32 protein-coding genes and 1 pseudogene (1 of these 33 only partly in view) are annotated in these 57,671 nt (G+C 34.8%); 15 read left to right on the forward strand and 18 right to left on the reverse strand.

Annotated features, from left to right (window positions below; genetic code table 11):
• Positions 1 to 298 precede the first annotated feature (298 nt).
• Both CLU83_RS11545 and CLU83_RS11555 read left to right on the forward strand, forming a co-directional pair.
• Positions 299 to 2,179 (forward strand): glycosyl hydrolase family 8, encoded by a 1,881-nt coding sequence (locus tag CLU83_RS11545; RefSeq protein WP_100431754.1) that lies wholly within the window; start codon positions 299 to 301, stop codon positions 2,177 to 2,179.
• Positions 2,180 to 2,442: 263 nt separating this feature from the next.
• A complete protein-coding gene (locus CLU83_RS11555) occupies positions 2,443 to 5,133 on the forward strand; it encodes a beta-1,3-glucanase family protein (protein WP_100431756.1) in 2,691 nt (896 codons plus the stop codon).
• A 130-nt stretch (positions 5,134 to 5,263) separates the two neighbouring features.
• On the opposite strand, the gene CLU83_RS11560 is transcribed toward CLU83_RS11555, so the two are convergent.
• The 9 genes and pseudogenes from CLU83_RS11560 to CLU83_RS11600 form a co-directional block, all read right to left on the reverse strand.
• Complete coding sequence (locus tag CLU83_RS11560) at positions 5,264 to 7,285, reverse strand: DUF2264 domain-containing protein (protein WP_100431757.1); 2,022 nt, start codon at positions 7,283 to 7,285, stop codon at positions 5,264 to 5,266.
• A gap of 256 nt (positions 7,286 to 7,541) precedes the next feature.
• A complete protein-coding gene (locus tag CLU83_RS11565; RefSeq protein ID WP_100431758.1) occupies positions 7,542 to 8,666 on the reverse strand; it encodes a glycoside hydrolase family 43 protein in 1,125 nt (374 codons plus the stop codon).
• The gene (locus CLU83_RS11570) at positions 8,663 to 9,520 is read right to left on the reverse strand and encodes a family 16 glycosylhydrolase (protein WP_100431759.1); all 858 of its coding nucleotides are present in this window, start codon (positions 9,518 to 9,520) and stop codon (positions 8,663 to 8,665) included. Before CLU83_RS11570 ends, CLU83_RS11565 begins: the two co-directional genes overlap by 4 nt.
• Positions 9,521 to 9,651: 131 nt before the next feature.
• Positions 9,652 to 13,539, reverse strand: a complete 3,888-nt coding sequence (locus CLU83_RS11575; RefSeq protein ID WP_100431760.1) for a glycosyl hydrolase — start codon at positions 13,537 to 13,539, stop codon at positions 9,652 to 9,654.
• A gap of 430 nt (positions 13,540 to 13,969) precedes the next feature.
• Positions 13,970 to 15,952 (reverse strand): RagB/SusD family nutrient uptake outer membrane protein, encoded by a 1,983-nt coding sequence (locus tag CLU83_RS11580; protein WP_100431761.1) that lies wholly within the window; start codon positions 15,950 to 15,952, stop codon positions 13,970 to 13,972.
• A gap of 11 nt (positions 15,953 to 15,963) precedes the next feature.
• Positions 15,964 to 19,218 carry a SusC/RagA family TonB-linked outer membrane protein gene (locus CLU83_RS11585; protein ID WP_232727073.1) on the reverse strand — a complete coding sequence of 1,085 codons (3,255 nt, stop codon included), beginning with the start codon at positions 19,216 to 19,218 and terminating at the stop codon, positions 15,964 to 15,966.
• A gap of 470 nt (positions 19,219 to 19,688) precedes the next feature.
• Positions 19,689 to 20,878: pseudogene (locus tag CLU83_RS22855) on the reverse strand (glycoside hydrolase family 88 protein).
• Positions 20,879 to 20,934: 56 nt separating this feature from the next.
• Complete coding sequence (locus CLU83_RS11595; protein ID WP_100431763.1) at positions 20,935 to 25,029, reverse strand: two-component regulator propeller domain-containing protein; 4,095 nt, start codon at positions 25,027 to 25,029, stop codon at positions 20,935 to 20,937.
• 199 nt (positions 25,030 to 25,228) lie between these two features.
• On the reverse strand, positions 25,229 to 28,342 hold the full coding sequence (locus tag CLU83_RS11600) for a glycoside hydrolase family 2 TIM barrel-domain containing protein (RefSeq protein WP_100431764.1): 3,114 nt from the start codon (positions 28,340 to 28,342) through the stop codon (positions 25,229 to 25,231).
• 764 nt (positions 28,343 to 29,106) lie between these two features.
• Here CLU83_RS11600 and CLU83_RS11605 point away from each other — a divergent pair.
• From CLU83_RS11605 to scpA, 5 genes are all read left to right on the forward strand, one after another.
• Positions 29,107 to 30,276 carry a DUF4861 family protein gene (locus CLU83_RS11605; RefSeq protein ID WP_232727077.1) on the forward strand — a complete coding sequence of 390 codons (1,170 nt, stop codon included), beginning with the start codon at positions 29,107 to 29,109 and terminating at the stop codon, positions 30,274 to 30,276.
• Between the two features lie 326 nt (positions 30,277 to 30,602).
• Positions 30,603 to 31,211 carry a uridine kinase gene (gene udk / locus CLU83_RS11610; RefSeq protein ID WP_100431765.1) on the forward strand — a complete coding sequence of 203 codons (609 nt, stop codon included), beginning with the start codon at positions 30,603 to 30,605 and terminating at the stop codon, positions 31,209 to 31,211.
• Positions 31,212 to 31,325: 114 nt separating this feature from the next.
• Entirely contained in the window at positions 31,326 to 31,649 is a 324-nt protein-coding gene (locus CLU83_RS11615) for a septum formation initiator family protein (protein WP_100431766.1), read from the forward strand.
• A 34-nt stretch (positions 31,650 to 31,683) separates the two neighbouring features.
• A complete protein-coding gene (locus CLU83_RS11620; protein WP_100431767.1) occupies positions 31,684 to 33,048 on the forward strand; it encodes a methylmalonyl-CoA mutase subunit beta in 1,365 nt (454 codons plus the stop codon).
• Between the two features lie 84 nt (positions 33,049 to 33,132).
• Positions 33,133 to 35,259 carry a methylmalonyl-CoA mutase gene (gene scpA / locus CLU83_RS11625; RefSeq protein WP_100433711.1) on the forward strand — a complete coding sequence of 709 codons (2,127 nt, stop codon included), beginning with the start codon at positions 33,133 to 33,135 and terminating at the stop codon, positions 35,257 to 35,259.
• Between the two features lie 413 nt (positions 35,260 to 35,672).
• Here the strand turns inward: scpA and CLU83_RS11630 are convergent, their stop codons facing one another.
• From CLU83_RS11630 to dapF, 4 genes are all read right to left on the reverse strand, one after another.
• Positions 35,673 to 36,308 carry a peptidoglycan-binding protein LysM gene (locus CLU83_RS11630; RefSeq protein ID WP_100431768.1) on the reverse strand — a complete coding sequence of 212 codons (636 nt, stop codon included), beginning with the start codon at positions 36,306 to 36,308 and terminating at the stop codon, positions 35,673 to 35,675.
• Positions 36,309 to 36,887: 579 nt separating this feature from the next.
• Complete coding sequence (mltG, locus tag CLU83_RS11635; RefSeq protein WP_100431769.1) at positions 36,888 to 37,928, reverse strand: endolytic transglycosylase MltG; 1,041 nt, start codon at positions 37,926 to 37,928, stop codon at positions 36,888 to 36,890.
• Between the two features lie 18 nt (positions 37,929 to 37,946).
• The gene (locus tag CLU83_RS11640; RefSeq protein ID WP_100431770.1) at positions 37,947 to 38,501 is read right to left on the reverse strand and encodes a GNAT family N-acetyltransferase; all 555 of its coding nucleotides are present in this window, start codon (positions 38,499 to 38,501) and stop codon (positions 37,947 to 37,949) included.
• Between the two features lie 21 nt (positions 38,502 to 38,522).
• On the reverse strand, positions 38,523 to 39,305 hold the full coding sequence (gene dapF, locus CLU83_RS11645; RefSeq protein ID WP_100431771.1) for a diaminopimelate epimerase: 783 nt from the start codon (positions 39,303 to 39,305) through the stop codon (positions 38,523 to 38,525).
• 140 nt (positions 39,306 to 39,445) lie between these two features.
• Here dapF and CLU83_RS11650 point away from each other — a divergent pair, with 140 nt between their 5' ends.
• The 6 genes from CLU83_RS11650 (at position 39,446) to CLU83_RS11675 (ending at position 49,537) form a co-directional block, all read left to right on the forward strand.
• Positions 39,446 to 40,846, forward strand: coding sequence for a trypsin-like peptidase domain-containing protein (locus tag CLU83_RS11650; RefSeq protein ID WP_100431772.1), 1,401 nt, complete (start codon positions 39,446 to 39,448; stop codon positions 40,844 to 40,846).
• A gap of 184 nt (positions 40,847 to 41,030) precedes the next feature.
• Positions 41,031 to 42,479, forward strand: a complete 1,449-nt coding sequence (locus CLU83_RS11655) for a glyceraldehyde-3-phosphate dehydrogenase (protein ID WP_100431773.1) — start codon at positions 41,031 to 41,033, stop codon at positions 42,477 to 42,479.
• A gap of 406 nt (positions 42,480 to 42,885) precedes the next feature.
• Positions 42,886 to 45,882 (forward strand): amidohydrolase family protein, encoded by a 2,997-nt coding sequence (locus CLU83_RS11660; RefSeq protein ID WP_100431774.1) that lies wholly within the window; start codon positions 42,886 to 42,888, stop codon positions 45,880 to 45,882.
• A gap of 10 nt (positions 45,883 to 45,892) precedes the next feature.
• Positions 45,893 to 47,200, forward strand: a complete 1,308-nt coding sequence (locus CLU83_RS11665; RefSeq protein WP_100431775.1) for an amidohydrolase family protein — start codon at positions 45,893 to 45,895, stop codon at positions 47,198 to 47,200.
• Between the two features lie 34 nt (positions 47,201 to 47,234).
• Entirely contained in the window at positions 47,235 to 48,995 is a 1,761-nt protein-coding gene (locus CLU83_RS11670; protein WP_100431776.1) for a DUF885 domain-containing protein, read from the forward strand.
• Between the two features lie 152 nt (positions 48,996 to 49,147).
• Positions 49,148 to 49,537, forward strand: coding sequence for a DUF1801 domain-containing protein (locus CLU83_RS11675; RefSeq protein ID WP_100431777.1), 390 nt, complete (start codon positions 49,148 to 49,150; stop codon positions 49,535 to 49,537).
• Positions 49,538 to 49,631: 94 nt separating this feature from the next.
• Here the strand turns inward: CLU83_RS11675 and CLU83_RS11680 are convergent, their stop codons facing one another.
• Positions 49,632 to 50,090 carry an Lrp/AsnC family transcriptional regulator gene (locus tag CLU83_RS11680; protein WP_100431778.1) on the reverse strand — a complete coding sequence of 153 codons (459 nt, stop codon included), beginning with the start codon at positions 50,088 to 50,090 and terminating at the stop codon, positions 49,632 to 49,634.
• 212 nt (positions 50,091 to 50,302) lie between these two features.
• Here CLU83_RS11680 and ald point away from each other — a divergent pair, with 212 nt between their 5' ends.
• Positions 50,303 to 51,427, forward strand: a complete 1,125-nt coding sequence (gene ald, locus CLU83_RS11685; RefSeq protein ID WP_100431779.1) for an alanine dehydrogenase — start codon at positions 50,303 to 50,305, stop codon at positions 51,425 to 51,427.
• A 153-nt stretch (positions 51,428 to 51,580) separates the two neighbouring features.
• On the opposite strand, the gene CLU83_RS11690 is transcribed toward ald, so the two are convergent.
• Together CLU83_RS11690 and CLU83_RS11695 are read right to left on the reverse strand one after the other, a co-directional pair.
• Positions 51,581 to 52,183 carry a Uma2 family endonuclease gene (locus tag CLU83_RS11690; protein WP_100431780.1) on the reverse strand — a complete coding sequence of 201 codons (603 nt, stop codon included), beginning with the start codon at positions 52,181 to 52,183 and terminating at the stop codon, positions 51,581 to 51,583.
• Positions 52,184 to 52,331: 148 nt separating this feature from the next.
• On the reverse strand, positions 52,332 to 53,744 hold the full coding sequence (locus CLU83_RS11695) for an APC family permease (RefSeq protein ID WP_100431781.1): 1,413 nt from the start codon (positions 53,742 to 53,744) through the stop codon (positions 52,332 to 52,334).
• 568 nt (positions 53,745 to 54,312) lie between these two features.
• Here CLU83_RS11695 and CLU83_RS11700 point away from each other — a divergent pair.
• A complete protein-coding gene (locus tag CLU83_RS11700; protein WP_100431782.1) occupies positions 54,313 to 55,494 on the forward strand; it encodes a TIGR03118 family protein in 1,182 nt (393 codons plus the stop codon).
• Between the two features lie 102 nt (positions 55,495 to 55,596).
• On the opposite strand, the gene CLU83_RS11705 is transcribed toward CLU83_RS11700, so the two are convergent.
• Together CLU83_RS11705 and CLU83_RS11710 are read right to left on the reverse strand one after the other, a co-directional pair.
• Positions 55,597 to 57,015 carry a C40 family peptidase gene (locus CLU83_RS11705; RefSeq protein ID WP_100431783.1) on the reverse strand — a complete coding sequence of 473 codons (1,419 nt, stop codon included), beginning with the start codon at positions 57,013 to 57,015 and terminating at the stop codon, positions 55,597 to 55,599.
• Positions 57,016 to 57,224: 209 nt separating this feature from the next.
• A protein-coding gene (locus tag CLU83_RS11710) for a hemolysin III family protein (protein WP_100431784.1) crosses the window boundary here: on the reverse strand, positions 57,225 to 57,671 show its 3' portion. The gene runs 186 nt beyond the window's last position; the window shows 447 of its 633 coding nt (coding positions 187-633); its start codon lies off the right edge, out of view; the stop codon is at positions 57,225 to 57,227.

Here is a 57,671-nt window from a genome sequence, read left to right on the forward strand (position 1 = left end):
GGATGCTAATATTGTCGATTATTAACAAAACTGTTAGTGATTATAAATAGGGTCTATCATCTAATTTAAAAAACAAAAATTATGAAACAAAAAAGAAATCTTGAACTTGATTATTGCAAAAGCGCAATTAATTGTAACTAACTTATTACGAATTTACACGCATTGTAAATGCATAATTTACTACAATCACTATAATACTTATCAAATAATTACTAGAAATGACAAAATAATAACATAAAAAAAGGATTCATTTAGCTGTCTTTTTAATTTAAATACATTCAAAAAAATAAATATAATTATGCGAAAATTTAATACAAATATTAAAATTATACTCTTAATTCTGTTTGTTGCAAATAGTTTAACTACCAATGCACAGACACAACCTTTTCCTGCTAACAAGACTTATTCACAAGGACTTATGCCAAGTAATAGAAATAGTCAAGATGCTATTAACAATTATAATATATGGAAGACAAACTTTTTAGAACAATGCGCGAATGGTCGATATAGAGTAAAGTTTGATGATTCAAGCAAAACAGTATCTGAAGGAATAGCCTACGGAATGCTTCTTACGGTTTATAGTGGTGAGAGATCGATTTTTGATGGTCTTTGGAACTACTATAAAGATAACAGAGATGCAGCTGGTCTAATGAATTGGAAAATTAACGGATGCAATGGTGGAGCTGCAGGTACTGGAGGTGCTGCAGATTCAGAAGTTGATGCGGCCATGGCTCTTATAATAGCAGATTACCAATGGGGTTCCATGGGTTCAATAAATTATAGTACTGATGCAAAAACATTAATTAATGCCATTAAAATTAATGAAGTGGAACAGGGAACATTTGTTCTTAAACCTGGAGAATTTGGAGGCAGTTCAATTACAAATCCATCTTATTTTGCTCCAGCTTATTTTAGAAAATTTGCATCTTTCACTAATGATTCTTTTTGGAATGATGTAGCTGCAAAATGTTATCAAATAATCAATAATAATCTGTCTGTCAACGGAGCTGCTGGAGGATTAGTTTCAGACTGGTGTACTGCTTCCGGGGCTTATTCCAGCCAAGCTAGTGGTTATGCAAATGGAGGAACCAAATATTCTTATGATGCCGCACGCACTCCTTGGAGAATAGCTGTTGATTATGTTTGGTATGGCAATACTGAAGCCAAAAATTATTCAAAAAAATCATCCGAATTTGTTAGAATAAACTTAGGCGGTTCACAAAATATCGTAGACGGATATAACCAGAATGGTTCAAAATCAAGTCAATATCATAATTCAACCTTTGTTGGGGCTTTTGCAGCAGCTGCTATGGGAGGTGATAACCAGACGCATTTAAATAATTCGTATTCTGACTTAGTAGCCATAAACGAACCGTACTCCTACTACAATCAAACACTGAAAACACTTTATTTATTTCTATTAAGCGGAAACTTTTATTTGCCAGACGGCCCTGTTATCAATCCGCCAAGCAGTACAATTATTAATGGAACGGTTTATAAGATTATTGGGAAACAAAGCGGAAAAAGTGTTGATGTTACTGATGTTTCAAAAAACAATGGAGCAAATGTGCAACAATGGAGTTACGGTGGTGGTGAAAATCAAAAATGGAAAGCGGAAAGTATTGGTGATGGGTACTGGAAATTAATAAATAATAACAGCGGAAAGTGTCTTGAGGTTAGTGCTTATTCCAACGCTGATGGAGGCAATATACAACAATGGGATTATACGAACCATGCATACCAACAATGGAAAATCGAAGCTACAGGAGATGGTTCTTACAAACTAATTAATAGAGGAAGCGGAAAATCGATGGATGCTGCTGGAAGCAATGATGGATCAAATATACAACAATGGTCTTATGGCGGCGGTGATAATCAAAAGTGGTTTTTTGATAGTGTAAATACTCTTGTCAGTAAAAGTACTCTTAAAACTGAGAACTCAGAAAGTATAGTTGGAAAATTGTTTCCGAATCCAACTTCTGGAATAGCATCACTGGATGTAAGTGAAAATACCACTGTAAAAGTGTTTGATTTAGCAGGTACAATTGTTTGGCAAAAATCATTTGTTATAGCTGAAAGAGCCAACTTAGACTTAAACCACTTGAAAGCAGGTATTTATATCGTAAAAATGATCAAAAATGGTACTATTGATTCTCAAAAATTAGTTATCCAAAAATAAATTTAGTCTCAATGTCTATAAAAAACAGGAGACTATTTTCAATAATTATAAATTGCTGTGTTTTAGAAAAGAAATAGAACCTGAATAATTGCTTTGAATTAAAGATAGAATAAAATCCATTTAAAAATTCGGGGAAGAGCAAAACAAGTTCTTTTAAAGCAACTGCCAAATAAAGGAAATACCCTTGTTTTTTTATAATTAGCTTCAAATAAAAAAAACTTAACCTACGGTTCAACCAAATTTGGATCATTATAAATAAAATTATGAAAAAAAATAAATTTCGAGGCTTTGCTGCCTCTTTAAAAACATTACTTCTCATATTATTTACTAGTTTGACCTATAGCCAAGGTTCTATTCCATTTACAATAGATAACACTTCTACATTTAATGATAACGAACTATATGTAGCAATTGTTGGTATTGATTATACAAATGGCCAACACGTTTGGGTAAATGCCAAAACAAGTCAAGTATTGCCGATGAGCGCTTCATACAATACAATTACAGGACCTACCATTGGCGGGAATACAGGGCCAGGACAGAATTCAAAATACGCCAATTGTTTTACAAAGTTGAGTGATATTCCAAACAAGACCTTTACATTACCAACTATTGCGGGCTGTAGAGTATTTATCGCCAAAGGGCAACAATTGTACTTTTATTTTTTTGGTGCCAGTGGAGCCCCTTCAGGATACACTTCGCCAAATCCATTAAATGCAACCGATCCCAATCAAGGAATTTTATATGAAATTATTGAACTAACAAATAACCAATATGGTTTTTTCGGCAATCCTTCAAGAGTGGATTCCTATAAATATCCAATGGGTCTTGAATTATTCGGTGCCAATGGTTATCAAAAACGTGTAGGTGAATTAAAAAAGCATGAAGATATAATTGCTGCTTTCAAAGCCAATGTACCAGCTGAATTTCAAGGTTGTGTAAATAATACAACAGGCGAAATTACTGCTCCATCAAAAACTCCAGCTTTTGCAGATGGGACCGGCGGAACAACTGTTGGAGCACAGGCTAATTATTTAAAACCATACATTGATGCCATTTGGAACAAATATAAAAATGAAGATTTAATATTTTATGCCGGTGATGCCGGTGTTTTCAAAGGAAGAATAATAGGAGAACAACTGGAAATGGTTGGTCAATCTGGCGGTTTTGTTGGACGCACTGGTCGAGTTCAATACAGACCTTCTACACAAGAGGCTCTTGAAGGAAAAGGCGTTTTGGACAGAAGATTGGTTGATGGAGATTTGGATCTTGTCATTCAAGCTCAATTAACAGCTGCAATTAACAGACACATGGTAAATGTTACCACTACAAATCCTGGGCAACAAAACTGGTACAATGCTTCACAATTCTATCAAACAAATCCAACCAATCATTATTCAAAATTTTGGCATCTGCCTGGAATTAGTGTTGATAATTTGGCTTACGGATTTGCCTATGATGATGTAGCTGATCAGTCACCATCGCTTCATACAACGCAACCAACTAAGGTAATCGCCAGTTTTGGAGGATATGCAGGAACTGTTCCTTCAATACCCGCTTCAACCGATGTGATTACGGTGTATAAAGATTGTAATTATATTGGTTTTTCAGGAGGACTAACGATTGGTGATTACAACTTGGCGCGTTTAAAAACATTAGGCATCCAAGATAATGACATTTCATCTCTTAAAGTCGCTCAAGGGTTTCAAGCAATTTTATACCAAGATGATAATTTTGGAGGTAGTGCAACAGTCATCAATTCTGACAATACTTGCCTAAATTCGACTTGGAATGATAATGTGAGTTCGATTCGTATTCTTGCAAATGGAACAATTAATTTAGGAAACACCTACTATCTGCAAAACAAAAATAGTGGTTTCAATATGGAGGTTACTGGGCTAAACACTGCCAATAATGCTAATATTGCCCAAGGTCTCCCTAATAGTGGAGACAATCAAAAATTCATTTTTACTGATCTAGGAGATGGCCTTTATAAAATTATTGCAAAACATAGTGGTTTATCACTTGATGTAAAATCATTTGACAAAAGTAATGGCGCTAATATTGAGCAATATACTTATGCAGGAACTCCAAATCAACAATTTGTATTAGTTTCAACTGGGGATGGTTATTATAAAATAATAGCTAGGCACAGTGGTAAATTGGTTGAAGTTTCAGGAGCGAGTACCGTTAACGGAGCCAATGTGCAACAATGGGAAAATGTAAACCAGACTTGTGGACAATGGAAATTAATTCTTGTTACCACTACCCCTGTTTCAACTTTAATTCAAGCCGAAAGTTATTCGGCTATGAGCGGAATCCAAACCGAAACTACTACAGATACAGGAGGAGGTTTGAATATAGGATATACCGAAACAGGAGATTGGATGGCATATAATAATATCAATTTTCCAACAACAGGTTCTTATTTAATAGAATACAGAGTAGCAAGTGCGGTAACTGGTGCTAAAATATCTTCTGATTTGAATGGAGGTACAATAGTTTTAGGAAATGTGGATATTCCAAATACTGGAGGCTGGCAAAATTGGCAGACAGTTTCGCAAACCGTGACTATTACAGCGGGTACTTATAATTTTGGAATCTTTATTCAAAATACTGGAGTGAATATCAACTGGATTAAAATTACTAAATCAGGAACAGCAAAAGGAACTTCGACTACTGAATTAAAAGCAGAAGTTACTTCTATAAGTAAAACTTCAATTCCGGAAGACACAGTATTTACTGTTTATCCAAATCCGGTAGAGACCACTCTTTTGTTTTCAATAGATATAACAGGAACTTATGCTAACATTATTGATTCACAAGGAGCTTTAGTTTCTAAACAAAAAATCAGTAGTAATAGCCTTGATGTTTCCCAACTAAAAGCTGGAATTTATTTTGTTGTTCTGGACAAAGAAGGCACAAAAATAGTAAAGCGATTTATAAAAAAATAATTTCGAATTAAATAAAAGCCTTGAACATTCTACTGAAATTGGAATTGTTTGAGGCTTTTTACTTTTTGTTGCCCCATTGAATACCTAATAACTAGTAACTATTAAAAAAAATCCCTCCTTTAAGAAGTTTTTAATTTTTATTAAAATCAACTAGCTTCTTTATCCCATTATTAAGATTAACTATAACAATTCCATTCTTTTGTTCGAGACTTTTTACAGGGACTAAGTCCTTTTTATTCCATTTCTCACCAGATTTTTTCCAGAGCATAAGCGTTGCATAAATATTAGATTCCTTATTATCTGGATTAAAAGTAGCAGCAACATCAATTACTTTACTGGCTTCGCTTTCCGGGTGCAGGCCTTTGGCAGTAACCACTTCTGTCGTATCCCAGCCTAAAAGCGGAATCATAGCCAATTGGTATTTTCCATTATCAATAATAGTCACCTCTTTACCTTCTATTTTTCTTGTTACCGTTGTAATTTCTTTGCCAATTTGTGGCAAAGCATAATGTCCTAACCGCATAGTAACTGAAACTGTGCTAATGTTTTTATCTATTCTTAAAACTCCGTTTGGCAAAGGAATATCTGCCAAATTCATTTTAACTTGTTCATTAGTTTCCAAAACGGCATCACGGTAATAAACACCGTCTTCAAACTTTTTGAACGTAAATAATCGCAGAGGTTCCCATTCCTGTTTTTCATTTTTAAAAACATAATTCATAGCAACTTCCCCGTTCGCGCCATCTGCCTGCCAAGGAAAAGTGCTATTATAAGACAGGCGGTTGTAATTTTCTGTTGATCGGAATCCTTGCCAATCGTCTTTTTTCTTTTCATGGCACCACGCTCTTATCTCCGAAGCTCCAATAGCTGGATAATCAGTAATTAATATCTTAGAACCTTCTTGAAAATTATTATAAACCTGATCTGTTTTGAATTTGGTTTCCCAGTCTCCTTCATTCTCTTTAGCTGTCCAAAAAGGATTATCATCTGGCAATAATAGTCCCAGAAAAGCTTTTCCCATCCAATATACGCTTCCCCTGCAGCTATACACTTGAACGGCGGGCTCAAATGCTCCGTAAAAACCAAGTGTGGGCACATTGTCTTTCATAAATTCCGGGTGTTCTAAAAATTGTTTCAAAACTCCAGATGAAATTCTTCGTAACCAGCCATTATTAACATTAGCATCCTTTTCTAATCCCATAAAAGGAAAAGCAGCAATGGTGGCAATCCTGTAACTAATACTGCGCCCAAACATAATCATCTCTCCGTTACGGCTAAACATTAAAGGATAATTGGAATTGAGATCTTTAAAATTACTTCTAAACTTTGAGGCATATTCCGGATAATATTTATTTCCAAAATATTCGGACCATAAAGCTCCATACAATTGATAGCCCCACATACTGTAATAATCATAGGCTGGATTATCGTTGTACCAGCCATCGCCTCTATAATCGTTTAAAGATTTTTGCAGATATTCCTCTAACAATTTTTCATTAACGGGATACCCCTGATCTTTGAAAAAACTCAATACAAAAATGTTAAAAAACTTCCAATTAGATGGTACCGTAGGACCATCACCATAACTCAGCATGGATTTGGCCAATGCATCTTTTTGATCTTGAGACAGCGGTTTCCAAAGCACCTCAGGATTAGTCAGCATCGATATTGCTATAGCTCCATATTCTACCAAATTCTGGCTCGGGCCTCCATTTTTGGCTCGGGGAACAATATAAGAAGGACTATTAGGATCGATTAATTTACTGAATTGATGCCTGTAATACTCTGCTACCTTGATTTTATTAATTACTAAATTAGGATTTTCCTTCAGAAGTGGAGAGGCAATAAATAAAGTCCTGCTCAAACCTTCTAATTTCTCTGTAGGCACTTTACTTTCATCTTGAGGATAACTTTTTCCCGGCTGTTTTGGGAACTTCATTGGATCATCAAGAGTATGGACATAACTAAAAGCACCTTCCAACAAATAAAGTGCGGCATCTTTCCAATGCTGTTTTGTCATTCCCGTATAAGGACTGAGACTGTAATTAGGATTTTTTATCTGAAAAATAGCTGCAGTATTTTCTTTTTGCTGTGCAAATAAAGATGCGCTGAAAATACTGGCTAAAAACAGCATTTTTTTTAATTCATTCATTTTGAAATATTTTTGTAATTATTAAGCATTTACAATTTGTTTTTCCTTGCTTATGAAATCTTAATTACTTTTTTATCTAATTCAGGCGAAAAAAGCTTCAATAAAATTAAACCATAATACACAAGTGTAAAAAATACGCTTTTCAAATATATGATTATATCTTATAATTTCTGTTTTAAAATCATGACACCATTTAATAACTTCGTTTGTGTGCAGATGCTAATTTGCTAACATTTAGATCCTACTTTTAGGTTTATTAATTTTCTTTAAAGTCTAATAGACTCCATTTATCAAACCATTTCAGAATTGGTTTCTCATCTGTAATCGTTATTGGTAACCAAATATAACTGCCATCTATAGGATTATCAGGTTTCCATCTATCGGCCATAAAAATAAACTGGTCTTTTTTTCCTTCTACAGATAAAATATAAGTGCTTTGCGAATGAAATGTCAGCGAAGCATCTTTTCCAATGCATGGATTTCCCAGAGATTCCCATGGTCCCCAAATGGATTTAGATTTAAACGAGCGTGCCTCATTAGGATCCCAGCCGGTACATCCAGAAGTTATCATATAATACACCCCTCCTTTTTTAAAAACGGCTGGTGCTTCATTATGGTCTGCAGGGGCAACTCTTGTCCATTTTTCTGTAAAATCTAAATAATCATCGATAAGCTCCGAAATATGAAGCGTCAAATTATCTTCTGATGCATGTATAAGATATGCCTTGTCATTATCATCAACATAAACAGTCATGTCTCTAGACATTTGTCCCTTATCGAAATCTCTGCGGATAAACATACCGTTTTTGATTGCTTCTCGCCATTCTGGAGTCCATGACTTTAATGCACTCTCATCACTTGACGCTGATTTGAATTTATCATCAAAATTAATTGGCCAAACACCTTTATTGGGACGATATGATTTTTTGAATTTAAAAGGTCCATTAGGAGTGTCACTTATTGCAACGGCTGCTCTTGCGGCATCATAACCTTGTCCTTTCAGTTCTAGATGAAACCACATGATATATTTACCCGTTTTTTTATTAAAAACAACTTTTGGACGCTCCATAACACATCCTTTTGTTATCTCAGAATTATGATCTTGTTCAACCTTTAGAACAATACCCTCGTTTTTCCAGTTGTATAAATCTTTTGAAGAATAACAGCTGATTCCTTTCAAAGAGGTATTTCCTCCACGTCCTGAAGTCTTATATTCTCCATACCAATAATATGCTCCGTCAACAAAAAGCATACCGCCTCCATGGGCATTAATATGCACACCATTAGTATCTTTCCATTGTTTTCCTGGATTGAAAAAATTGCTCTGACTGAAAACGAAAGAACATACCAAACTTAAAACTATCGAACATATTAATCTCATTTTACTTTATTTTTTTGATAAACCCTGATATAATCTATCATGTATTTTGATGGAAAACTAGCCGCTGTAAAATCTCCTCCATTAATTCCCCCTACCGCCAGATTTACTAATAAATAATGAGGCTGCTGAAATGGAAGTATTTTTTGATTTGCATTTTGAATTGTTTCATCAACATTAGTCTCATTTATCAATTGATTATCTACATACAGCTTAATCGAATGGGCATCCCAATCCATTCTCCAAATATGAAATTCATCAGCCCAGTCTTTTTTAAAATCAGTTAATGGAACTGTTTTACTATCCCATGCCGTAGTTCCTGTATTTGATTTCCATGCCGCATTGGCTAATATTTTCCCTGTATAATATTCCATAATATCAATCTCGCCGTTTGCCGGCCAATTGCCTTGAACTCCCAATGTCCAGAATGCCGGCCACATTCCTTTAGCTACAGGAATTTTAGCTTTCATTTCAAATCGGCCATATTGCCAGGAATGTTTTCCGTGAGTTATTAAACAAGAAGAAGTCACTTTTATGGAATCGCGGTTTTTGCGCCAGTCTTTATGATTATAAGAAACAAAATCAGGGTTTATTTTGCTTTCTGTTTTGGCTTCGATTACAAGAAATCCGTTTTGGCAATAGGCATTTTCCTTTTGATACCATTGATTTTCATTGTTTCTGACAAAGCCTTCCTCATAATTCCAATTCTTTTTATTTGGAGGGCCATTTATATTAAATTCATCTGTCCAGACTAACTTATAATCTTCAGGTTCTGAAGGTCTTTGTTTGTGCTTGACAAAACTAAAAATTAGCGTCAGGACAATTCCTAATACCAAAAACTTACCAATAAATCTCATTTTAAATGTATTTTAAATCAAAATAATTATGAGCAATTCTAAGACTGCAATATTTAAATAAGGGATCCCGAAAGATCCCTCATCATTACCAAAGTAAAAAACCAATAATATTCTCTTTCATCTGCAATTCGTTATTTTTTAATAATTTGGAGTATTTTATCTGGATGCGATTGAATCTTTACCAGATAAATTCCCAGAGGCTGATTTTCAATATTCAAATGAACTTTACCACTTTCACTTAAATAATTCGATGTTGAAATTAATTTACCATCCAAAGTATAAATTGCAATTGTAACTAAATCCTCATTCGTTGGCAAAATAATATCGAATTGACCTGTCGTAGGATTTGGAAACGCACTAATTGCATCAACAGATTCTTCTTCCAATGTATTCAGCAAAGTATTTGATTTTTTATCAGTTAATCTACTTTGAATTGCCTGTGATAATGTTTTAACCTGTAAAGCAGCAGAATACTGACTTTCTCCTCCAGCATTCTCTGATGCAATTTTATAGAAGTAATCTGTATTTGATGCTAAATTTGTGTCGCCAAAAATGCTGTCTTTTACATAAGCTGCTAAAATTTCGTAAGTACCATCTATAGCTGTTGATCTTTTAATTTTATAAGATTCTGCTCCTGCTGCAAGCGACCATTTTAAATTGATTGCTGATGCTGATAATGCCTCACCCAGAAAGTTTGTTGGAATCGCTGGAATGACAGGCTGATCATAAACCAATATTGCTGAATATGCTGACTCAACATTATCTTTACCAACAACTTTGATTCTATACTCGGCATGTGTACGAACCAGATCATTTTTTTCAAGAATATTGTAATTCGTTGATTCATAAAAAACTGAAAATGCGCTTTCACCGCTTAGCTTTCTTTCAAGAACATATTTATTTACTAACTCCTGATTTGTTCCTGTCCATTTTACTGTAATATTTTTATAATCTGATGAAAGGGCATAACTCAAAGTTTCCACTTTTGTTTTCCACACAGGAATGTATTCCTTAGCTGAATTATAGGCTTTCGCCGATGCATTTTTAGCATAATATTGTCCCGCCGGAGTTAAAACCGTATAATCAGTTGCTGTGCTGGAAATTACTGGCGCTGTTTGAAGCCAAACATAACTCTGCCAGTTTGGATTTCTTGTTTTAAACGCATCATTTATAGTAACATACATTGCTCTGGCATCTTGTACCCAATTGTATATCGAATAGCGCTCTACATAATCGGCACTTTCCAGAACAGTTAATATCGCCGCCAAATCATTTTTGTGTTTAGTTGCATTCGCATCAGTAAGCTTATTAACATCATCCGGAAAATTATTAGCTGTCCAGTTTGCACCAATATTCCATTCTGTAATCCAAATTGGTCTATGGTATTTATCATATATGTTCTGTAAATCACTTTTCCATTGCGCTGCAGTTTTATACCAGTAACAGTGCAACGCAACATAATCAACTCGATAATTATTAGCCTCTGCCTTAGTCATAAAATTAGCCATCCATGGATTAAAAGGATCTGACGTCGCAGGAGAACCCACTCTTAAACCAGACTTTAGAAGACTTGGCCAAGAACTTATCGCCGCCTCAACTGTCATATTTGATTGATCAGGACGGTCTGGTTCATTAAATCCTAATAAATGTGTATACCCATCTTTAGTATATGCAGGTGTAAATGAAGGCCAATATTGAGTTTGTCTTATCGGAACATATTCTACGTTTGGAGTAGTATCCATTCCTGTATTCCAATTGTAATACCAGGTGATATTTGTTGCATTTATAGCTTCTGTACTCCCGCCGGCAAGTCCTTTTTTAGTGACTTGATGCCATTTCATTGTTCTTACAAATGAAATTGTTCCTTTTAAATTAATGGGTAAAATCGGAACTTCAAGATCTTCGTTTTCTGCGATATAAACTCTGCTGTATCCTGATCCATCTGCGCTTGTTGCAAAAGTTGCCATGTAACCTTTTTTTAATTTAAATGATTTGACCGCATTATCAAAAGATCCTAAATTATCAAATGGCATCACCGTAACATATTGCTGAGATGTTCCTCCATAATTTTCTTCAGTAAAAACTTGTAAAGGTTGGTAATTGGCAGAATAAGAAGCCACAACAGAACCTGAACCATAATTTGTGACACTCACATTAGTACCATTGCCTGCTAAAACACCGTTTACCGAAACATACTGTAGCTGCGAACTGATAACTGCACTCGGTTTAATATTTTCAAAATACAAACGGTTATCTGCTGAATTTAAATTTACGGTTGAATTGATTAAAGGATTATATCCGTTTTTTAGATATAAAGATGCCGACCCATTTAAAACTACTTTTGATTTTGTATAAGCCACAACGCTTGTGTTGGCCGTAATATCTAGGGTTTGCAGTGAAGGACTAATAACTTTCTCTGGCGCGTAAGCCGCATTCTCAAAAGTAACCGAAGTAATTGCCATGTCAACAGCACCAGCTGCATAATTTTTACCAATAACGATACTTGCTGTTTGTTGTCCCTGAACCTTTAAATCACTTATTCCAAAAAGTGCTTGGGCTCCAGTTACATTAATATAGTAAGTACCTGCAGTCTGCGATTGAAATGACAAATCTCCTATTCTTAATTTATTAGCAGCTCCTGTTACAAAACTTTTAGATGCCATAACTGTCCCTCCACCATTTGCTGCTGTGGAAACGGATACACTCATTTGAGAACCCGGACTTAAATTCGAAATGTATTCATATATCCATGAAAACTGATACCCTTTTGAGGCTTCTAGCAGCACCGGAAAAGAATAAACCGAATTTTGAAGTGTAGTACTATCCCATCTGATATACAGTAGTCTTCCGCTGTAAACTGAATTATCTGATTCAAATGTATGACCGGAAGTTACATCCATAAATCGTGCGCCGCTAGTACTGTTTGCTGTATTAAAAATAGATGGAGAAGCAACATTAGTCCATCCATAAGCAGCTGGAGTTCCTGCATTATCATTAAAAAATCCGTCCCAGCTATTAATTAAATTTGAAGATTTCAATTTTAAATCGGCAATCGCCATAAGCCCATAATCACCCGTAATTGTCACATAGTAATTACCCGTAAAATTCGAAACAAAAGATAAATCCCCTTTTCTTAATTTGTTGGCATTACCGGTTGTAAATGATTTAGAAGTTATAACTCCTGATCCATCAGCACCTGACGAAATCGCTACATTCAATTTGGCGCCTGGAGCAGCATTAGAAATGTATTCGTAAATCCATGAAAATTCATATCTCAAGCCTTGTTCCAATTTAACTGGATAACTATATGTTGAGGTTGAATAACTTGCGTTGTCCCAGCGAATGTACATTAATCTTCCGCTGTAAACTGTGTTATCTGATTCAAATGTATGTCCCGAAGTTACATCCAGATATCTAACACCACTGGTTGAATTAGCAGTATTCCAAGGAAGGCTTGCAGAAGTATTAGCCCAGCCATAATCATTAGGTTTTCCAGAATTATTCCCTGTAACTCCTGCCCATCTTCCTAGTAGATTATCAGTGCCGTATGCTATTGCTGCTCCTGAATTATCATTCAAAAGATCAAGCGTTTTCGAAGTTAAATAATGTCCGTCCTGATAAATATTGGCAACTCCGTCTTTTATTGCATACCTATAAGTTTGTTCCTGAGCATTATCTGCTGAAGTACTTAAATTATCTGGCAATGACAAGATTGTTGTATTATTAAAAGTAGTTTTATCTAAAGATGTTCTAAATCCGAGTCCGCTTGTGTTTTTAACCTCAACATCTAATCCTCTGCCAGTCGCCGCATTAACTTTGGCTTTTACTTCTAAAGTAAACTCGGTTTGATTAGATAATGGAAATGATATAATATCTGAATTCACAGCACTTGTAAAAGTCTTAGAACCATTTAATGTTGTGGCTAAACTTGCTTTTACAGGCAGATTAGGAGCTTGTGCATGTATATTGAATACAAAAACCGATAACCAGAATAATAAAAATGTGTATAATTTTTTCATATGAAATATTTGTTTTAAAAATTATTTTAAAATTTTTGTTTAATGCTTTCATTGGTAACCGACAAAATTATTTGCTCAAGAAAACTTCAAGACTTCTGTTTATGAGATTAAAACAGAATCAGATTATTCTTTTCGCTATTATTAACAGGCAAAATTTTATTGAAATTTATAGTTATCATTATACATTGTTGAATCTGTAATTCTTCTTTTAAATTATACAGTCACAATATATTTATTCATGCGGATTATATAATGACTGCCAGCATTATCCCTTATAATCTGGGATAATGCTTTAGCAGTCAACATTTATAAAAACTACTATCTAAGAGAGTTTTTTTAGTTTAGAAATCTTTCCAGGATAAATCAACTGCAGTAAAAGAAAACAATTCCAATTACTGCAGTTTAGATATTTTTATAATTAAACAGCTGATTAAAGTTTGGTTTCATCTGCAACGGCATCCTGCCATTTATCCCAGACTTTTACGTTTGCATTGTAACCGTCATAACCAAAGTTCTGGCTTAGCTGCCCTTTAATATTAGCCGTTATAGCGCTGTTTGGAATAGGCCAGTAATTATTGCGTTTGTCCATGGTATAAAACTTAGTACCATTTGGAACAACAATACCAGCTGGATATTTGTTGTAAAGTGTATAATGCACAATACGCTGATACCAATAACTGCCTCCAGATGAACCTATTCCAGATTGTTTATCCCAATCCGTTTTACTGTATGTCTGACCCCACTCATCTGGTTTTCCGCTAAGGGCGAGACAGTGCGAGATACGTTTTAGCTCCACATTCCTCCATTCTTCCAGATAAAGTTCTCTTCCTCTTTCTGCACAAATATCACCAATAGTTACTTGGGTATACATTTGTGCGGCTCCAGCTCTAGCTCTTATAACATTCACATCCTGAGCTGCGCCAGCAGTATTACCTTGATAGAAACGTGCTTCTGCTCTTAACAGATAAGTTTCAGCTAAACGATATAAGTACCAATGCGCTTTGCTTCCCGTACTAGCTCCCTGAAAATCAGTTGCATTTGGATTTGTTTCATTTACAACATCATGCAGATAGATTTTATACAACGGAAAATCAAACCACTCACGAAGAGTATCTTTTGACAACAGAGTGGTACCATTTTTCATTCTAAAATTTTGCTGGTAGTACGCAGAAGTCTTATCACTGTATTTAAGATCTACCATATTCACCCAGTTACCAACAGTACTGTTATGTCTAAGATCTTGCTTATCCTCAATACCGTTTACGACCCACATAGGATGCTGTGAATAATAGGAAGCACTAATAGTAGCAATACCACGTCCCAGTGCTCTTGCATAATCATATTTAGCTTGGTAATTAGCATTGTTTGAGGCAAAACGGCCTGCTGCCTGTTTACCATCAGGCGTAGTAAGCGTACCGGAATTCCAGTTTGGACCAAAAATTCTCATAGAGGCAAATCCTAAAAAAGATTGTACTCCTCCGTTTGGCATTACCATGATAGCTTCTTTATTACCAGCAATAACCTTATTTTCAGGCCTGTGTAAATCCCAGATCACATTTCTGCTAATAGTCCATGTTGTTGGATTTCCTCCTGGATCAAAAGTTCCAAAATTGCTTTGCATTAAAGAATATCCCGATTGATTAATAAGAATATTGGCCTGTGCTTCTGCTTCTGCAAATCTGCCGGATGCTAAATAACACTTAATCAATAACTGACGGCATGCGCCTTTGTTCACCACACCTAGATAAGGTAGTTTTGACTGCTCTGGCACCCATTCTACAGCCTTCTCCATATCGGCTGTAATCATTTCGATGATCGCTTCTTTTTTGGTCGAATAATAACTCTGCTTCGGAACCTCCAAAATTTTAGTAATTAACGGAATATCTCCAAATTGATAGACTAGATTAAGATAACGGTATGCTCTATGAAAATAAGCCTGACCAATATATTTACGTTTAACTTCTTCAGTTAAACTTGTTACATTATCAATGTATGTCAATACAGTATTCGCATATTTAATGCCAGTGTAGCCTTCATCCCAGTAAAATCCTAGGTAAAAATCGTCATTTGTTGCTGTTTTAAAGCTTCCGGTAGGAACTATAGTGTTAGCAAAATCAGAAATAGTGCTGCTATTATCCGTTTTTCCATATTTTGCCATATCAGAGAAAACATATTCCGTACCTATCGGCACACTATTACCGGCAGCATTATAATGAATATAATTATTACGCAGTCCTTTATCAGCAATTGCTAAAACTGCCTGCAATCCAGATTCGGTAGTAAATGTAGTTTCTGGTTCGTAAAACGAAAGCGGATCCGGTTCCAAAAAATCCTTTGAACAAGAAACCAAAAGAGCAGCCACTGCTACTAAAGGTGCAAGTATTGAGATTTTATTTTTTATATATCTTTTCATTGTTGTAATTATTAAAGTGAAACGTTAAAACCTAAATTAAACATTCGTGTAGCCAATCCTCCAGTTTCCGGGTCTCCATAATATTTCCATTCACCAGAAGCCGCCCATGTTGCAGCGTTCTGAACCGAAGCAAAAATTTTGAAATTTCTAACATGCAAACGGTCTAAAAGATCTTTAGGAAATGTATAAGCCAATGAAATATTGTCTAACCGAATAAAACTGCGATCGTATAATTTCGCTGTTCCAGCTCCTGCAGGCCCTCTGGCATCAAGGCGAGCCCAGTCATTGGTTGGATTATCAATTGTCCAATATGGATTTACAAATGGATTGTAATTATTTGTATACAAACTGCCATCGTTGTACGTATTCATATAGCGTCCATCAAGCGATTTGTGCCCCATGTAAGAATACATATTAATTGCCAAATCCCAATTTTTATAAATTTTGAATTCATTACGCAGCGACCAATTAATTGGAGGTGCTGTTTCTCCTAAAAACTGTTTATCTTTCTCATTATAAGTTGGTTTTCCATTAACATCGTCAGCAGTATAACTGTTTTCAACTTTTGGATCACCAGGACGCTGTCCGTATTTTGCTGCTTCCTGCCATTCTTCTTTTTGCCAAATCCCAGTTACTTTATAATCCCAGATTTGAGAAACAGGCTTACCTATAAACCATCCATTAGTCTTATCATCTGACTCTTTCTTTCCGATAACATTCCCATTGGTATCCTTAACATCTTCCATATTTCCATAAAGTGCATTTATAGTATTTTTATTATATGAAAATCCAACGTTGGTAGTCCATTCAAAGTTTGGATTTTTTATATTTAAAGTAGTAAGGCTTACTTCAATCCCTCTGTTCTCAACCTCTCCAAGATTGGTTGCAATTGATCCGAATCCAGAGAAACCAGGCAGACGCTGACTCATAATCATGTCGTTGGTAACCATCCTATAAACATCTATTGTACTTGTGATGCGGTCATTTAAGAAACCAAGGTCAAGACCAATATTTGTTGCAGTTGTTTTTTCCCATTGCAGATTTGGATTCGCCATACGGTCAATTGCTAAATACTTAGTATCAACAATATTTCCTGAACCATCTATATATCCCATCGTTGCTCCAGTTCCAGAACCTAAGTTTGCCAATGCTATATATGGATCAGCAAGCGATCTGTTTCCATTTTTACCCCAAGACAAACGTAATTTACCGGTACTCATAGGCTCCCATTTAAACCAGTTTTCTTTATTAAAGTTCCATCCAAATGCAACGGAAGGAAAAGTTGCATAAGGATACGAAGCTCCAAATGCTGAATATCCATCTCGGCGTACAGTTCCTGTTATCATATAACGATTATCAAACGAATAGAAAAGTCTCGCCATTAATGCATCGGCTGTTTGATGCGTATCGGTTGTAGAAAAAGAGCTGTTTAAAAGAGTGGCATTAGCCGTATTGTGAAACCCTAGAGCATCTGACGGCTGAATATTACGTGCATAAGTAATATCCGACCATGTTTTTAGATCTTCAGCTTCCTGAACAAAAGTGGCTACGATATGGTGTTTCCCAGCAAATGTATGATCCCATGCTAATGTATTATTCAAGTTCCAAGTAAATTTTTTACCGCTACCTCTATCTACTCCTATATTAACAGGATTCCAGTTTTTATTACCTGATGACTGAAAATAACGATTGTAAAAGAGCTCATAGCGCGGAGCAACATTAAATGAATACGTTATACCTGCAGGTAAAGTTACCTTTGTATTAAAAATGGTATTCAGCACAGTATACCCTTTTTCAAGCTCCATATACTGTCTATCGTAGTAGTAATTATATCCTCCAATAGTTGGTCCCATTGGCTGTCTTGCATAATCACCGTTTGTTTCTTTAAAGTTAGAAAACGGACTGTTTCTTAACATATTTGCATCCCAGTAATTAGTACCGGTACCAACAGATATATCTCCATCTGAACGGTCTTGAAAATTAACGTTTGCTCCAAATTCAAGCCAATCCGTAATTTTAGCATCCACTTTCATATTTGCACGAACTGCAGAATAATCATTACCCTGAATAGCTCCTTCTGCCGTTAAATAACCCAAAGACATATAATAATTTACTTTATCGCCTGCTCCGGAGACACTTAAATTATTGTCATGATTTATTCCTGTTCTAAAAGTGCTGTCATACCAGTCGTGTGTTGCTCCTGAAGTAAAATTCTTCAAAAGCACAGCGTCAGTAATACCCAAACGAAGTCCCCATACTTCACTCAGACTCTTCCCTTGTGTTTGCCCTACTGGCTGATAGGCTAGCCATTGGGCTTGAGATATTCCATACTGATCTAGTTGGTTAGGGTTTGAGTAATACCCCGCTTTGCCAGCAGCTGTGCCTGTTATCCATGCCTCATAATTTCCAGTTGCCGTATTTGAACCATACGTTTTAGCAGTTTCCCAATCTTCACGATATTTTACATACCCCTCTGGAGAATATACATCGCGATAGGCACTTTTGCTGGTAATCGTCGTGTTTGTAGTAATATTAATAATAGGCTTGCCATTTTTCCCTTTTTTGGTCGAAATAACAATAACCCCTGCCGCCGCTTTAGATCCATATACAGCTGTTGCTGATGCGTCTTTCAAAATATCTACCTGACCAATATCATCAGGATTAATTTCTGAAAGCTCACCGTAGAACTGCATTCCGTCTAAAATAATAAGCGGTGAATTATGGCCTCCATCAGAATAAACAGAAGTCTGCCCGCGAATCTGCAAAGATCCTCCTCCCTTTGCATCAGCCGAATACCCAACTTTTAGTCCAGGAACCCCTCTTAATATATCTTGAACAGTTTGTGGATTTTGATTTGCTAAAGCTTCTGCTTTGACCGTAACAATTGAGCCCGTTAAATCCTTTTTCTTCATTTTACCATATCCCACCACTACCACTTCATTTAGTGAAGATGTCTCACTTTGCAATTTCACATTAATTGTAGTGTTGCCTTTTAAAGCCACCTCCTTAGTAGTAAAACCCATAAAAGAAAATACCAATACTGAATTTTCATCAGCTTTTAAAGTAAATTTCCCGTCAAAATCTGTTGTAACAGCAATTTTAGTCCCTTTTACCGAAACTGTCGCACCTGCTAACGGCATACCAGTTTCATCGCTGACTTGCCCGTTTATGCTTTTTTCATTCTGTACATTTTGCAGCTCTACTGCACTTTTGTTGCTAATAGCGTATGCATGAACTTGAGATAGAGAAACTAATACACAAAACATGATAAGTTTCTTTTTCAAATTAAACCCAGATACGCAATCAGGACCTTTTTTAATCCTAATAAAATTTGTCATTTTTGGTTGTGATTTTTGGTTAATTAATATTTGTTAGTTTTGCAGATTACAGCAACATCAGATATAATTAAAATCACCTCAAAGCTATTTTTAAATCATCTTTAAGATTAATACACCCAACATTAACATATAATTCACATTGTAAATGTAGCGTAACACTAATGCTTCAGAGGGGGTGATTACAAGATTAAAAAAGGGGTAAATCAGTATTATTCTATATAAAAGAGGATATTTTTTACATCAATAATAAAAAAACAATACTAAAAATACACACTACATAAAAAAAGGAATCAAAAAACAGATAAAATGAACCGCTGAATATTATTTTTTTACATAAAAAAACGGCTGTGTTTTAATGCTAAACACAGCCGCTCTTAAAGTTATGAACTCTAATTATATTATTCTACAAAACGGCTCATTTCTGATGCTGCCAATAGAAATGCTCCAACACCAAAATCGGCTGTAGAGTTCTTATCGACTACTTGCCCGGGAATAGCTTTTTCGCCTATAGGCTGAACATATCCTACAGTGCCATCGGCCTGAAGAGCAAAAGTGGTTAGATAATTCCATGATTTTTCTACTACGGGCAAATAGGTCTCTCTGTCTAAGATGCCATTATTGATTCCCCATAAAAAACCATAAGTGAAAAAAGCCGTACCGCTTGTTTCTGGTCCGGGAGCATGTTCGGGATCCAGAATACTTCTTGTCCAATAACCCTCTTTTTGCTGGGCATCTGCCAAAGCTTTTGCCATATCTTTAAAACGGCTGATGTATTCTTTTTATGTTTAGCGTTTTTTGGTAAATCCTGAATAATTTTGGCATAGCCAGCAAAAATCCACCCGTCTCCTCTAGCCCAAAAATCTTTTTTCCCATTGGCACTTTTGTGTTTGGGATATACATATTTTGCATCACGAAAATATAGTTTAGCCTCCTCGTCATACATAATACTATTGGCATGCGCTAAATAAGAATGCAGTTTTTCTAAATACATTTCGTTCCCAGTAAGCTTATACAGCTTAGTCATTACAGGCATTACCATATATAATCCGTCTACCCACCACCAATAATCATTAGCCTCAGTGCTCATTTCATATTCCATAACTTCACGAGCACGGGCAATTTTTCGGGAATCATTTTTTCCTGTAAAACTGTACAGATCAATATAGGTTTGAAAACAAATCTGCCAGTCTCCAAAAAGCACATGCTTATCGTTTTCCCCATAATTGTATTTCCATTCCGATTTATCATTTGATTTGGCTCCCATCCATTGATTTTTTTCTGCCCAAGCCAAAGAATAATCCAAATATTTTTTATTTTGAGTTACTTTGTAAGCTTCCATATTTCCAGTATGATAAGCGGCAGCATTCCAAAAAGCATTACCCATTTCAGGATGTGTATCCTGCCAGCGGTTATTTACTTTATCAATGATTGCTATAACTTCTTTTTTTGATTGCTTTATTGCGGTTCCCTGCTTTACTGCGCCGCTTTTACAACTAATAACGACTAAAGAAAAAGCAGCCATTAGAATATAAAATGAGTTTTTTAAATTCATAATTATTTTTAGATTAAATTTTAAATAATTACGCATGACTCTATTTAAGCCCGTATTGTAATCGTTTTTATTTTTTTTAGGTTAAAGCTAAATCAGGCAGATTTCCAAAAACTCTCATTCAATATATATTTATTATCCTTAACGTTTTGATACTTCTTCTTAAACTCAGAGGGATTTAAATTATAAAACTGCTGAAAATGTTTCCTGAAATATTTAATATCGCCAAAACCGGCAATTGAAGCAGCTTGGCTTATCTGCAAGTCGGTAGTAATTAATAATGTTGCCACTTTTCGTAAACGCACATCGCGGGTAAATTCAGAAACCGATTTACCTGTAATTTTTTTAATTTTTTTATAAACCAATGAATAACTCATCCCTAAGTGTTCGGCCAGATCATTTACATTAAAATTATCGGAATCTAAATTGGCATCAATTATATCAACTATTTTGTCAATCAGTTTTTTATCCTCGTCGGATAACTTTAGACCTGCCGCTTTTTTTGTAACAGAATTAAGCAGGTAATTCTGTTCACTGTCTCTTCTTGCTAATATTCCGCTGATTCGGGCTAATAAATATTCATTATCAAATGGTTTTGTAATGTAATCATCAGCACCTACTTCGGCGCCTTTAAGTTTTACCTCTTCTGAAGTTCCTCCTGTGAGCAATATTACCGGAATATGCTTTAACTCTTCATCAGTTTTTATGTGTTTGCAAAAAGCCACTCCATTCATTTCTCCCATAACCACGTCAGAAATGATTAAATCGGGCTGCACTTTTTTTATTATGGCTAAAGCTGCTTCTGCACTTTCAGCCACAGTAACATGATATTTTGAAGTTAGTATCTGTCTTAAATAATTTCGTATTTGAGCATTATCATCAACAACCAAAATACTTTTTGCATCCTTTACTAAATCGTCAATATTTTCAGGTTCTTCATCTGTTTGTGATACATTTTCCTGTATCTCCGTTGCTTCCAAAGCTTCTTCTAAAAACAAGGTTCTCCCACTTAAATCTTCCCGAATTTCTATATCGCCAAAATGTTCTTTTCCCAGAAGTAATTTAATTTTAAAAATTGCTCCTCCATTTTCATGATCGCGACAGCTCACTTCGCCATAATGCTGATCAACAAACTGTTTTACCAGATAAAGACCAATACCAAATCCTTTTCGGTTGTTTTTGATGTTTCGGTTTGACTGATAGAATAAATTAAATATTTTCTCTTTATCAGCATCCGAAACTCCTTCTCCATTATCAACCACATTTATAATAACTTCATTATCCACGCAACGAAGGTTAACAGTAACTGTTCCATTTTCTTTTTCCGTAAACTTTAAAGCATTCGAAATCAGATTAAACAAAGCCATTTCTATTTTTTCCCGATCAACATAAACAAATAATTTTTCTTCGGAAATACTAAAACTGTAATCTATTTTTTTTGTTTTGGCATAATGCACAAAACAGCTAAACACCTCTTTGCATAGTTCTACAATATCAATCTGTCCAACTTTAAGTTTTCCAGTTTCTGTTTCTGTTTTTCTAAAAAGAAGCAGCTGATCTACTAAACTCAGTAATCTTCTCGAATTACTATATACCATTTCTATGACTCCCGGATCTATTTGCTGATCAGCACTATAGATTATATCTTTTAAAGGATTGATAATCATCGTTAAAGGCGATCTGAACTCATGAGAAATATTAGTAAAAAAGGTTATTTTTTTCTCATTCAATTCCTTCTCCTGTTTAGCCAAATCCTGAGAAAGTCTTACCTCATACCTAAGCTGTGCCTGCTGACGCTGGTATTTGTTAACTACATAAACAATAAATGCAATAACCAGAAAATATAAAAAATAGGCTAAACTGCTTCTGTACCATGGCGGTAATATAGTTATTGGCAATGAAATAGATTTTGTATTCCAAACTCCCTCAGTATTTGTAGATTTAATTTTCAATACATAATCTCCTTCTGTTATTCTGGAATAATTTGCATTTCTAATATTATCAACATAATGCCATTGCGAATCCCATCCCTCTAAAAAATAAGCATAGGATATTTTTTCAGGCAAACTGTATTCTAAAGCAGCAAATTCGATATTCAGCATCGATTCCTCATAAGGCAATTCTAGTTTCTCAATTCCAAAAGCGGCTAAACCCGATTGGTCAAAAACTTTGTTATTTACTTTTATGGAAGTGATGATCAGCTTTGGAAAGTCATGAATTTGGCTGTTTATTTTTGTATCAATAATATTAAAGCCTTTAATTCCTCCAAAAACTATTTCTCCAGTAGAGAGTTTCAGCGCTGCATTGTAATTAAACTGATTGCTTTGAAGTCCGTCAGCATCATTATAAATTGTGATTTTTCCGCTGTCGGCATTATATACAAATATTCCGTTATAGGTACTGCACCAGTAAGCTCCCTGATTATCTTTAACAATATTTAAAACTGAGTTATTTGAAATGCCATTGCTTTGGGTCAGTAATTTTTTTTCAAAAGTTTGGGGGTTAAAAATCATTAAACCTCCTCCTTCTGTACCCACGAGCATTTTTGTACTCGAATGAGAAACAATAGACCTCACAGGATATTTTGCATCAATCTCTTTCCGTTTCATTGTTGTCGGATTGAATTGAATCAGTTTTGTAAAATTTCCTATCCAAAGATTTCCATTCTTGTCTTCTGCCATCGAAATGATTCCTCTGATTTTTGCATCCACAAAATCGAATTTATCACTTGTTTCATCATAGCGGTACAGCCCTTCTTCATCTGGAGAAGCCACCCATAAAACATTGTTTTTTGCACGAAATAATACCCAGATATTCTTTTGTGTAACGTTATATTTGGGGTTAAAAAGATTGTATTTTTTAAAACTATGGGATTGAGAGTTAAAAAAGCAAATCCCTCCTCCATAGGTTCCAAACCAAGTTCCTTTACTGTCTTTTATAATTGCTGATACAAAATTATTAGACAGCGAATTTGGATTTTTTACATCATAAGAATAATTGGTAAATGTATTATTCTTTCTGTTCCATAAACTTGCACCCCCTCCGTCTGTTCCTATCCAAAGATCCTCACTGTCCTGCTCAGATAACGAAAGAATAAAATCGCTTGGCAAAGTATTTTTTATTTTTTCATTTTTAGAAATAGTTGTGAAAGGGCTTTTCCTTTCTTCAATTTTATTGACACCACCTCTTAACGTTCCAATCCAAACTCGATTTTCATTATCTAAACATAATGATGAAATTGCATTACTATTGAGTTTTTCTTCATTCAAGCTTTCACTTAATAAGGAAAAAGTATCCGAAGCATAATTATATTTAACTACTCCATTACCATTTGTAGCAATCCAAAGTTCCTTCTTATCGGGTTTACACATCAAATCAGAAATAGGATATTGAATTTCCTGATTAGTATAAATATGATGCGTTTTATTTTGGTCATTGTATTTCAACAAACCTCCATCAATTCCTACCCAAACATTTGAAAATTTATCATATAAAACACTGCCTCCGTCCACAAAGTCAGAAAACACTACAGAAAGTTTTTTTGCTGATGCATCCATAGTCACAAGGCCAACTCCAGCAACAGAACACCATAATTTACCGGATTTATCAAAATCCATTCCCTGAACATGGTAATCCCACTGTAATTTTCCTTTTATATAAAGCGGAACCTGTATGATTTTATCTTGTTTTCCTGCATAATAAAGCAACCCCTTGCCTGCTGTGCCGATGTACATATCTGTTTTGTAATCTCTAATTTCGTTGACAACAAAATCTATCAGCTCACTTTTAGAAGTTTTAGCATCTATATAATGCTTCGTGGTAAACCGATTACTCAAATAATTATAAACACTTATTCCTCCTTTTGTGCCAATCCAAATTTCATTTTGAGTGCCACAAATACTTACGACCCTGTTATTAATTAACGAATTGGCATCATTAGGCTCGTTTCTGAAACTTAAAAAACTATATCCGTCGTACCTGCTTATTCCGTCATAAGTGCCAAACCACATCAAACCCCGTTTGTCTTTGTAAACAGAAGTAACGGCATTATTAGCTAGCCCGTTCTTAATACCAATGTATCCAATGTTGTATTTTTTTTGTCCATATTTGGGAATAAATGAACCTGCAGCCTGAGGTTTGGCCGAAAAACAAACAAAAAGTATTAAAAATAAAAAGATTCTATTTTTCAAAATATATTATGTTTGCGGTTGAGTATAAAGTTTTTTTATAATCTATTCTTTTAAATTTTGTAAAAGTCTAAAACTGCTAAGATAATACTAAATCAGCTATTAATCGAGGCTCAAATTGCTCTTAAAAAATTAATCTCTGAAATTAGAAAAAACCTATGAAGAAGATCATAGGTTTTTAAAAACACACAAAAACCAGCAACTAATTAACTAAAGAAATTATATAAGAATAAGAATACTTCTTGTCCAATAACCGGTAAGGATCATGAGGAGGTCTTCCCCAGCTGTCATCTCCGCCAAGGCCTCTTTGTTTGTAATCTATATGCAGATAAACCGCTTCTTTCGAATTTAAATTTAAATCTGAAGGATGACGCTGTGCTTTATTTTTTCCCGGATCCAAATCTTCTGTCGAAATGTTCAATGCACTAAAACCAATCGGCTGCTGTCCTTCAATTTTTAAACCTTGCCCATTTGCATTTTTTAAAGTCAGCCAGCGTACATCTGTTTTATAACCCGATTCCTGAGGGCGGATATAATTTCTAGCGTACTGATTCATTACTTTATCTGAATATTCTCCAATAAATGAAGCCGAATTTCTATCCGAATAATTTTCCCAAGGTCCTCTTCCGTAATAATTTAAATTTTCAAACGCACCGTTTAATTTTGCGCGCATTCCGAAACGAGGCAGTTCAGGTAAATCTTTTCCAATTAAATCAATAGCTGCAGTAACTTTTATGGAACCATTATTCTGAATCAAATAGTCTACGGTGAAAGGAACATCAGCTTCTGCTAACTTATAAGCCACTTTTATAAGTAACCCTTCAGTAGTATTTTTATCTAAATTAACACTTACAACAGTTGCATTTTTTGATGCTTCTTTCCAAATTGCTAATTTTTTTGGCATCTCGTTTCCAAAATCATTATCCGTTGGCGCACGCCAAAAATAGGGTGTTGGAAAATTGGCAAAAAAAGTAGTTCCATTTTTCAAATTATATTTCAATATTTCTCCTTTTTGCAGATCAAATTCTCCTGCAATGCTTTCTGTTTCAAAAGAAATTACATTATTTTTAACGGAATACTTTAATTTGGAAGCACTTTTTACCACAGTATTATTTGCAAAATAATTTCCTTTTCCTATTGCAAATTGTGCTCTGGCAAATTCAAATCCCTTCGCAACCAAAGGAGCATCATATTTTGAAACTGCAAAAACATTTAAATAATATTCTGAATTTTCATCAAGCTGTCCCAAATCTAAAACAGTTTTTTTACTTTCTTCCGGATTCAAGTCTAAACTAAATTCACCAGACTTGGCTTTTAATCCGTTTTTAATCAATTCCCATTTAAAAATATAATTCGAAAGATTGGTAAAATCAAAATGATTGGTCACCAGTAAATCAGATTCATTATTCAGCTGAAATTGAATGTTTTGGTATACTTTTTTCACTTCCTCTAAAGCTGGTTTTGGAGTTCTGTTCGAAAATATAAGTCCGTCAGCACAGCCATTTTCGTCATTTTGCAAATCAGCACCGCCTAAATCACCTCCGTAAGCCCAAAAAACTTCCCCTTTGTCATTTTTAGTTTTAATTCCCTGATCTACCCAGTCCCAGATAAACCCGCCCTGCATACGTTTACTGCTGTTGATAATATCCCAGTATTCCTGAAAATTCCCACTGCTGTTTCCCATAGCATGTGCATACTCGCACATTATGTAGGGACGAATTTTATCAGAATTAGCGTAATCCTTCATGCTTTTGATTCCGGGATACATAGGCGCAACGATATCGGTATTTCTATTCTCTCCTGCCTGCTCAAACTGAACTGGACGAGTAATATCTTCTTTTTTCAACCAATCGTAGGCATTATAAAAAACAGGACCGTTTCCGCACTCATTTCCCAAAGACCAGATGATAATTGACGGATGATTTTTATCAATAGCAAACATTCTATGGATACGATCCAGATGAGCCGGCGCCCATTCTGGTAAATAAGCCGGATGTTTTGTTTTATCAAACCTGTTTTGCCACTCTGCGCCCATTGCGTGGCTTTCAATATTAGCTTCATCCACTACATAAAAACCATACTCATCACATAAATCATAAATATGAGTATCATGGGGATAATGACTCATTCTAATAGCGTTAATATTATGTTCTTTCATTAACTGAAGATCTTTCAGTGTTAGTTTTTCATTTGGAACATGCCCATTTTCATCATCATGCTCATGAATATTAACTCCTTTAACCATCACAGCCTTGCCATTTACTAACAATCGGGCATCTTTGATTTCTACTTTTCTAAAACCTGTTTTTTTAGAAATAATTTCCAGTGTTTTTCCTTTATTATCCAGTAATGTAATGGTATAACGGTATAAATTTGGCGTTTCGTTATTCCATTGTTTTACATTTTCAATTGTTTTGGCAAAGCTGATTTTTTGCTCTTTAGGACTTACTTTTTTACTTTCAGAATAAACTGTTTTTCCTTCATTGTCAAACAATTCAACTTTGACAGCCGGATTTTTAATTTTATTGTTTTCGAAATATTTTAAAGTAACATCCAGATTAAAAATCCCATTTCTATATTGACCGTCTAATTCGCTCTTTACAAAATAATCCCAAACTGCAATTTTAGGCATTGCCTGCAGATAAACATCTCGCTCGATACCGCTTAATCTCCAAAAATCCTGATCTTCCAAGTAACTTCCGTCATGCCATCGAAATACCTGCACAGCAATTAGGTTATTTCCTTTTTGCAATAAAGAAGTAATATTAAATTCGGCTGGCGTTTTAGATGCCTTTGTCATCCCCCCTTCTTTTCCGTTCAGGAATACTCTGGCATAACCTGAAATAGAAGCAAAATGAAGTATAATTTCTTTGTCTTTCCATGAATCTGCTACTGCAAAAGTGCGTCTGTAAGTTCCAACAGGGTTATAATCGCCATTTATGAAAGGAGGATTTTTAGGAAATGGATACGTAATATTAGTATAAATTGGAATGTCATAACCCTGCAATTCCCAGTTAGAAGGCACTTGAATGTTTTTCCAGCTGGTGTCATCCAAATTCACAGCAAAAAATTCTACTGGTCTTTGAGATGGATTTTTAACAATATTGAATTTCCAGCTTCCGTTCAAACTCTGATATAATTCTGATTTTTGAGGATTATTATCTTTCAGCTCAGCTTCATTACCAAATAAAAGAAAAGAGCTTCTGCCCGCTTCTTTTCCTCTGTCTAAAATTTGAGGATTTTCCCATTCATTACTTTGGGCAAAACTATTTTGCAGACTTAAAAACAAAGCAAGCGCTAATACAATTTTTTTCATTTAAATATTTTTAAAAAATCAGGTTTTAAACTTTAATATTCCAGATTTTATTTCAAATTACCTTTATCAATAATTATTAGAAATGGATTTCCAAATAAAACAAATGAAATAAAAACGGTCTTACAAATTTAGATAACATCACATAAGACATGAGGGGCTTTACAATAAAATAGAAGGGGCATATCAATATCAAACATAAAAAAGCACTGCAGAACGTTGATATTTATGCCGTTTTAAAATTCTTAAAATTCAAAAATGAGCAAGAAAAAAATGTTTATATATCTAATTTCTTTTACTCCCATGAAGATTTTTGCATCATTGGCAATTCAGCTGGACAAGAAAATTATTTAAGCACGAATTAGTTAGCAGTTATATCAAATCTGTTGTGCAAGATAAAATTATCCAACGATGCCGACCAGTAATTTTAAATTAATTCAAATAAAGTCTTAACAAAATTTGGATTAGTTAATTTCGCAAAAAAAATTAAAGTATAGACTAAACAACTCTGATGTAATGATAGTCCACATATTTGGTTTTCGAAATAAAAATTCCAAGGTTACAGCACTTATTTATTAGCCACAAATTATACTATTTCGAACTAACTAATTTGTGCAAATTTGTGTAATTTGGTCTAAATTATTTTAGAAGCAAGAGTAAAATACTAAAGCGCTTAGTTTTGAACTTTAACTGAGATCAATAAAAAATAAAACTTATGGATTCCAATTTTGAATACCGTTTTTCCATAAGTCTAAAAAATAAAACAAATGAACACTGTTGCCCCAAAAGAAAATTTTTTAATCATGAAATATATAAAACACTTTTTCAATTTTACATTTATTATTCTTCCTTTGACAATTTTGGCACAAGGCAAAGTGACTTTTTCTATCCAAAACAGCTCTACTTTAGAACGAAAAGCAACAGTAGTATCTATACCATGGGAACAAGTAATCTCCAGCTTTCCGCAAATTGATACCGTAAATTTTGTGGTAATTAATTCTGTTACCAAAAAACAGATCCCTTTTCAGTTAGAACACCATGGACTGGCTGCAATTCAAAATTTACTGATACAGCTCGATGTTAAAGCAAAATCAGCTGTTTCGGTTTTTATACAAAAAGGAAAACCGGAAGTTTTTACTCCGAAAACCTACGCCCGTTATGTACCCGAACGCAAAGACGATTTTGCATGGGAAAATGACCAAATCGCTTTTCGTGCCTACGGGAAAGCATTAGAAAATACAAACGAAAATGCCTATGGTTTGGACGTTTGGGTTAAAAGAACCGACAGACTCATCCTCAACGAAAGATATAAGCGAAATGAATACCATATCGACCATGGCGACGGGATGGATTATTATCACGTGGGTTTTACACTGGGAGCTGGAAATATGGCACCTTATGTAAATGATACCATTCGCTATTCGGCAAATTACCATCAGTGGAAAATATTAGATAACGGGCCTTTGCGCTCTGCATTTCAATTAACCTACGACACTTGGGACGCAGGCGGTATAAAAGTAAAAGCTGTAAAAACCATTTCTCTGGATGCCGGTTCTCAGCTTAATAAAATAGAAAATGTCTATACTTTTGACAGCGATAAACCCTTGCCTGTAGTAGTTGGAATTATAAAAAGACCCGAAAACGGTGTTATTTCATTAAACGAACAACAAGGCATTATGAGTTATTGGGAACCTGTTCATGGCGCAGACGGCACAACAGGTGTTGGATCAATATTAACTACTCCAGTAAGCAATATGTTTGTGAACGGCACACAGCTTTTAGCAAAGACAACCGTTCAAAATAACATTCCAATCGTTTATTATACAGGAGCCGCCTGGGATAAAGCCGGAAAAATTACCGATGCTAAACAATGGGAGAACTATTTAAATAACTTTTATCAGCAAATAAAAGAACCTTTAATCATAAAGGCTGATTAGGCTTCTTCATAAAGATTTGACAGCTTCTGAATTTATTGCAGCTCCGTATAATACCTGTTTTGGAAATAAATCCTGATAAAAAAGCCGTAAATCTATCTATAGTCTTTTCAACTAAAACATAAAACAGTTTATCCGTTTCATTCAAAACACATAGAATTACCTATCATATCTTCATAATAGAATAAATTTTACTGCTAGAGATTAAGAACAATAAATAATACAAAACAACTATACTATTTAAAAAACAGTAAAAATCAAAACCTAAAAACTATTCTCATATCAATATAATTATTTCTATTTTTGTAACATAAACAAACAATTTAGTTATGCTCATCATAGGAATCGCAGGAGGAACAGGGTCTGGAAAGACAACAGTAGTACATCAAATCATGAATGAACTGCCCGAAGCCGAAGTTGGAATTATTGCTCAGGACTCTTACTACAAACAAACGCACGATCTGAGTTACGAAGACCGTTCCCACATCAATTTTGATCATCCGAGAGCTATTGATTTTGAACTGCTGGTTGCGCATCTCAAAGAATTAAAGGCAGGAAACACCATCAACCAGCCAGTATATTCGTTTGTACAGCACAACAGAACCGATGATATCGTTGTTACGCATCCGCGAAAAGTAATGATTGTGGAAGGCATATTAATTCTGACCAATCCCGAATTAAGAAACCTTTTTGACATAAAAATATTTGTTCACACAGACTCTGACGAACGCTTAATCCGTCGTATGAAAAGAGACATTGCAGAACGTGGAAGGGATATGAATGAAGTTCTGAACCGCTATCAAAGCACCCTAAAACCTATGCATGAACAATTCATAGAACCTACAAAAGCATTTGCCGATATTATTATTCCAAATGATAAATTTAACACTGTAGCAATCGATGTGGTTCGTGCTGTAATTAATCAGCGTATTTTATAATTTTATTGTAATTTTATTGCAGATTAAAACGCAATAGATTTTTACTTTCTGGTAAAAATTAAAGTAATCCGAAACAAAATCTCAATTTTCTATTAAAATTAGGCAAAAAACCCAATGAAGAACCCTTTTAAAAACAGCTATTGGTTTAAAATTTTGAGTAACAAGTACGTTTGGGTCTCATTATCATTTTTAGTCTGGATGGTTTTTCTGGATAATTACTCCTATTTTGAACATCGTTTTTTAGACAAGCAAATTGACGAACTGGAGGATAATGCTACTTATTATCAAGAAGAAATCAGGAAAGATGAAGAAAACATCAAACAGCTAAAAAATCCTTTGCAAATAGAAAAATATGCTCGTGAAAAATACTATATGAAAAAAGATAGTGAAGATATTTATATCATCCAGTTTGACGGTGATACAGTGAATAAAAAATAATCCTGACGCATATTAAATCTAATTACAATTAAAAATGGCCAAGAATTTATTCGATGATTTCAGCCCGGTTTCTGCAAAACTTTGGAAACAAAAAATTCAATTTGAACTCAAAGGAGCCGATTATAATGAAACCTTAATCTGGAATTCTCCTGAAGACATCAAAGTGAAGCCATTTTATGACAAAGAAGATTCTACTAAAAAATATGCCGTTTCTTCAAAAGCTTCACAATTTAGAATTTGCCAGAATATATTTGTTTTTGATCTTGATAAATCCATTGAAAAAGCCCTAGATGCCATTAATCGTGGAGCCGAAAGCCTCCGTTTTACCATTCCAGAAGAAAACATAAACGTTACAAAATTATTAGAAAAACTTCCTTTAGAAGAAATCGCCGTTTATTTTCATTTTCAATTCATTTCAATCGATTTCGTTAAAAAAATTGATGCGATTGCAAAAGAAAAAAGCGCAACTATCTATTGTCTTTTAGATCCAATAGGACGATTGGCCAAAGACGGAAATTGGTATTCTACACAAGAAAAAAACAATTTTGAAACACTGAATATACTTACCAAAGAAGCTCCTTCGCTTTCACTCATCAGTATTAACAGCGGTTTGTATCAAAATGCAGGAGCAAATATGGTCCAGCAAATCGCATACAGCCTTGCTCACGCTAATGAATATTTCAATCGAATAAATGCAATTAGCAAGCCTATTGTTTTTCAAATTTCAGTGGGAACCAATTATTTCTTTGAAATTGCAAAACTCCGAGCTTTTCGAATACTTTTTAAAAAAATAGCTCATGAATATGATCACAATTTAGATTGCCAAATACTTGTTACCCCATCCAAACGCAACAAAACCATATACGATTATAATGTCAATATGCTTCGCACAACTACCGAATGCATGAGTGCAATTCTTGGCGGTGCCGATGCTATTGCAAATTTGCCTTATGATGCATTATACCACAAAGACAATGAATTTGGCGACCGAATTGCCAGAAATCAATTATTGATTCTAAAAAATGAAAGTTATTTTGACAAAGTGGATAATCCGGCAGATGGCAGTTATTATATTGAAAGCTTAACCAGTCAATTGGCAGAAAAAGCGCTGTTATTATTTAAAGATATTGAAGCCAAAGGCGGATTCCTAAAACAGCTGAATGATGGCATTATCAAAAGAAAAATCCAAGAAAGTGCTGATGCTGAACAAGTACTTTTCGATTCTGGAAAAGAAACGCTTTTAGGAACCAACAAATACCCTAACAAAAATGACAAAATGAAACAGGATTTAGAATTGTTTCCTTTTGTAAAAATAAAACCCCGAAAAACATTGATTACGCCAATTATTGAAAAACGCCTGGCAGAAAAATTGGAACAGGAGCGTCTAGCAAATGAATAATAAAATTCATGCATTCAATATTCTGTTTTCAATAAACAATAAAAATCAATTTGGTTTCTGACTGAAACGATGAAAGTCAAAAAAATGAAAAGAAAAGATTTACAGCATATAACACTTAAAGAGGATTTTCAGACTGCAGACTGCAGACTGCAGACTGAAAATTTCCTGACCGCCGAAGGAATTGAGCTTCACAAAACCTATTCTCAAAAGGACATCGAAACTCTCGAACATCTTGATTTTGCAGCTGGTTTTGCTCCCAATTTGCGTGGTCCTTACGCTTCAATGTATGTCCGCAGACCTTGGACAATCCGTCAATATGCAGGATTTTCTACAGCCCAAGAAAGCAATGCTTTTTACAGACGGAATCTTGCTGCAGGACAAAAAGGGCTTTCAATTGCGTTTGATCTGCCAACCCATAGAGGATATGATTCAGATCACGACCGTGTAGTAGGCGATGTTGGAAAAGCGGGAGTAGCCATAGACTCTGTTGAAGACATGAAAGTATTGTTCGACCAGATTCCATTGGACGAAATGTCGGTTTCTATGACGATGAATGGTGCTGTGTTGCCAATTATGGCTTTTTATATTGTTGCTGCAGAAGAACAAGGCGTTATGCCCGAGCAACTTTCCGGAACCATTCAAAATGACATTCTGAAAGAGTTTATGGTACGTAATACTTACATCTACCCACCTGCCCCTTCGATGAAAATAATTGCTGATATATTTGAATTTACAAGCAATAAAATGCCAAAATTCAATTCTATTTCTATCTCGGGATATCACATGCAGGAAGCTGGCGCAACAGCTGATATTGAATTGGCTTACACTCTTGCCGATGGATTGGAATACATTAGAACAGGATTGGCAACTGGAATGAAAATAGATGATTTTGCACCTCGCCTATCCTTTTTCTGGGCGGTAGGAATGAACCATTTCATGGAAATTGCAAAAATGAGAGCGGGAAGAATGATTTGGGCAAAACTGTTAAAACAATTCAATCCGAAAGATGAGAAATCATTGGCACTGAGAACCCATTGTCAAACATCGGGCTGGAGTTTAACAGAACAAGATCCATTCAATAATGTAGCCCGCACTTGTATTGAGGCCACGGCTGCAGTTTTTGGAGGAACACAGTCTTTACATACGAATGCATTGGACGAAGCAATTGCTTTGCCTACCGATTTCTCGGCACGAATTGCCCGAAATACCCAAATCTATCTGCAGGAAGAAACCAAAATTACCAAAACCGTAGATCCTTGGGCCGGAAGTTATTATGTTGAAAGCTTGACCAATGAAATTGTCGAAAAAGCTTGGAAACTTATTGAAGAAGTAGAAGAATTAGGCGGAATGACCAAAGCCATTGAAACCGGAATCCCTAAAATCCGGATTGAAGAAGCGGCGGCGCGTAAACAAGCCAGAATAGACAGCGGTCAGGATATTATTATTGGAGTCAACAAATACCGTTTAGAAAAAGAAGACCCGTTACAGATTCTGGATGTAGACAACCAAATGGTTCGGCTGCAGCAACTGGAGCAGTTAGATCAAATAAAAGCAACCCGAGATTCAGGCAAGGTTCAAGCATCCCTTCAAAAATTAACCGGCTGTGCTCAAACAGGTCAGGGAAATTTACTAGAAATAGCTGTCGAAGCGGCCAGAAACCGTTGTACATTAGGCGAAATCAGCAATGCTCTGGAAACGGTTTTTGGAAGGTATAAAGCACAGATTAAATCTTTTAGCGGTGTGTATAGCAAAGAAATGAAAGACGACAAAAGCTTTGAAAAAGCAAAACAGCTGGCAGATCTTTTTGCCAAACAAGAAGGGCGCAGACCAAGAATAATGATCGCCAAAATGGGACAGGACGGTCACGACCGCGGTGCCAAAGTAGTTGCCACTGGCTATGCCGATGTGGGTTTTGATGTTGATATAGGTCCGCTGTTTCAAACCCCGGCCGAAGCAGCCAAACAAGCAGTCGAAAACGATGTGCATATCCTTGGCGTATCATCACTTGCAGCTGGACACAAAACATTAGTTCCCCAAGTAATCGAAGAATTAAAAAAATACGGCAGAGAAGACATTATGGTCATCGTTGGAGGTGTAATACCTGCACAAGATTACCAGTTTTTATTTGATGCTGGAGCAGTAGCCGTTTTTGGTCCTGGAACAAAAATTAGTGAAGCTGCTATTAAAATATTAGAGGTTTTAATTGATTGATAAAACATCCCTTCTGAATAGCTTATTTAATTTTCGATACATTTTTTCACAATCATTCGGTACTTTAACTAACTGTTGAAGTACCGTTTTTTTATTGCAAATCAAAATTAGCAAAACAGCTTCTTCACTAATTTACAGCTTCATAACCTGAGTTTGAGTATTCCTTTTTCCTTTTTTTGTATAATGATAAAAAAGAAAAATATTCTCCTTTAGCCCCGACAGCAGTGAAAATCCTTTTGTAGAGGAGGGTTTCAAACCCGTCTCTACAAAAGATTGAAACGGATAGCGGGACAATATTGGCTAAAAAATTAAATATTTCTGCTCCAAAAAAAATGAAGTTGGGTTTAAAAACTAAAAAGCGTCCGTATGAGTAATTACGGACGCTTTTTTAATTGAGAATTTAAAGAAAATAATTAATCTACGCTGGCATTACTGTCTGCTACGATAAAAGAAGTATCATAACCTCCAAACCGCAGCATATAACTTCTCAATGAAGTTCCATACGCATCTCTAAAACAGCGTTTCCCTTTGTATCTGAAATATTTTTTAACAGAACCCACACCTGCAAGATGTGCTGCTGCCAAAATTCCTGACTCAGTAATACGGGTTCCGTTCAAAACGGTTCCTTCGTATCTTTCGATAATGTTTCTGAGTTCCCATTTATTTTTGGACAGCAAAGCTATAAAAGCTTTTTCCTGCATTCTAGGACTGTTAATGAAAGCTGCGCTATCGTGAATACCGATAGATTTTAAAGTTTCAATACCAAATTGGTATTTTCCTAAATAACCAAGAGAATTGATTTTTCTGTATTTTCCCTGTGACTCTTTGAAGCCGATTGCTTCTTTATAACCAATAAAGAAAGTTCCAGTATAGGGAATTTCAGAATTGGTATAATCTGTCACATTTAATGATGGTAGCAAGTAGGATGTATCATCTGATTCGTTAATTAGAAACCATGGGGTAGATTCTAATTTGGATGGTTTAAAACCTAAGCTTAAAAAAGCTACTACAACAATTAAAGTTGTGTAAAAATACCATTTTTTTATCATAAAGTAGTTTTCTTCAAAACCTGTCACGTTATGAAATTTCTATGCACAAAGATACGACTTAAAAAAATAAAGCTGAAAATCAACCCTTTAAACTTATCAACTGACTACAAAAAAAGCACCTAAGTAACTAATTTTACGAACGTTTGGGTTTTCAAAAAAAGTTAAAAAAAATTCTAAAACAGTAAAAAATAGGCCTAATTAAGTAAGATTTAACCTGCTTAAAAAAAGTAAAAACGTCATGAAAACAAAAAATTAGACACAAATTAGTACTAAATTTTGATTTCAAGATATTGTTTTAGCTGAAAAAGAAAGAATTTTCAACTATTACATCCTTTTATTGGGCATGACCGCTAAGGTCGGGCTGTCCATTATATTCCCGATTAACAAAAACTACGGCTAAAAAGCCTTGTTTTTCTAAATCGGGAGATGCTATTTCCATCCCTCATGCAAATCTGTTTTCAAAACATCATTTTTGGTAAAATTCAAGCAAACTATCCAGCAAACAAAAAAAGCTTCAAAATTGTTTGTTTAAGAACAATTTTGAAGCTTTCCCAAAACATACCTTGGGATTATGAAAACCTAACGCTGTACACCCTGACTGTTAATCCAATCCGAATATTTTTTTGCATTAACATTATGCTCAGCCAAAGTCGCTGCAAATTCATGATATCCAAAACGGTCAACACTGGCACAGAAATAAATGTAATTATTTTTTTCCGGATTTAAAACTGCTTCAAGAGCCGTAATATCTGGCATTGCAATTGGTCCAGGAGGAAGTCCAACATTCACATAAGTGTTATAAGGATGTCTCATAATCAAATCATTATAAAAAACTCTTTTTATCACTTGATTAAAATCATTAGACTTCTTTTTCATCGCAAAAATAACCGTTGGATCAGCCTGCAAGGGCATTTCTAATTTCAATCGGTTCAAATAAACACCGGCAATTCTAGGCCTTTCATCTTTCTTAACCGATTCTTTATGCACAATCGAAGCCAAAATTGTTGCTTGAATTGGAGTCAGACCTTGTGCTGCTGCTTTTGCTGTTCTTTCCTTGTTCCAAAAATTATTGTACTCTTTAATCATTTTATCCCGAAACTTCACAGCCGAAGTATTCCAATAAATATCATAGGTATTAGGAATAAACATAACCAATACATTCTCTTCGGTAAAACCGTTTTCTTTCAAAAAGATAGAATCTTTAAACGTATTCAATAATTCCAAACTATCAGGTTCAATTTGAGAACCTACACGTCCGGCAAAATTCTCCAACCGTTCCTGATTATTAAAAGCCAAACTCACAGGATCATTAAACTTCATTGCTTTGACCAATTCGTAACTGTTCATTCCGTTTTTAAGCAAAAAGCGTCCCGCTTTTACATTTTCCGGATAGCTCGTTTTTCCGGCTACCATTTCGAAACGTTCTATATTCTTAACATACGGTTCCAGAATATGTTTTACCTGCTCATAATTGGAATCAGTTGGCACATAAACGTAAACCTCTTTTTCGGCAAATTTTGTGTTACCGCTAAAAATCTGATACATCAAAACAAATCCGTAAACAATTAATATTGATATTAATGCAACAGATACTAATGATACTATTTTCTTTAGATTCAAAATATAAAAATTTTAAAATTACTGCGCCAGTTCGCTGTCGCCAGTGTGATTATTAATTAATTGAAAAATGGCTTCATCCTTGTAAACTCCATTTACCAAAGTCCAATCTTTCTTTATGCCTATTTTTTGAAAACCAAATTTAGTAAAAAGAGCGATACTAGCTTCATTTTCACAACCAATATTTGCATATAATTGATGCAGATTAAGATTATGAAAAGAGTAATGAATAAGCAGGTCTAAAGCTTCGGATCCAATATTCTGATTTCTATTTGCATCGTCTTGAATTACAATCCCAATACCAGCTCGGTTATTCTTTGGATCAAAATCAAATAAATCGATTAATCCCAAAGCAGGAAAGTCTTGATCTTGACAAATCGCCAATCGCAGCTGCTTGGCTTCATAAATATCCTGATGCGCATTTTCTAAATACTGTTTTACTAAAAACCGGCTATAAGGAGTTTGCGTATTACTCACTTCCCAAATACGCTGATCATTTTCAATGGCATAAATAAACTCCAAATCATTGGGTTCAAGTGCTCGGATGTATATATTATCGCCTTTTAATGTTTTCATTTATGTATTTTGGATATACTTTTAAACTTTTATAGTTCCTTTAAACACAAATTCAGCGGGACCTTTCAAGAAAACATTGGTATAAACACCATCGTTTTTATCAAAAGAAACAACCAGTTTTCCACCTTCTACATTCACATTGATAGCTGTAGCATTTGTTTGTCCAGTCGCATTCATAGCAATTGCAACTGCTGTAGCTCCGGTTCCGCAGGCCAATGTTTCGTCTTCGACTCCTCTTTCGTAGGTGCGAAGTCTGAAAGTAGTGTCATCTATTTTTTTTACAAAATTAACGTTGCTTCCTGGCTTACCATATAATTCGCCGTAACGAATCGATGCTCCATTTTCTTTTACATTATAGTGTTCCAAATCTTCTACCATCTGAACATGATGCGGAGAACCTGTATTCAGAAACGAATAATCTTTTTTAATATCTATTGCAGGAACATCAATCATCTGCAGTGAAACCAATCCGTTATCTTCAAATGATGCATGGTGCAGACCGTCGGTAGCAATGAAAGTAGTTTCGTTTTCAATCACTTGCATATCTTTTGCGAAAGCGACTAGACAGCGTCCGCCGTTACCGCACATTGAACTTTGATTTCCATCGGAGTTGTAATACACCATTTTGAAATCAGTATCGCTGTCATTTTCTAGCAAAATAAGTCCGTCTCCGCCTATTCCAAATCGTCTGTCACACAAACGGGCGATCAGTTGTGTATCTTCTTTCGGAAAAAAACCGGAACGATTGTCAATCATAACAAAATCATTTCCAGCTCCTTGATATTTATAAAATTCTAATTGCATTTTTATTACCGTTTTTATCACACAAAAGTACGAACTATTAATGAATTGTTAATCATTGTTAAAGAGCGTTAAACCATATTGTTCGGAAAAAAAAATCTGCTAAATTCGTTATCAAATAACTAATAAAAACGAAAAGCAAAATGAAACAAATTTCAAAATTATTCTTGGTATCCTTGTTAAGTGGCGCAACAACACTTGGCGCATACAAATTATTATTTGACAGCAATGGTTATTTTTCTTCAAACAAAAACGGAATTACGACATTAGCCCCTGAATCCTACGCAAGACAAACGAGTTTAGGCGCTGAAAATGTTGATTTCACAGTTGCCGCAGACAAAGCCATCCATACAGTTGTTCACGTAAAAAATGTTTCGGTAAGGACCATTTCCAATCCTATCATGGAATACTTTTACGGTTATGGCGGACAGCAGCAACAGGAACAAGTCGGTACAGGTTCCGGAGTGATTATTTCTGAAGACGGTTATATTGTTACCAATAATCACGTTGTGAAAGATGCTTCGGATATTGAAATCACGCTGAACAACAAAAAAACATACAAAGCAAAACTTATTGGAACCGATTCTAAAATGGATATTGCTTTACTCAAAATTGATGCCGACGAAAAACTGCCGTATTCCACATTTGCCAATTCCGATTCGGTAAAAGTCGGCGAATGGGTATTGGCTGTAGGGAATCCGTACAATTTAACATCAACAGTTACCGCTGGAATTGTTTCGGCTAAGGCCAGAAATCTAGATACGCGAGGCATTCAGTCTTTCATTCAGACAGATGCTGCAGTAAATCCAGGAAACAGCGGTGGCGCATTGGTAAATACCCGTGGTGAATTAATTGGAATCAACACTATGATTTCGTCAATGACAGGTTCTTATGTAGGTTACTCTTTTGCAATTCCTTCCAATAATGCCCGAAAAATTATCGAGGACATTATGGAATTTGGAAATGTTCAAAGAGGAATTTTAGGAGTTGAAGGCGGAGAATTGAACGGAACTGCATCCAAAGAACTGGGAGTTACGCAAACCCAAGGTTTTTACATTAATAAAGTGTCCAAAAACTCAGGTGCCGAAAAAGCCAAATTGCAAAAAGGAGACATTATCATCAAATTAGATGATCAGGATATTGCCACTTTTGCAGATCTTTCCGGCTATGTAAACACCAAAAGACCAAATGACAAAGTCCAGGTAACCATTATTAGAGATGGAAAAAACATAGTTGTACCGGTTATACTGAGCAAAAACGAATCTTTTGCTACAGAATTCAAAGGAATCGAATTAGAAAATATTGATACTGCCGACAAAAAGAAATTCAAATTGGATTATGGCGTAAAAATCAAATCCATTTCTAATGAAAACTTAGCACAATACAGTGAAGAATTACAAGGAAACATAATTATTAGCATTGATAATGTCAAAGCAACGAATGTAGAAACCGTTTCTAAACTTTTGAATAATAAAGACGAAAAACAAAGTACCCGTATCGAAATGATAAATAAAAATGGAGAAATCATTCGAATCATAATCTAAAAAGTTAAAAGACTAAATCTAAAGTCGGCCTGTAATTGCATGCCGACTTTTTTTATTCAAAAAAATATTAAAAAAAGTTACGAAATCGATTGAAATAAGTATTTTTGCATCAAATTTTAAAAAATCAAAACAATTAATAACGATTTTGTTATTAAAAAACAGGGCTACAATACAAATTTTTATCATGACTAAAATGGATTTATACGAAAAAGAGGTTTCGTTACAAGCCGACAGAAGACGTTCAGGAGTAGAATTAATTAAAATTATCAGCGATTTATGGTATGACAAATCCATCGAGCTGGTTTTGTTCCGCAATCAATTAATAGACCGAAATGTAAGTGAGATTATCAACTTGCACGAATACGCAGCCAAATTTGTTGGCAAGCCAATTTCAGTTTCAGACTCAGTAGAAATTGCCAATGTTATCCTTACTTTAGATTTGCCTCCATCAAAATTAGACATCGGTAAGCTTACTTATGAATACCGACTAGAAGACGAAAAACATCCAGACGTTAGGCATTTTGTTTTACATAAATTAAAAAAAGCTAAATCATCTAAAGAAATTAAGCCTAAAGATGTTGTCCTTTATGGGTTTGGCCGAATCGGACGCTTATTGGCACGAGAACTAATGTCCAAAACAGGCAAAGGAGATCAAATGCGTTTGAGAGCCATTGTTACTAGAGATAAAAACGATGCTGCCAGTTTAGAGAAAAGAGCTTCCTTACTGCGTTACGATTCCATCCACGGAGACTTTCAAGGATCGGTTGTTGCCGATGCAAAAAACAATGCCTTAATCATCAATGGCACAACCGTTCATATCATCACTGCAAACACTCCCGAAGAAATCGATTATACCAACTACGGAATTGAAAATGCCCTTGTCATTGATAACACCGGCGCTTTTACTACCAAAGAAGCTTTGAGCCGTCATTTAGTTTCAAAAGGAACAAGCAAAGTTTTGCTTACCGCTCCAGGAAAAGGAGTACCAAACATCGTTCATGGAGTGAATCAAAAAGAATACAATCCAGACGAGATCGACATTTTTTCCGCTGCTTCCTGCACTACCAATGCTATTACTCCAATCCTAAAAGCAATTGAAGATACTTTGGGCGTTGTAAAAGGACACTTAGAAACTATTCACGCTTACACTAACGATCAAAATCTGGTCGATAACATGCACAACAAATACCGTCGTGGAAGAGCTGCTGCGCTTAACATGGTTATTACCGAAACAGGTGCTGGCACTGCAGTGGCCAAAGCATTGCCATCATTGGAAGGCAAATTAACCTCCAATGCGATACGCGTTCCAGTTCCAAATGGCTCATTGGTTGTGCTGAATCTAGAAGTAAACACGGCAACTTCGGTAGAAGCCATCAATGCCATCATGAAAAAATATGCACTGGAAGGCGAACTGGTAGAACAAATCAAATATTCATTAAATAACGAATTGGTATCTTCTGATATCGTAGGAACTTCAGCCCCCTCCATTTATGACAGCAACGCAACAATCGTTTCCAAAGACGGAAAAAATATAGTACTATACATTTGGTACGATAACGAATACGGCTACAGCCACCAAGTAATCCGCCTTGCCAAATACATTGCCAAAGTAAGACGTTTTACCTACTATTAACAGCGCGATTTACGGGCTGGGAAATGCTCTTTTAGTTTTAATTTTAGTTTTTTAGATAATAAATTGCCCCAGCCTGAATGCATAAAAACCGCCTCGTTACAGCAACTTGGCGGTTTTTTTTTGTCTCTTCAAATAAGTAATTGGGGCGTGCCTCCATCTCTACAAAAAGAGTTATTTCACTTGCACGCATAAGCCCTAACTTGAGAATGTTTAATCCATTTTAAACAAGTTTCTACGCTAATTCTAAGTTAGCATCCCTAATCTTAAAAAAAACAATTCTATTATTGATTAATCACTACAACACACAAAACAAGTGTTAAAACACAAATAAATACGTGTTATTTCAGCATTTTTTTAAGATTAATCAAATAAATATTCTAATTTAGTTTACCTAAACCAAATCGAAATGAAAAGAACCCTACTATTATTATTTTTGAGTGTGTTTTTACCCAAAATGCATGCTCAGGATTATTTTCCAAACAGTGAAAGCGTACAAAACAAGAACAACAATTACATAGCTTTTACTAACGCCAAAATTTACATTTCCCCAACTCAAATCATTGAAAAAGGAACGTTGTTAATTCAAAATGGAAAGGTTATTGGAACTGGAATTGCTCTTACTATTCCGAAAAATTCTACAATTATCGATCTTAATGGAAAATTTATTTATCCTTCCTTTATAGATATCTATACTAATTTCGGTATTGATAAACCAAAAAGAAATCTCAATAATGACGATGGTCCTTTGTATAATACCAAAAGAGTTGGTTACTATTGGAATGAAAGTATTCGCTCTGAAGTAAATGCATATGACACTTATAAATATGACCAGTCTAAAGCCGAAGAATTATTGAAAGCAGGTTTTGGAGTCGTGCTTACCCATTTCCCTGATGGAATTGCCCAAGGATCTGGGGCCTTAATTGCTTTAAACAACACAATAAGCATCAATCGTGTAATATCAAACAAAATAAGCAACCAGCTTGCTTTTACAAAAAGTGCTTTAACCAATCAAGCCTACCCAACTTCATTAATGGGAAGTATGGCATTGTTACGTCAAATGTATCTGGACATGAATTGGTATAAAAAAGGAAATTCAACTACCAAAGATTTGTCTCTTGAAGCAATGATTGAGAATCAAAAATTGGTTCAGATTTTTGATGCTGGAGATAAACTAAACAGTCTTCGGGCTTCTAAAATAGGAAAAGAATTTGGAATCAATTATATTCTGAAAGGATCTGGAAATGAGTTTGAAAGAATTGACGAAATCAAGAAAACAGGCTCGAAATTCATTATACCTATCAATTTCCCTGAAGCATATGATGTATCCAATCCGTACTTAGCCAATCAAATGGAATTAAGCGATTTCCGCTTTTGGAATCAAGCACCTACTAACCTAAAAATATTATCAGACAACGGTATTGTATTTGCTATAACCACCGACAAATTAAAAAAGACGGAAGATTTTAGACCCAACATATTGAAAGCCATAAAATATGGTTTAGATAAGACAAAAGCATTAGAATCCCTAACCACTATTCCTGCCTCTTTATTAGGAAAAAATGATGAAATAGGCAGTTTAAAAAATGGAAGCCAAGCCAATTTCATCATCACTTCCGGAGAATTATTTGAAGAAAAAACTATTGTTTATGAAAATTGGGTACAGGGTACAAAATTTATTGTAGCCGAAATTGTCCCTAACGACATTCGTGGAGAATATGATCTAACCATTGCCAATGAAAAATACAAACTTAATATTGAAGGTGAGTTAGCTGAACCAAAATCTGAAATTAAAACTATTGATGCTAAGAAAGTAAATTCAAAACTTACAGTAACAAACAATTGGATAACAGGCTTAATAAAATCAAAAGACACTATCAATCCAAGTTTTACTCAACTAACTGGGTTTATCGAGAATACTACTGTATTATCTGGTAAAGTAATTTTAGCAAATGGTAATGAAAGCACTTGGTCTGCAGTAAAAATAGCTCCTTTTGTTATTAAAAAAGATTCAGCAAAAGTGGACAAACCAAATCTTATTATTCCTGTTACTTATCCTAATATAGCATTTGGAAATTTACAAAAACCAACACAACAGACTTTACTATTCAAAAAAGCCACAGTTTGGACTAATGAAAAAGAGGGAATCCTTGAAGAAACCGATGTGTTAATCAAGAATGGAAAAATAGTCGCCATTGGAAAAAATTTATTCGATGCTTCGGCAACAACAATAGATGCAAAAGGCAAACATTTAACCTCAGGAATTATAGACGAACATTCACATATTGCCATTTCAGCAGGTGTAAATGAGGCAGGCCAAAACTCAACTGCCGAAGTTACCGTCCAGGATGTCGTAAACTCTGAAGACATAAATATTTACAGAGATTTAGCCGGAGGAGTTACCACTTCTCAATTATTGCACGGTTCTGCAAATCCTATTGGAGGCCGCTCAGCTATCGTAAAATGGAAATGGGGATTATCTCCAGATGAAATGCTGTACAAAGACCAACCAAAATTTATCAAATTTGCTTTGGGAGAAAATGTAAAACAATCTAATTGGCGAATTGACAATCCAACCCGTTTCCCTCAATCAAGAATGGGTGTAGAACAAGTTTTTACTGACTACTTTCAAAGAGCCAGAGAATATGAAGCTTCATGGAAAAGTTACAATGCAAATTCTAAAAAAGACATGAACAAAGCACCTAGAGTTGACTTAGAAATGCAAACTCTAGTCGAAATTTTAAACAAAGAACGCTTTGTGACTTGTCATTCCTATGTAGAATCCGAGATTCTAATGTTGATGCAGGTAGCAGAAAAATTTAATTTTAGAATAAATACTTTTACACATATTTTAGAAGGATATAAAGTTGCAGATAAAATGAAAGAACATGGTGTGGGAGCTTCTACTTTTGCAGACTGGTGGGCTTATAAATTTGAAGTAAACGATGCCATTCCTTATAATGGACCAATTCTTCACAATCAAGGGATAATTGTTGCCTATAACTCTGATGATGCTGAAATGTCAAGACGATTGAATCAAGAAGCCGCCAAAGCCGTTAAATATGGCAATATCTCTGAGGAAGAAGCCTGGAAATTTGTCACTTTGAATCCTGCCAAATTATTGCATCTGGATGACAAAATCGGAAGTATTAAAATCGGCAAAGATGCTGATATTGTACTATGGAACAACAATCCTCTTTCGATTTATGCCAAAGCTGAAAAAACAATCATTGAAGGTGTTGTCTATTATGATTTGCAAAAAGACGAAGCCCAACGTATTGCAAATACCAATGAGAGAAACGAATTAATTGCTCAATTACTATTGGAAAAAAACAAAGGAATGAGTACTCAAGAGCCGAAAAAGACAGATAAAAAATTATACGATTGTGATACATTAGAACAATAAAAAAATGAAGATGACACATATAAATAAAGTGATCGTACTATTGGTATTTCTTATATCAATAACCACAAAAGCACAACAAATTCCAGCACAAAAACAAACCAAATCAGTATTAATACTTAATGCAACCGCCCATTTAGGTAATGGAAAAATCATAGAAAACAGTGCAATAGGTTTCAAAGACGGAAAACTAATTTTAGTTGCCGATGCTGCCACAATTCGCTTGGCAAAAGATGCTTATGATACTACTATTGACGCCAGTGGAAAACATATTTATCCAGGATTTATTGCCCCCAACTCTACTTTAGGACTGGTCGAAATTGATGCGGTAAAATCATCCGATGATGAAGATGAAATTGGTCTCTTTAATCCTCACATTAGAAGTATTATTGCCTACAATTCTGAATCAAAAGTGATTGAAACTGTTCGCCCAAATGGTATCTTGATAGCTCAAATTACACCAAGGGGAGGACGTATTTCAGGCACTTCATCGATTGTTCAACTGGATGCCTGGAGTTGGAATGATGCCATACTAAAAGAAAATGATGGAATACATCTGGAATTTCCTTCAAGCTATAAAAAAAAGGGTAGCTGGTTTGAACCCGGAGCTAGTGAACCTAACAAAGATTATAAAAATCAAATAGAAGAAATTAATTCTTTTTTATCAAATTCGAAAGCATACTCTTTAGATACACCTAAAGAAAAAAATCAAATTTCAGAAGCTACAAAAGGCCTATTTGATGGTAGTCAAACTTTATATGTTCACGCAAATGAAGAAAAACAAATCATTGATGCGGTTCAATTAGCAAAAAACAATGGAATTCCCAAAGTAGTTATTGTGGGCGGTTATGAAGCTTATAAAACCAGTGATTTACTCAAAAAAAACAACATTGGTGTGCTTTTAAGGCGCGTCCATGATATGCCGGAAAGAGCCGATAATGATATTGACTTACCGTATAAATTAGCAAAAATATTAACAGATAAAGGAATTTTGGTTGGTTTAGAAAACAGTGGCGATCACGAAAGAATGAATACCAGAAATTTACCTTTTCTTGCTGGTACATGTGCTGCCTATGGTTTGGATAAAGAAATAGCGTTACAATTAATAACATCAAATACTGCAAAAATATTAGGAATTGATACTTTTTGCGGAACTTTGGAATTAGGTAAAGACGCAACTTTATTCATTTCAGAAGGGGATGCATTAGATATGAGAACCAATAAATTAACATACGCATTCATTCAAGGCAGAACAATCAGTTTAGAGACACATCAAAGCGCTTTAAACAAAAAATTTAAAGAAAAATACAATCAACTGTAATTGAATTTTAAAACAGATTAAACCAATCAAGCCCATGAAAAAAGCATTTACCAAATTCGCTCTTGTTTTGCTTACTATTACTCTCGTTAGCTGCAATTCAAACAAAAAAGACAACAAAAATAATACAGACAAAAGCTTTGCGGCTTTTGAAACAAACTTTTTAGACGCTTATTGGAAACAGTATCCTTCAGGTTCTATAGCTGTAGGTTATGGCAAATATTATGATAAATTAGTTGTGCCCAATGCCGCAGCTTTTGCTGATAATGTTGCTTTCTCAAAAAAATGGCTAACCGATTTAGAAGCTTTGAATTATGACCAACTGAGCAATAACAATAAAATCAGCAGCAATATCATCAAAAATCAACTGGAAAGCGATATTTGGTACACTACCGTTTTTAAACAGCAAGAATGGGATGCTTCTGTCTATAATATTAGTGGCTCTTGCGATTACATCATTAACCAACCGTATGCACCATTAGATAAGCGTTTAAAAATATTAACCAAGTATTTGGAAAACTCTGATGCTTTTTACAAAGTGGCATTAGAGAACTTAAAGCAACCTACCAAAGAGCATTTGGAAATGGCTATCAATCAAAACAAAGGTGGTTTAGGAGTATTCGGCAAATCACTTACTGATTCTATAACAGCTTCTCATTTGACTGCAACCGAAAAAGAAAGTTTGCAAAAAAACATCATCAAAGCAACCACCGCCATGAATGATTATGTAAGTGGTTTAGAAAAAATTGATGCCAATAAGAATTTTAAATTCAAAGATTATCGAATCGGTAAAAAACTGTTTGCCGAAAAATTTAAATATGATTTAGCAACTAATTTTACTCCAGAACAAATTTACACCAAAGCAGTTGCAGATAAAAAAATTTATCACGGTAAAATGTATGTTATTGCAAGCAAAGTGTGGACAAAATATTATCCAACTCAAGCCAAACCAAAAGACAGTTTAGAAGTGATACGATTGGTTTTAAGCAAAATACAACTCAACCATCCTACTCCTGCTAATTTCTACAAATCACTCAAAGGTCAAGTAACTCAATTGAAAAAGTTCATCATTGAAAAAAATTTATTTGATTTTGACACTGTTTTTCCACCTATCAAGGTTAGATATATGCCTGAATATGCCAGAGGTTTTGCTTTGGCAAATGCTGAATTTATTCCACCTTACCAAAAAAAAGGAACAACTTATTTCAATATAGACGACCTAACCCAATACACACCAGCTAAAGCCGAAAGTGCTTTGCGTGAAACCAATACCTATTCTTCACAAATATTATCTATACATGAAGCAGTTCCAGGACATTGCCTACAAGGAATTTACAACAACAAAAAATCGCCAGATGTATTGCGTTCCGTTTTCCAAAATGGTGCCATGATCGAAGGTTGGGCAGTCTATTGTGAAACCATGATGATTGATGAAGGCTGGGGGAATCATGAACCGGAAATTGAATTGGCATTGGGAGTTTGGAAGCTTCGTGAACTAGGTAACGTTATTATCGATTATGATATTCAATGTTTGAACAAACCAAAAAAAGATATTCTAAAACTATTATCCAAAGAATGTTTCCAAACCGACCAACAAGTTGAAGAAAAATACCATCGCGCAACAGTTTCACAAGTACAGCTTTGCTCTTATTATAGCGGTGCGACAGCCATTCAACAACTTAGAAATGATTTTCAAAAGAAGATGGGCAACAAATACAGCTTAAAAGATTTCCATGAAAAGTTCTTAAGTTTTGGCAGTTCACCTGTAAAATATATCCGTGAACAAATGTTGCAATAACTATTAAATAATGGAGTTGTGACAAAACCAATTTAAACTCTATCTTCTTATTAAAGACATTTTAAAATCGAAAGCTTTTTTAATAAAAACTTTCGGTTTTAAAAACGTTGGACTATATTATACGTACTAATTGTATTATATTTTATAAAAAAATGAACCCAGAAATACAAACATATAACGACAAACAAACTGAAGCTGACAAAACAATTTGTGACCTGCTCGCAACAACTATTGACAGTGAACTAACCGAAGCCGAAAACAAAATTTGGCACGCCATTCCTGTTTGGTTTTTGGACGGTAATCCAATTGTAGGCTACGGCAAACTCAAGGACAGTGTACGGCTTTTATTTTGGAGCGGCCAAACTTTTGAAGAAGAAAAGCTTAAAAAAGAAGGAAAATTTAAAGCAGCTGATATTCGCTATACTTCTGCCGATCAAATCAATCAGACCGATTTGTCTCGTTGGCTTAAAAAATCAAAAGAAATTCAATGGGATTATAAAAACATAGTGAAGCGTAAAGGGCAACTTGAACGATTAAAATAAAAGATTAGCAAAATTATAATTTCTTCGACTAATGTTCGTTTGCTAAAAAAAATCTCAAAAAACTAAAACTTCATTCCAACCAAACTTTCTTTTTTTAGATAGGCAAAACCGTTGTACTTTTCACTTCCGAAATAATAAAAAAACTGTTAATCAAAGATACCTCAGGCAAAATCGACAATTTCATTTGGTGAAAATGATGGTAGCTTTCCATATCTGGCAATACAATCTTGAGCATATAATCAAAACTTCCAGAAACAAAATTACATTCTACTACTTCTGGCAGATTTAAAATAGCCTGATTAAAGCTGTCCGAAATATCAAAAGTCTGTTTCACCAAGGTCACCTGACAATAAACAGTGAGGTTTTTGCCTAGTTTTTTCTTGTTCAAAATGGAAACATAACGCTCAATAATTCCCTCTTTTTCAAGACGTTTAACCCTATCATGAACAGGAGTCAGCGAAAGATTTATTTTATTCGAAATATCTTTTAAAGTCAAATGAGCATCTTCCTGCAGGAGACGCAATATTTTTCTGTCATTTTCATCTAAATTCATAACAAAAAAGGAGTAAGTAAAAGTGATTTATAACAAACGAATCCGATTAATTTTCTTTTTTAAAATCAAAAATGAGCTAAATAAAGAATTATTTCATGTAAAAATACTAAATAAAAATAATATTTTCCTATTTTCATTTACAAAGAACAAAATTTTTCTTTATCTCCTAAATTTGTATTTCAATTTTTAATCAATCACTAAATACAACAGTTATGATAATCGGTGTACCAAAAGAAATTAAGAATAACGAAAATCGTGTTGCTCTAACTCCAGCAGGTGTTGCTGAGATGAAAAATAACGGTCATAGTGTTTATGTTCAAGCAACTGCAGGTGAAGGAAGCGGTTTTGCCGACGAAGAATATGCTGCTGCCGGAGCTGTAATCTTACCAACTATTGAAGAGGTTTACAGTATTGCCGAAATGATTATCAAAGTAAAAGAGCCAATCGCTTCAGAATACCCTCTTATTAAAAAAGATCAATTACTTTTCACATACTTCCACTTCGCATCATCAGAGCCATTGACTCACGCAATGATTGAGCGTCAAGCAATCTGTTTGGCATACGAAACTGTTGAAAAAACAGATCGCAGCTTGCCATTATTAGTTCCTATGTCTGAAGTGGCAGGACGTATGTCGATTCAAGAAGGCGCAAAATACTTAGAAAAACCATTAAAAGGAAGAGGAATTCTTCTTGGCGGTGTTCCAGGTGTTCCTCCTGCAAAAGTATTAGTGCTTGGTGGCGGAATCGTAGGAACTCAAGCAGCAAAAATGGCTGCAGGATTAGGAGCTCAAGTAACTATTATGGATGTAAGTTTGCCACGTTTACGCCAATTGGATGATATTATGCCAGCTAACGTTACGACTCAAATGTCTAACGACTATAATATCAGAAAAGCAATTACAGAAACTGATTTGATTATTGGAGCTGTATTAATTCCAGGTGCAAAAGCACCACACTTGATTAAACGTGATATGCTAAAATCTATGCGTGCAGGAACAGTTCTTGTTGACGTAGCTGTAGATCAAGGAGGCTGTATCGAAACTTGTACTCCTACTACTCACGAAAACCCAACATTCATCATTGACGATATCGTACACTACTGCGTGGCAAATATGCCGGGTGCAGTACCCTATACTTCTACATTAGCGCTTACTAATGCTACCTTGCCTTATGCTCTGCAATTGGCAAACAAAGGATGGCAAAAAGCTTGTGCTGAAAACGAAGAATTAAAAAAAGGATTAAATATTGCCAACGGAAAAATCCTTTACAAAGGAGTAGCCGAAGCTTGGAATCTTCCTTTTAATGAAGAGTTAGTATTAGAAGACGCAGTTTGCTAATATTAAATAAGTGCTTACTACACTAGAAAAACCCGTTTTGTTCATCAAAACGGGTTTTCTGTTTTATAAAAACTAAAATCCGTCTAGAATTAGACGGATTTTAGTTTAACCTTTAAAAAATAAACTTAAATAGCTTATTCCTGAAAATATTTTTTACAAAATTTCAAATACTTTTTTTACAGGAAATTTTAAATTAGGAAAAGTAGGACTTTCTAATTTACTTCCTTCAATAAGTGGTTTTAACCCAATGTATTTATCACCTTGCAAGACATAAATGGCTACGCTTTTAGAAACTGGATTTACGATCCAATATTCCTTAACTCCATTTTCTTCATATAAGTCAAATTTTATATCTATTTCCTTTTTAGAATTCCCAGGAGACAAAACCTCAATCATTAAATCCGGAGAACCTAAACATCCCTTTTCATCCACTTTTGATTTGTCGCAAATAACACATAAATCTGGCTGAACCACAGTAATTACTTGACTATCATCAGTACTTTTTTTAAAATTTACAAGACGAACATCAAAAGGAGCAAAAAACATTTTACAATCTGTTTTGTAGAAAACTTTATCCAAGGCTCTAGTCAAATTCATCAAAATATTTTGATGTGAAGTACTTGGAGCTGGACTCATTTTGAAAACTTTTCCTTTTATAAGCTCAACTCTTTCTTTAAATTCCCAAAGTAAATAATCGGCATAAGTGTACCTTCTTTTTAAATCAAGACTTCCTATATTAGTTTTAACAGTTCCCATTGGTATTGTTTTATAAACTATTACAAATTTACATTTATTTCTCAAATAATCAAAAACAGAAAACTCCGTTGTACTCCTCAAGAAAATGGAGTTTTAGTTTAAAAGTAATTCTATTCAATTTAGACAACCAAAAACTGAAAACCGACAACTATTCTTCCTTTGGTTTTGACAAATAATAAACCGGAATCCCTGTAAGCATTATCAATACTCCCCATCCGCAAGTAGAAAACTTAGTAAGCAACAATCCAACACAAATTGCAACCGCTACAACAATATACACAAGTGGCAAAAATGGGTAACCAAAAGCTTTGTAAGGTCTCTCCGCTCCCGGCATTTTCTTTCTTAAAATAAAAATTCCGTAAATGGTAAGTATATAAAAAATCAAGACGATGATAATTACAAAATCCAATAAATCGCCATACTTTCCAGTCAAACACAATGCCGAAGCCCAAACACACTGAACCCACAAAGCCCAAGCTGGTACACCGGCATCATTAAGAGAAGCCGCTTTCTTTAAAAACAAACCATCTTTGGCCATCGTATAATACACTCTAGCACCAGCCATAATCAATCCGTTGTTACAGGCAAAAGTCGAAATCATAATCATTAACGCAATGATAATCGTCCCCATGTCACCAAAAGTATATTGCGAAGCGACTACCGCTACCCTGTCTGATTTTGCCGTAGCAATTTCCTGCATCGGAATTACAGCTAGATACATTAAGTTCGTCAAAATATAAATGATCGTTACTATGAATGTGCCCAAAAACAAACTCAAACCTACATTTCGTTTTGGATTTTTAATTTCTCCTGCAATAAAGGTAACTCCAACCCAAGCATCACTTGAAAATAAAGAGCCGACCATTGCAGCGGAAATACCAGTTAATAAAGCTGTCCCGCCAATAGAACTCCATGACCCGCTTTCAGTATCAAATGCTTTAGAACTCCAGGCATCAGTCCAGTTGGCATTCCAAATATCAGCTTTTGCTGCTAATATAAATCCAAAGACAATCAATCCAAACAGTGATAAAATTTTAATTATAGTCAAAACCGTTTGAAGAATTTTACTGTTCTTTACTCCACGGCTATTAATGTAAGTCAATAAGACAATAGTGATTATAGAAACGATTTGAGCAGCATTTAATTTAAAAGCTCCCAACTCATATAGCACATTTTCATCACTTAAAGGCGGGTATAAATAAGCGGCAAATTTGGAAAATCCAACACCAACGGCTGCAATTGTTCCGGTTTGAATAACCGCAAAGAAACTCCAGCCATACAAGAACGCAATTAGTTTATTATAAGCTTCTTTTAGATAAACATATTGTCCTCCAGCATTTGGAAACATTGCACTCAATTCTCCGTAACTCACTGCGGCAATCATTGTAATTAAGCCTGAAATAAGCCATATTAACACTAACCAACCTGCCGACCCTACTTGTCTGGCAATATCGGCACTCACAATAAATATTCCAGAACCTATCATCGACCCTACAACAAGCATCGTTCCGTCTAGTAATCCGAGTTCTCTTTTAAATTCTCCTGGTTTGTTTTCTTCCATTTTTATTGGTTTAGTTTTGGTTGGCTAAAGATATACTTTTTTTATAAACTGACTAATATTGAGAAAAAGATGAAATTCTAAAAATCTACTTGAGAAACAAAACATTTATCAATTAAAACAATTCTGACATAAAAAAATAAAAACGCTTCAAACAACAAGTAATTAATTGAAAACAAATAACTTAATTCTTGTTTATTGAAATTATTTCGTAAATTTATGTTCCTTTTTTGGTTATTTTAAAACCAAAATAAAAACTGGACTGAGCAAAAACAAACTCAACCTGAAATTTGCCATCTCAACAGATGCTATCCTGAAATAGCAGAAGACAAAAAGACTCTTGAAAAACCCCAAATCAAGCTTAGTTAACAAAAGAAATTTACATATTATTATCAGAATTCTCTAATCATTCTTTAAGAATTGATAAAAGAGTAAGGTTTAAATTCCTTGTAGTGAAATACAATACGGTTCCATGCACTAATGCTTTATAAAAGGTACACTCCAAAATAAAATTTTTCATTAATAAGGATTAGTATCAAAAATAATTTATAAACATCTAAAAAACAATGACATGGAAAACAAACTATCCAAAAGCGATCTCAAAGTAGGTATAAATTCCAAAAATCGAATTTACGCTGCCTTGATTACATTTATGTCGTTTCTAGCATTTTCAGGATGCGAGAATTATGAGTCCAATATGGATTCCGAAATAAATACAAATGGTACTGGGAAAAAATTCAAAACCAACATCAATTACACTCAAGTAAATCTAGTCTCAGATGTTGAGGGATACAATGCACAAATGATTGACGCAAATCTTGTGAATGCATGGGGTATTGCATTTTCAACTGGTGGCGGTGTATGGGTTTCAGCAGCAGAGACCGGAGTATCCACTATTTATGACCAGAACGGAAACACTCTTCGCGCTCCTGTTACAGTACCGTTTGGAACTGGCTTAGCTAATCCTACAGGGCAAGTTTTCAATTCAACAACCTCCTTTGTCATCCCATCGAATGGAAGAGTGAGCCGTTTTATTTTTGTTACCGAAAACGGAACTGTAGCCGCATGGTCTAATGGAAATGCTGCTATAACAGTTGCCGACAGATCGGCAGAAGGAGCAGTCTATAAAGGTGTTGAACTAGTAAATAACAATGGTGCATGGTTTCTTTATGCAACCGATTTTCACAACGGGAAAGTGGATATGTTCGACCAAAATTTTAATTTCGTTGGAAATAATATGTTTATGGACGCCACAATTCCAGCCGGATTTGCACCGTTTAACATCAAAAAAATCGGAGATAAACTATTTGTTACCTACGCCAAACAACTGGCTCCAGACAATAAAGATGATGAGGCTGGTCCTGGCAACGGTTATGTAAATATCTTCGATACTGGTGGTCAACTTATTCAACGATTTGCTTCAGAGGGAACTCTTAATTCTCCTTGGGGAATTGAACTTATGAAATTTACCGTTGGATTTGAAACAACTCCAGATTCGCCTCCGTCACAAGAAACAATCCTAATAGGAAATTTTGGAGACGGACGCATTAATGCCTATGACGGCAAGGGAAAATTTATTGGCCAATTCCAAAAAAATGGTTCCCCATTGGAAATTGAAGGATTATGGCAAATTTCATACCCTCCTCAAGAAAACACTGCTTATGAGGCATCTCGCAACAGACTTTATTTCACAGCTGGTCCCGATGACGAAGAGCATGGATTATTTGGATATATTATGGCATCAAAAAAGTAACTGAAATCATAATATTTGGGAATTTATTTCGGTAAAAAAGATTATTTTTCTAAAACTAAAAACTCCTAATTTTCTTAGGAGTTTTATTTTATATTTAAAATATTATTTTACAACGCGATTTATTTGAGCAAAGTTACGCTCATAATAAGGCTCTTTGGTAGAAGAAATAATAACTCCTGAATGAGTAGAAGAATGAATAAATTTTATTTCTCCATCAGCCACTTCAACAACCATTCCTACATGATTAATATGGTGTCTTCCGTTAGTTTTAAAGAAAATCAAATCTCCTTTTTGTGCATTCACATCATCAATTTTTTCACCGATAGCAGATTGTTCAATAGACGATCTTGGCAATTTTATGTCAAATGCTCCAAAAGTAGAATACATGAAACCTGAACAGTCAAATCCGGCAATCGTAGTGCCACCGCTTCTATATCTGGTTCCTATTTTATCTGATGCAGACTGGATTATTTGATTTATCAAATCTACATTTGCAATACTTAATGATGCATCATTTAGGGTGTCCTTAGTTTTTACAGTTTGAGATTCTGCAATTTCCACTTTACTTGGCTGTATAAGCGTATTATCGGGTATTTGTATACTAAGCTTTGAACCGACCAATAATTTTTGCTGAATCACTGGATTTTGTTTTTCTAAAACCGCAACAGTAATACCATACTTCTTAGCAATTCCGTATTTAGTTTCTTTGGGTAAAACTTCATGAATAATTTCAGAAGCTGCAATTGGAGAATCTGTATTTTCTGCTTTCTCGTTAGTTCCGCTTTCTGCAGCTGCAACAGCAGACTCTTTACTTTCCACTACTGGAACTTCTTTTGCTTCGGGCTTTTTCTCTTCAGCAACAGCTTCATTTTCGGATTTCTTTCCATTATTTGGAATCGTAATCGTCTGTCCAATGCTCAATCCTTTCTTTCCGATTTTTGGATTGGCATGCTGCAATTCTTTTAATGAAATACCGTACATCTTTGCAATAACATATAAAGACTCTTTAGGTTTCACTTCATGTGACAAAGAAGCTGCTTTTTCTACAGCTGTCACAACAATCTCTTGATTCTTTGAATTTGATAAATATGCGATTTCTTTTTGAGTCAGACTCGATGGGATAATAATCGTCTGGCCTATTTTCAACCCTTCTTTTTCTAATTGAGGATTAGCTTTATAAAGCAATTCTTCAGTAGTTTTGAATTGTTTGGTAATTCCGTATAATGTTTCTTTGGGTAATACTTGGTGATTGATTTCTGTTGTCTTTTCGGAATCGGCAACTGCTGAGCCACTTATGCTTTTTGTTTCAGAATTTGGAATCAGCAAAACCTGATTAAGCTGTAATGTTTTTTTAGCTTTTGGATTTAGCTTATAAACAGAAGCGATTGAAACATTGTATTTTTGGGCAATACTAGAAATTGTTTCTCCTCTTACTATGGAATGTTTTATGTTATTGTCTTGTGAAAAAACATTGATACTGCATAAAAAAAACGCTAAAACAACTAATCTGAAATACTTCATTCTTTTTCATTTATTCCTCATTTTTATAAAACACGCATTTTTTTGAGGGGGGTTATTATTTGCTGTGTTTTTGTGTTTCAAAAAAAAATCTTTGAAGAATTACAAATATAGCTGATTAAGTTAGAAATCAAAACTAAAATCTTGCTAAAATTCTTAAGAAAATAAAAATTCCATCCCTTTCATCGTTAATATTAGCCTTTTATTTACATTCACAAACTTTCCAGAATCGCCACATAATGAAATACTGTTCCCAAAAGCACAAAGAAATGCCAAATAGTATGAAAATAATTTCTATCTCCTCTTATATAAAAATAAACTCCAACTGTATAACTCAATCCGCCGGCAAGAATCCATAAAAATACTGACAAAGGGATAACTCCCCACAAAGGCTTTATCACAAAAACGATCATCCAGCCCATCAGCAAATAAAACACAACTGCAACAATCTTAAATCGATTAACATAAAAAATCTTAAAAAAAGTGCCCAACAAAACTATTAACCACATTATTCCAAGAAAAACTAAAGCCGTTTCTTTTTTCAAATAAATAACCATCAATGGCGAGTAAGTCCCCGCAATGAGGTAATAGATACTGATGTGGTCTGCAATTTTAAACAGCTCTTTTGTTTTCTCTCTTTGCGTCAAATGGTATAAAGA

This window comes from Flavobacterium sp. 1, assembly GCF_002797935.1.
GTDB lineage: Bacteria > Bacteroidota > Bacteroidia > Flavobacteriales > Flavobacteriaceae > Flavobacterium.

Excerpts from the sequence above, each read along its gene's own strand:
- CLU83_RS11545 (WP_100431754.1), top strand. The coding sequence starts at position 299 with ATGCGAAAATTTAATACAAATATTAAAATTATACTCTTAATTCTGTTT.
- CLU83_RS11555 (WP_100431756.1), top strand. The coding sequence starts at position 2,443 with ATGAAAAAAAATAAATTTCGAGGCTTTGCTGCCTCTTTAAAAACATTA.
- CLU83_RS11560 (WP_100431757.1), bottom strand. The coding sequence starts at position 7,285 with ATGAATGAATTAAAAAAAATGCTGTTTTTAGCCAGTATTTTCAGCGCA.
- CLU83_RS11565 (WP_100431758.1), bottom strand. The coding sequence starts at position 8,666 with ATGAGATTAATATGTTCGATAGTTTTAAGTTTGGTATGTTCTTTCGTT.
- CLU83_RS11570 (WP_100431759.1), bottom strand. The coding sequence starts at position 9,520 with ATGAGATTTATTGGTAAGTTTTTGGTATTAGGAATTGTCCTGACGCTA.
- CLU83_RS11575 (WP_100431760.1), bottom strand. The coding sequence starts at position 13,539 with ATGAAAAAATTATACACATTTTTATTATTCTGGTTATCGGTTTTTGTA.
- CLU83_RS11580 (WP_100431761.1), bottom strand. The coding sequence starts at position 15,952 with ATGAAAAGATATATAAAAAATAAAATCTCAATACTTGCACCTTTAGTA.
- CLU83_RS11585 (WP_232727073.1), bottom strand. The coding sequence starts at position 19,218 with ATGTTTTGTGTATTAGTTTCTCTATCTCAAGTTCATGCATACGCTATT.
- CLU83_RS11600 (WP_100431764.1), bottom strand. The coding sequence starts at position 28,342 with ATGAAAAAAATTGTATTAGCGCTTGCTTTGTTTTTAAGTCTGCAAAAT.
- CLU83_RS11605 (WP_232727077.1), top strand. The coding sequence starts at position 29,107 with ATGAACACTGTTGCCCCAAAAGAAAATTTTTTAATCATGAAATATATA.
- udk (WP_100431765.1), top strand. The coding sequence starts at position 30,603 with ATGCTCATCATAGGAATCGCAGGAGGAACAGGGTCTGGAAAGACAACA.
- CLU83_RS11615 (WP_100431766.1), top strand. The coding sequence starts at position 31,326 with ATGAAGAACCCTTTTAAAAACAGCTATTGGTTTAAAATTTTGAGTAAC.
- CLU83_RS11620 (WP_100431767.1), top strand. The coding sequence starts at position 31,684 with ATGGCCAAGAATTTATTCGATGATTTCAGCCCGGTTTCTGCAAAACTT.
- scpA (WP_100433711.1), top strand. The coding sequence starts at position 33,133 with ATGAAAAGAAAAGATTTACAGCATATAACACTTAAAGAGGATTTTCAG.
- CLU83_RS11630 (WP_100431768.1), bottom strand. The coding sequence starts at position 36,308 with ATGATAAAAAAATGGTATTTTTACACAACTTTAATTGTTGTAGTAGCT.
- CLU83_RS11640 (WP_100431770.1), bottom strand. The coding sequence starts at position 38,501 with ATGAAAACATTAAAAGGCGATAATATATACATCCGAGCACTTGAACCC.
- dapF (WP_100431771.1), bottom strand. The coding sequence starts at position 39,305 with ATGCAATTAGAATTTTATAAATATCAAGGAGCTGGAAATGATTTTGTT.
- CLU83_RS11650 (WP_100431772.1), top strand. The coding sequence starts at position 39,446 with ATGAAACAAATTTCAAAATTATTCTTGGTATCCTTGTTAAGTGGCGCA.
- CLU83_RS11655 (WP_100431773.1), top strand. The coding sequence starts at position 41,031 with ATGACTAAAATGGATTTATACGAAAAAGAGGTTTCGTTACAAGCCGAC.
- CLU83_RS11660 (WP_100431774.1), top strand. The coding sequence starts at position 42,886 with ATGAAAAGAACCCTACTATTATTATTTTTGAGTGTGTTTTTACCCAAA.
- CLU83_RS11665 (WP_100431775.1), top strand. The coding sequence starts at position 45,893 with ATGACACATATAAATAAAGTGATCGTACTATTGGTATTTCTTATATCA.
- CLU83_RS11670 (WP_100431776.1), top strand. The coding sequence starts at position 47,235 with ATGAAAAAAGCATTTACCAAATTCGCTCTTGTTTTGCTTACTATTACT.
- CLU83_RS11675 (WP_100431777.1), top strand. The coding sequence starts at position 49,148 with ATGAACCCAGAAATACAAACATATAACGACAAACAAACTGAAGCTGAC.
- CLU83_RS11680 (WP_100431778.1), bottom strand. The coding sequence starts at position 50,090 with ATGAATTTAGATGAAAATGACAGAAAAATATTGCGTCTCCTGCAGGAA.
- ald (WP_100431779.1), top strand. The coding sequence starts at position 50,303 with ATGATAATCGGTGTACCAAAAGAAATTAAGAATAACGAAAATCGTGTT.
- CLU83_RS11690 (WP_100431780.1), bottom strand. The coding sequence starts at position 52,183 with ATGGGAACTGTTAAAACTAATATAGGAAGTCTTGATTTAAAAAGAAGG.
- CLU83_RS11695 (WP_100431781.1), bottom strand. The coding sequence starts at position 53,744 with ATGGAAGAAAACAAACCAGGAGAATTTAAAAGAGAACTCGGATTACTA.
- CLU83_RS11700 (WP_100431782.1), top strand. The coding sequence starts at position 54,313 with ATGGAAAACAAACTATCCAAAAGCGATCTCAAAGTAGGTATAAATTCC.
- CLU83_RS11705 (WP_100431783.1), bottom strand. The coding sequence starts at position 57,015 with ATGAAGTATTTCAGATTAGTTGTTTTAGCGTTTTTTTTATGCAGTATC.